General features: G+C 65.0%; 45 protein-coding genes (1 of these 45 cut by a window edge). 30 read left to right on the forward strand and 15 right to left on the reverse strand.

Annotation, left to right across the window (positions count from 1 at the left end; translation table 11 throughout):
• Both F3I62_RS11610 and F3I62_RS11615 read left to right on the forward strand, forming a co-directional pair.
• A protein-coding gene (locus F3I62_RS11610; protein ID WP_160489785.1) for a hypothetical protein crosses the window boundary here: on the forward strand, positions 1 to 450 show its final stretch. 816 nt of this gene lie to the left of the window's left edge; the window shows 450 of its 1,266 coding nt (coding positions 817–1,266); its start codon lies beyond the left edge, outside the window; the stop codon is at positions 448 to 450.
• An 18-nt stretch (positions 451 to 468) separates the two neighbouring features.
• Positions 469 to 741 carry a GNAT family N-acetyltransferase gene (locus F3I62_RS11615; protein WP_160080357.1) on the forward strand — a complete coding sequence of 91 codons (273 nt, stop codon included), beginning with the start codon at positions 469 to 471 and terminating at the stop codon, positions 739 to 741.
• Positions 742 to 798: 57 nt separating this feature from the next.
• Here the strand turns inward: F3I62_RS11615 and F3I62_RS11620 are convergent, their stop codons facing one another.
• Both F3I62_RS11620 and F3I62_RS11625 read right to left on the reverse strand, forming a co-directional pair.
• On the reverse strand, positions 799 to 1,875 hold the full coding sequence (locus F3I62_RS11620) for a 3-deoxy-7-phosphoheptulonate synthase (protein ID WP_160489786.1): 1,077 nt from the start codon (positions 1,873 to 1,875) through the stop codon (positions 799 to 801).
• Positions 1,876 to 2,017: 142 nt separating this feature from the next.
• Positions 2,018 to 2,437, reverse strand: a complete 420-nt coding sequence (locus F3I62_RS11625; RefSeq protein WP_160489787.1) for a PilZ domain-containing protein — start codon at positions 2,435 to 2,437, stop codon at positions 2,018 to 2,020.
• A gap of 37 nt (positions 2,438 to 2,474) precedes the next feature.
• Between F3I62_RS11625 and F3I62_RS11630 the strand changes: the two genes are divergently transcribed.
• The 5 genes from F3I62_RS11630 (at position 2,475) to cysB (ending at position 6,376) form a co-directional block, all read left to right on the forward strand.
• Positions 2,475 to 2,822, forward strand: coding sequence for a thioredoxin family protein (locus F3I62_RS11630; RefSeq protein WP_160489788.1), 348 nt, complete (start codon positions 2,475 to 2,477; stop codon positions 2,820 to 2,822).
• On the forward strand, positions 2,822 to 3,769 hold the full coding sequence (locus F3I62_RS11635; protein WP_160489789.1) for a putative 2-dehydropantoate 2-reductase: 948 nt from the start codon (positions 2,822 to 2,824) through the stop codon (positions 3,767 to 3,769). The genes F3I62_RS11630 and F3I62_RS11635 overlap by 1 nt, the downstream gene beginning before the upstream one ends.
• 7 nt (positions 3,770 to 3,776) lie before the next feature.
• Positions 3,777 to 4,682 carry a 5'-nucleotidase gene (locus F3I62_RS11640; RefSeq protein ID WP_160489790.1) on the forward strand — a complete coding sequence of 302 codons (906 nt, stop codon included), beginning with the start codon at positions 3,777 to 3,779 and terminating at the stop codon, positions 4,680 to 4,682.
• Between the two features lie 92 nt (positions 4,683 to 4,774).
• A complete protein-coding gene (locus tag F3I62_RS11645) occupies positions 4,775 to 5,263 on the forward strand; it encodes a universal stress protein (RefSeq protein WP_160489791.1) in 489 nt (162 codons plus the stop codon).
• 138 nt (positions 5,264 to 5,401) lie between these two features.
• Positions 5,402 to 6,376: an HTH-type transcriptional regulator CysB gene (cysB, locus tag F3I62_RS11650; RefSeq protein ID WP_160489792.1), complete on the forward strand. Its 975-nt coding sequence runs from the start codon at positions 5,402 to 5,404 to the stop codon at positions 6,374 to 6,376.
• A 131-nt stretch (positions 6,377 to 6,507) separates the two neighbouring features.
• On the opposite strand, the gene F3I62_RS11655 is transcribed toward cysB, so the two are convergent.
• Positions 6,508 to 7,242, reverse strand: coding sequence for a phosphoadenylyl-sulfate reductase (locus tag F3I62_RS11655; RefSeq protein ID WP_160489793.1), 735 nt, complete (start codon positions 7,240 to 7,242; stop codon positions 6,508 to 6,510).
• 187 nt (positions 7,243 to 7,429) lie between these two features.
• On the opposite strand from F3I62_RS11655, the gene thrH reads away from it, so the two are divergent.
• On the forward strand, positions 7,430 to 8,047 hold the full coding sequence (gene thrH / locus F3I62_RS11660) for a bifunctional phosphoserine phosphatase/homoserine phosphotransferase ThrH (protein ID WP_160489794.1): 618 nt from the start codon (positions 7,430 to 7,432) through the stop codon (positions 8,045 to 8,047).
• A gap of 69 nt (positions 8,048 to 8,116) precedes the next feature.
• Here thrH and pabB read toward each other — a convergent pair whose 3' ends face one another.
• The 4 genes from pabB to F3I62_RS11680 form a co-directional block, all read right to left on the reverse strand.
• The gene (gene pabB / locus F3I62_RS11665; RefSeq protein WP_160489795.1) at positions 8,117 to 9,460 is read right to left on the reverse strand and encodes an aminodeoxychorismate synthase component I; all 1,344 of its coding nucleotides are present in this window, start codon (positions 9,458 to 9,460) and stop codon (positions 8,117 to 8,119) included.
• Positions 9,461 to 9,574: 114 nt separating this feature from the next.
• Positions 9,575 to 10,558 (reverse strand): alpha-L-glutamate ligase-like protein, encoded by a 984-nt coding sequence (locus tag F3I62_RS11670; protein ID WP_178122512.1) that lies wholly within the window; start codon positions 10,556 to 10,558, stop codon positions 9,575 to 9,577.
• A gap of 6 nt (positions 10,559 to 10,564) precedes the next feature.
• A complete protein-coding gene (locus F3I62_RS11675; protein ID WP_160489797.1) occupies positions 10,565 to 12,091 on the reverse strand; it encodes an inactive transglutaminase family protein in 1,527 nt (508 codons plus the stop codon).
• A gap of 6 nt (positions 12,092 to 12,097) precedes the next feature.
• On the reverse strand, positions 12,098 to 12,631 hold the full coding sequence (locus F3I62_RS11680; protein ID WP_160489834.1) for an ATP-dependent zinc protease: 534 nt from the start codon (positions 12,629 to 12,631) through the stop codon (positions 12,098 to 12,100).
• A 267-nt stretch (positions 12,632 to 12,898) separates the two neighbouring features.
• On the opposite strand from F3I62_RS11680, the gene F3I62_RS11685 reads away from it, so the two are divergent.
• The 5 genes from F3I62_RS11685 to prpF all read left to right on the forward strand — a co-directional run bounded on the left by F3I62_RS11685 (position 12,899) and on the right by prpF (position 19,654).
• Positions 12,899 to 13,648, forward strand: a complete 750-nt coding sequence (locus F3I62_RS11685) for a GntR family transcriptional regulator (RefSeq protein ID WP_160489835.1) — start codon at positions 12,899 to 12,901, stop codon at positions 13,646 to 13,648.
• Positions 13,645 to 14,529: a methylisocitrate lyase gene (prpB, locus tag F3I62_RS11690; protein ID WP_160489798.1), complete on the forward strand. Its 885-nt coding sequence runs from the start codon at positions 13,645 to 13,647 to the stop codon at positions 14,527 to 14,529. Before F3I62_RS11685 ends, prpB begins: the two co-directional genes overlap by 4 nt.
• Positions 14,530 to 14,609: 80 nt before the next feature.
• Positions 14,610 to 15,773, forward strand: coding sequence for a 2-methylcitrate synthase (gene prpC / locus F3I62_RS11695; RefSeq protein ID WP_160489799.1), 1,164 nt, complete (start codon positions 14,610 to 14,612; stop codon positions 15,771 to 15,773).
• 14 nt (positions 15,774 to 15,787) lie between these two features.
• Complete coding sequence (gene acnD, locus F3I62_RS11700) at positions 15,788 to 18,397, forward strand: Fe/S-dependent 2-methylisocitrate dehydratase AcnD (protein ID WP_160489836.1); 2,610 nt, start codon at positions 15,788 to 15,790, stop codon at positions 18,395 to 18,397.
• Positions 18,398 to 18,466: 69 nt separating this feature from the next.
• On the forward strand, positions 18,467 to 19,654 hold the full coding sequence (gene prpF / locus F3I62_RS11705) for a 2-methylaconitate cis-trans isomerase PrpF (protein WP_160489800.1): 1,188 nt from the start codon (positions 18,467 to 18,469) through the stop codon (positions 19,652 to 19,654).
• Between the two features lie 12 nt (positions 19,655 to 19,666).
• Here the strand turns inward: prpF and F3I62_RS11710 are convergent, their stop codons facing one another.
• Both F3I62_RS11710 and F3I62_RS11715 read right to left on the reverse strand, forming a co-directional pair.
• A complete protein-coding gene (locus F3I62_RS11710) occupies positions 19,667 to 20,314 on the reverse strand; it encodes a LysE family translocator (RefSeq protein WP_218572830.1) in 648 nt (215 codons plus the stop codon).
• 24 nt (positions 20,315 to 20,338) lie between these two features.
• The gene (locus tag F3I62_RS11715; RefSeq protein WP_160489801.1) at positions 20,339 to 21,157 is read right to left on the reverse strand and encodes a pyruvate, water dikinase regulatory protein; all 819 of its coding nucleotides are present in this window, start codon (positions 21,155 to 21,157) and stop codon (positions 20,339 to 20,341) included.
• Positions 21,158 to 21,311: 154 nt separating this feature from the next.
• On the opposite strand from F3I62_RS11715, the gene ppsA reads away from it, so the two are divergent.
• From ppsA to galU, 11 genes are all read left to right on the forward strand, one after another.
• Positions 21,312 to 23,684 (forward strand): phosphoenolpyruvate synthase, encoded by a 2,373-nt coding sequence (gene ppsA, locus F3I62_RS11720; RefSeq protein WP_160489802.1) that lies wholly within the window; start codon positions 21,312 to 21,314, stop codon positions 23,682 to 23,684.
• Between the two features lie 218 nt (positions 23,685 to 23,902).
• Positions 23,903 to 24,871: an alpha/beta fold hydrolase gene (locus F3I62_RS11725; protein WP_160489803.1), complete on the forward strand. Its 969-nt coding sequence runs from the start codon at positions 23,903 to 23,905 to the stop codon at positions 24,869 to 24,871.
• Between the two features lie 73 nt (positions 24,872 to 24,944).
• Positions 24,945 to 25,244, forward strand: a complete 300-nt coding sequence (locus F3I62_RS11730; RefSeq protein ID WP_160489804.1) for a Rieske 2Fe-2S domain-containing protein — start codon at positions 24,945 to 24,947, stop codon at positions 25,242 to 25,244.
• Positions 25,245 to 25,272: 28 nt separating this feature from the next.
• A complete protein-coding gene (gene rraA, locus F3I62_RS11735; protein WP_160489805.1) occupies positions 25,273 to 25,761 on the forward strand; it encodes a ribonuclease E activity regulator RraA in 489 nt (162 codons plus the stop codon).
• 54 nt (positions 25,762 to 25,815) lie between these two features.
• Positions 25,816 to 26,811 carry a zinc transporter ZntB gene (locus F3I62_RS11740; RefSeq protein WP_160489806.1) on the forward strand — a complete coding sequence of 332 codons (996 nt, stop codon included), beginning with the start codon at positions 25,816 to 25,818 and terminating at the stop codon, positions 26,809 to 26,811.
• Positions 26,812 to 26,860: 49 nt separating this feature from the next.
• Positions 26,861 to 27,109 (forward strand): CrfX protein, encoded by a 249-nt coding sequence (locus F3I62_RS11745; RefSeq protein ID WP_178091823.1) that lies wholly within the window; start codon positions 26,861 to 26,863, stop codon positions 27,107 to 27,109.
• Positions 27,110 to 27,111: 2 nt separating this feature from the next.
• Complete coding sequence (locus F3I62_RS11750) at positions 27,112 to 27,936, forward strand: mechanosensitive ion channel domain-containing protein (protein WP_160080408.1); 825 nt, start codon at positions 27,112 to 27,114, stop codon at positions 27,934 to 27,936.
• Positions 27,937 to 28,020: 84 nt separating this feature from the next.
• Positions 28,021 to 28,611 (forward strand): RNA polymerase sigma factor SigX, encoded by a 591-nt coding sequence (sigX, locus tag F3I62_RS11755; RefSeq protein WP_160489838.1) that lies wholly within the window; start codon positions 28,021 to 28,023, stop codon positions 28,609 to 28,611.
• Positions 28,612 to 28,725: 114 nt separating this feature from the next.
• Positions 28,726 to 29,757, forward strand: coding sequence for an OmpA family protein (locus F3I62_RS11760; RefSeq protein ID WP_160489807.1), 1,032 nt, complete (start codon positions 28,726 to 28,728; stop codon positions 29,755 to 29,757).
• 164 nt (positions 29,758 to 29,921) lie between these two features.
• The gene (locus F3I62_RS11765) at positions 29,922 to 31,283 is read left to right on the forward strand and encodes a UDP-glucose/GDP-mannose dehydrogenase family protein (protein WP_160489839.1); all 1,362 of its coding nucleotides are present in this window, start codon (positions 29,922 to 29,924) and stop codon (positions 31,281 to 31,283) included.
• A 44-nt stretch (positions 31,284 to 31,327) separates the two neighbouring features.
• On the forward strand, positions 31,328 to 32,167 hold the full coding sequence (gene galU / locus F3I62_RS11770; RefSeq protein ID WP_160489808.1) for a UTP--glucose-1-phosphate uridylyltransferase GalU: 840 nt from the start codon (positions 31,328 to 31,330) through the stop codon (positions 32,165 to 32,167).
• A gap of 44 nt (positions 32,168 to 32,211) precedes the next feature.
• Here galU and F3I62_RS11775 read toward each other — a convergent pair whose 3' ends face one another.
• Positions 32,212 to 32,634 (reverse strand): VOC family protein, encoded by a 423-nt coding sequence (locus tag F3I62_RS11775; RefSeq protein WP_160489809.1) that lies wholly within the window; start codon positions 32,632 to 32,634, stop codon positions 32,212 to 32,214.
• An 85-nt stretch (positions 32,635 to 32,719) separates the two neighbouring features.
• On the opposite strand from F3I62_RS11775, the gene gorA reads away from it, so the two are divergent.
• The 4 genes from gorA to F3I62_RS11795 all read left to right on the forward strand — a co-directional run bounded on the left by gorA (position 32,720) and on the right by F3I62_RS11795 (position 36,125).
• Positions 32,720 to 34,078 (forward strand): glutathione-disulfide reductase, encoded by a 1,359-nt coding sequence (gorA, locus tag F3I62_RS11780; protein WP_160489810.1) that lies wholly within the window; start codon positions 32,720 to 32,722, stop codon positions 34,076 to 34,078.
• A gap of 5 nt (positions 34,079 to 34,083) precedes the next feature.
• Entirely contained in the window at positions 34,084 to 34,707 is a 624-nt protein-coding gene (locus tag F3I62_RS11785; RefSeq protein WP_160489811.1) for a trimeric intracellular cation channel family protein, read from the forward strand.
• A gap of 100 nt (positions 34,708 to 34,807) precedes the next feature.
• Positions 34,808 to 35,479, forward strand: a complete 672-nt coding sequence (locus F3I62_RS11790; RefSeq protein ID WP_160489812.1) for a paraquat-inducible protein A — start codon at positions 34,808 to 34,810, stop codon at positions 35,477 to 35,479.
• The gene (locus tag F3I62_RS11795) at positions 35,466 to 36,125 is read left to right on the forward strand and encodes a paraquat-inducible protein A (RefSeq protein WP_160489813.1); all 660 of its coding nucleotides are present in this window, start codon (positions 35,466 to 35,468) and stop codon (positions 36,123 to 36,125) included. The genes F3I62_RS11790 and F3I62_RS11795 overlap by 14 nt, the downstream gene beginning before the upstream one ends.
• Positions 36,126 to 36,382: 257 nt before the next feature.
• Here the strand turns inward: F3I62_RS11795 and F3I62_RS11800 are convergent, their stop codons facing one another.
• The 4 genes from F3I62_RS11800 to fdhF form a co-directional block, all read right to left on the reverse strand.
• Positions 36,383 to 39,034 carry a cation-transporting P-type ATPase gene (locus F3I62_RS11800; protein WP_160489814.1) on the reverse strand — a complete coding sequence of 884 codons (2,652 nt, stop codon included), beginning with the start codon at positions 39,032 to 39,034 and terminating at the stop codon, positions 36,383 to 36,385.
• 174 nt (positions 39,035 to 39,208) lie between these two features.
• On the reverse strand, positions 39,209 to 40,054 hold the full coding sequence (locus F3I62_RS11805; RefSeq protein ID WP_160489815.1) for an FAD/NAD(P)-binding protein: 846 nt from the start codon (positions 40,052 to 40,054) through the stop codon (positions 39,209 to 39,211).
• Positions 40,051 to 41,070, reverse strand: a complete 1,020-nt coding sequence (locus F3I62_RS11810; protein ID WP_160489816.1) for a 4Fe-4S dicluster domain-containing protein — start codon at positions 41,068 to 41,070, stop codon at positions 40,051 to 40,053. The genes F3I62_RS11805 and F3I62_RS11810 overlap by 4 nt, the downstream gene beginning before the upstream one ends.
• Entirely contained in the window at positions 41,057 to 43,141 is a 2,085-nt protein-coding gene (gene fdhF / locus F3I62_RS11815; protein ID WP_160489817.1) for a formate dehydrogenase subunit alpha, read from the reverse strand. The genes F3I62_RS11810 and fdhF overlap by 14 nt, the downstream gene beginning before the upstream one ends.
• 195 nt (positions 43,142 to 43,336) lie before the next feature.
• Between fdhF and F3I62_RS11820 the strand changes: the two genes are divergently transcribed.
• Positions 43,337 to 43,879 carry an Hsp20/alpha crystallin family protein gene (locus F3I62_RS11820; protein WP_160489818.1) on the forward strand — a complete coding sequence of 181 codons (543 nt, stop codon included), beginning with the start codon at positions 43,337 to 43,339 and terminating at the stop codon, positions 43,877 to 43,879.
• A gap of 50 nt (positions 43,880 to 43,929) precedes the next feature.
• Here F3I62_RS11820 and F3I62_RS11825 read toward each other — a convergent pair whose 3' ends face one another.
• On the reverse strand, positions 43,930 to 44,826 hold the full coding sequence (locus tag F3I62_RS11825; RefSeq protein WP_160489819.1) for a universal stress protein: 897 nt from the start codon (positions 44,824 to 44,826) through the stop codon (positions 43,930 to 43,932).
• Positions 44,827 to 45,152: 326 nt separating this feature from the next.
• On the opposite strand from F3I62_RS11825, the gene F3I62_RS11830 reads away from it, so the two are divergent.
• Positions 45,153 to 46,208 (forward strand): phosphotransferase, encoded by a 1,056-nt coding sequence (locus F3I62_RS11830; RefSeq protein ID WP_160489840.1) that lies wholly within the window; start codon positions 45,153 to 45,155, stop codon positions 46,206 to 46,208.
• The last annotated feature ends 87 nt before the right edge of the window (positions 46,209 to 46,295 follow it).

Genomic DNA, 46,295 nt, shown 5'->3' on the forward strand with positions numbered 1-46,295 from the left:
GGGCACTATTATAAAGATCCCCAGGCACTGCGCTTGGAGTTGGCCCCCAGCGAAGGCATGGCATGGGATGGCCTGCAGTTCTTCGAGGCCAAGGATGTGCTGGCCATGCTGCGACCGGTGTTGCTGATCAACCAGCAGGCCGTGCAGAACCTGGCCTTCACCTGGGTGGATCCAGACGCGGCTCCCGTCCCGGAACTCGATGAGCTGGTGCGGGCGCCCGAAGCCGAGCAGGTGAAGCGTTCGCCGCAGTATGATTTCGTCACGGTCGCCAGCCTGCCCGAGCACGCCGGCAAGCGACTACAGTTCATTACCTATGATGGGACCTACTATCAGGGCATATTGCGCAAGGTAGCGAACGGCAAGGCTTTCCTGAGTGTTCAGTTTGGCAGTGGTTCGGCAGAGATGTTTCTCAGCCTGGAAAAGATCGATAAGGTAAGGGTTCTGTTCTAGAACCCTAGAGGAGTGGAAATGAGCGAAGGGTTGTCCATCCACCATGACCAGGCTGGTCATCAGTTTGAGGCCGTCATCGATGGCCATCGGGCATATCTGGCCTATATGGATCTGGGCAAGCAGACCCTGGATATCTACCGCACCTTTGTGCCGAACCCCTTGCGTGGCCGCGGTATCGCCGCGGCGCTCACCGAGCAGGCCCTGGAGTATGCGCACAGCATGGGCTATACGGTGATTCCGTCCTGCTCGTACGTCGAGCGCTATCTGGAGCGCCGCCAGCGCAACCACTAATAGGCCGCACCAATGAAAACGCCGGGCAGATGCCCGGCGTTTTCATTGCGGCTGCGTTCAGCCGCGCTGGCGTTTCGGCAGCACATCCTTGAGCTTGGCGTGCATGCTGCGCAGGGTCTTCTCGGTGGTGTCCCAGTCGATGCAGGCATCGGTGATGGAAACCCCGTACTGGAGGTCGCAGAGGTTCTTCGGGATCGACTGGCTGCCCCAGCCCAGGTGGCTTTCCACCATCAGGCCGACGATCGAGTGGTTGCCCTCGAGAATCTGGTTGGCCACGTTCTCCATCACCAGCGGCTGCAGGGCCGGGTCCTTGTTGGAGTTGGCATGGCTGCAGTCGACCATGATGTTGGGCTTGATCTTGGCCTTGGCCAGTTCCTGCTCGCAGATGGCGACGCTCACCGAGTCGTAGTTCGGCTTGCCGTTGCCGCCGCGCAGCACCACGTGGCCGTAGGCATTGCCCTTGGTGGTGACGATGGAGACGCCGCCTTCCTGGTTGATGCCGAGGAAACGGTGCGGGCTGGACACCGACTGCAGCGCGTTGATCGCCACGGTCAGGCCGCCGTCGGTGCCGTTCTTGAAGCCGACCGCGGAGGACAGGCCGGAGGCCATCTCGCGGTGGGTCTGCGATTCGGTGGTGCGCGCGCCGATGGCCGACCAGCTGATCAGGTCCTGCAGGTACTGCGGGGAGATCGGGTCGAGGGCTTCGGTGGCGGTCGGCAGGCCCATTTCGGCCAGGTCGCGCAGGAGCTGGCGGCCGATGTGCAGGCCGTCCTGGATCTTGAACGAGTCATCCAGGTAGGGGTCGTTGATCAGGCCTTTCCAGCCGACCGTGGTGCGCGGCTTCTCGAAATACACGCGCATGATCAGGAACAGGCTGTCCGAGACTTCCGCGGCCAGGGCCTTGAGGCGCTCGGCGTACTCGTGGGCGGCCTTGATGTCGTGGATGGAGCAGGGGCCGACCACCACGAACAGGCGGTGGTCCTTGCCATCGAGAATATTGCGCACCACTTCGCGACCGTGGGTGACGGTGCGCTGGGCGGCGGCGGTGAGCGGGATTTCGCGCTTGAGCTGCGCCGGAGTGATCAGGGTTTCGTTGGAGGCAACGTTAAGATCGTCGATCGGTAAATCAGCCATCGTGTTACTCATCAGGTCACGGGTGCCGGGCGCCAGAGGCACAGCGAATCATGGGCGCAGCGGGGAAGCGGAACCTTAGCGCGTAACGGGCGGGCTCGACAATGGGCGCGGCTGCTAAAACCCGCGCGATGCTGCGAAAGTCCTAGGCCAGGCTGGCGCTGGAGAACTCCGCGGCATGCAGGGCGATCCACTCGCGGGCGACGGCCTCGACGGGGACCGCTTCGCCCAGCTCCAGCTCACGCTGGTGGCGATAGTGCTCGATCTGGCAGACCTGCTCGACCATGCGGGCGCGAAACAGGGTGTCTTCGTCGATGAAGGCGATGCCCACCAGATAGTCGTCGGTCTGCTTGCGGCACCAGGCGACGACGCCGGGATAGCGTGCCTGATCGCCCAGCAGGGGAATGCGCAACTCGACCGCGGTGCCTTTGCGAAAACCCTTGCTGGAATTGCATGCCACCCCGCCGAGACTGATATTGTTCAGCCTTTGTCGCGGTAGGAACGCCTGTCTGCGTAGAACCAGTTCGACTGGCATGTCGCTGGGATGACGCAAGAAATGACGCATTTTGACTACTCCGGATGCCACTTATTTGACATCGCACATGAACAGTATAGTGCCCGCTCTGGAGTTGACCGACTTCGATGCCGAGCAACGCTTGTTGCACCTGGGCGGCACGTCCCTGCTCATATTTACCAGCACAGGTTGTGCCAGTTGCCGCTGGGCGCGCCAGACGCTTCCCGGGCTGGCGCTGGACGTGGCGCGGCTGTGCTGGGTGGATGGCGGCAATAATGGTGGCCTGGTGCGGCGCTACGACGTGTTTCACCTGCCCAGCCTGTTCCTGGTTCGCGATGGCCGGTTTTTTGGCGAGCTGCACTGCCGCCTGACGGGGCCGGAAATAAACAGGGCTGTACTGCATGCGCTACAGCTCGAACCCGAGGAGTTACCCTGATGCAAGACTGCAAGCGCCCGCGTATCGGCATCATCGGCACCGGTGCGATTGGCGGCTTCTACGGCCTGATGCTGGCCCGGGCCGGCTTCGAGGTGCATTTCCTGCTGCGCAGCGACTATGCCGCGGTGGCCGAACACGGCTTGCGGGTGAACAGCGCTGTATATGGCACGTTACAGCTGTCGCGCCTGCACGCCTGGCAACGCGTCGAGCAGATGCCTGCCTGTGACTGGCTGCTGGTCGGCAGCAAGACCACCGGCAATGCCGAGCTGGCGCCGCTGATCGGCCAGTTGGCGGCGCCCGGCGCTAGAGTCGTGCTGCTGCAGAATGGCCTGGCCGTCGAGGAGCGCCTGCGCCCCTTGCTGCCGGACGGCCTGCACCTGCTCGGCGGGCTCTGTTTCATCTGTGTAAATCGCTCGGCTGCCGGGGTGATCGAACATCAGGCGCTGGGGGCGGTGAACCTGGGCTACCACTCGGGGCCGTGCAGCAGCGAAGCGCAGGGCCAGGCGATTGCCGAGGAGGGCGCCGCGCTGTTTCGTGCGGCAGGCCTGGAGTCCACGGCGATGGCCAACCTGCAGCAGGCGCGCTGGCAGAAACTGGTGTGGAACGTGCCATACAACGGCCTCGCGGTGCTGCTCAATGCCGGCACCCGCCGCCTGATGGGCAATGCCGAGAGCCGCGCGCTGATCCACGCCATCATGCTCGAAGTGGTCGAGGGCGCCGCCGCCTGCGGCCATGCGCTGCCTGCAGGCTATGCCGAACAACTGCTGGCGGTAACCGACGGCATGCCCGATTATCTGCCGAGCATGTACAACGACTTCGCGCTGCAGCGCCCGCTGGAGCTCGAGGCCATCTATGCGGCACCGCTGGCGGCCGCGAGTGAGGCGGGATGCGAGTTGCCGAAGATGCGCATGCTGCATCAGGCACTGTGCTTTCTGGAGAGAGGCTGAGGTCGTTATGGGCAAGGGATTGGGTGACAAGCTGGTGCTGGCGATTTCCTCGCGGGCCCTGTTCGATCTGCGCGAGAGTCATCGCATCTACGAGAGCGAAGGGGTCGCGGCCTACCGCCAGTACCAGATCGACCACGAAGAGGAGATCCTCGGCCCGGGTGACGCCTTTCCCCTGGTGGAGAAGCTGCTCGAGATCAACAGCCGCCTGGGGCAGGCACGGGTCGAGGTGATCCTGGTGTCGCGCAACAGTGCCGATACCGGCCTGCGCGTGTTCAACTCGATCCAGCACTACGGTCTGAGCATCTCGCGAGCGGCCTTCGTCGGTGGGCGCAGCCCCTATCCCTACCTGGCCGCCTTCGGTTGTCACCTGTTCCTGTCCACCCATGCCGAGGATGTGCGCAGCGCCCTGGATGCCGGCTTCGCCGCCGCCACCATCCTCTCCGGTGGCGCCCAGCGAGCCGCCAGCAATGAGCTGCGCATCGCCTTCGACGGCGATGCCGTGCTGTTTTCCGATGAGTCGGAGCGGGTCTATCAGCAGGGCGGGCTGGAGGCCTTCCAGAACCACGAGAAGGCCTCGGCGCGCGAACCGCTGGGCGGCGGGCCGTTCAAGCACTTCCTGGCGGCCCTCAATCGCCTGCAGCGCGAGTTCGGCGAAGAACAGTGCCCGATCCGCACGGCGCTGGTGACCGCGCGTTCGGCGCCGGCCCACGAGCGGGTGATCCGGACCCTGCGCGAGTGGGACATCCGCCTGGACGAGTCGCTGTTTCTCGGCGGCCTGGAGAAGGCGGCCTTTCTCGAAGCCTTTGCCGCCGATGTGTTCTTCGATGACCAGACCGGACACTGTGAAAAGGCCCGCGATGTGGTCGCCACCGGCCATGTGCCCCATGGCGTGAGCAACGAGCTGCAGCCCTGATCCGCCTGTCTGCTGGCGGCGCGTGGCGCCCGCCTGCGCCGGCACGCTGCTAAGCTTGAAAAAAGGCCACGAGCGCGAGTGCGGGAGGCCATGTGATCCGATCCATTCTCTATGCCACAGACCTTGGCCTGTATGCTCCCTACGTCCTGCAGCATGCCTTGAGCCTGGCCCGCGGGCTGCGGGCCGAACTCTATGTGGTGCATGCGGTGGAGCCCATGGGCCTGTTCGCCGAGTCGGTGCTGCAGACCTACCTGGATGACAGCACGTTGCAGGAGTTGCGCAGCAAGGGCCTGGGCAATGTCATGGCGAGCATCGAGCAGCGTGTGCTGGAGGGCTTTCGCGACGAGCTGGGGGATGCGCAGCGTGACGGCGAGTTGATCCGCAATGTGTGCGTGGCTCAGGGCGACCCTTCCCAGGTGATTCTCGATGAGGCGCGCAAACTTGCCGTCGATCTGCTGGTCGTAGGCAGTCACAGCCACGGCGCCATCACCGATACGGCCCTGGGCCGCACCGCCGCGCGGGTGCTGCAGCTGTCGGAGATCCCGGTGTACCTGGTGCCGATGCTGCAGCACCGTGGATGAGTGGCTTATGAGTGATCGTTAGACGAACGGCATGCAAAACTAAAAAAATCGTCTAGTTTTAATCCTTAAACCATTAATATGGTTATATAACGCGGCTGGTACATTCAGGCAGCGTCTATCTGCTTTAGAGGGATATCTATGAAGCTCCAGCAACTGCGCTATATCTGGGAAGTGGCGCACCACGATCTCAACGTTTCCGCGACTGCGCAGAGCCTGTACACCTCGCAGCCGGGCATCAGCAAACAGATTCGCCTGCTGGAGGACGAACTGGGGGTCGAGGTGTTCGCCCGCAGCGGCAAGCACCTGACCCGGGTGACCCCGGCCGGCGAGCGCATCATCACCACCGCCGGTGAGATTCTGCGCAAGGTCGAGAGCATCAAGCAGATCGCCCAGGAGTTCTCCAACGAGAAGAAGGGCACGCTGTCGATCGCCACTACCCACACCCAGGCGCGCTACGCCCTGCCGCCGGTGATCAGCAGCTTCATCAAGCAGTACCCGGACGTCGCCTTGCACATGCACCAGGGTACCCCGATGCAGATCGCCGAAATGGCGGCAGATGGCACCGTCGATTTCGCCATCGCCACCGAAGCCCTGGAGCTGTTCGGCGACCTGGTGATGATGCCGTGCTACCGCTGGAACCGTTGCGTGGTGGTGCCGCAGGGGCATCCGCTGACCAAGCTGCCGAAGCTGTCGCTGGAGGCCCTGGCCGAATACCCGATCGTCACCTATGTATTCGGCTTCACCGGCCGCTCCAAGCTCGACGAAGCCTTCAGCCACCGCGGCCTGACGCCCAAGGTGGTGTTCACCGCGGCCGATGCCGACGTGATCAAGACCTATGTACGGCTGGGCCTGGGCGTCGGCATCGTGGCGCGCATGGCGGTCGATCCCAAGCTCGACAGCGACCTGGTGGTCCTGGATGCCAGTGACCTGTTCGAGTCCAGCGTGACCAAGATCGGTTTCCGTCGCGGTACCTTCCTGCGCGGCTTCATGTGCGACTTCATCGAGAAGTTCGCCCCCCACCTGACCCGCGACATGATGGCCAAGGCCGTGCAGTGCCACACCAAGGCCGAGCTGGACCAGCTGTTCGACGGGGTCGAGCTGCCAACCTACTGAGTGGCGTCCATATCGAAAAAAGCCCGGCATTGGCCGGGCTTTTTCATTGGAGCCTGCGACAGCTCTTCGCAGGAGCGGTTTATCCGCGACATTCGCGGCAGCAGCCTTTCCCAGCAGAATCGGGCTGCGAGTCAGGCCCTGGCAATCACATTGCCGGCATGCAGGCCGCACTCCTTCTGGGTTTCCTCTTCCCACCACCAGCGGCCTTCGCGCTCGTGCTGGTTGGGCAGGACCGGGCGGGTGCAGGGCTCGCAGCCGATGCTGATGTAGCCGCGCTCGTGCAGGCTGTTGTAGGGCAGTTCGAGCATGCGGATATAGGCCCAGACCTCCTCGCTGCTCATCTGCGCCAGCGGGTTGAACTTGTACAGCGGCTTGTCTGGCGTGGAGAAGGCGCTGTCCAGTTCCAGCGCCGCCACCTGGCTGCGGGTGCCGGGGCTTTGGTCGCGGCGCTGGCCGGTGGCCCAGGCCTTGACGGTGGCCAGCTTGCGCTTGAGCGGCTCGATCTTGCGGATGCCGCAGCACTCGCCGTGGCCGTCCTTGTAGAAGCTGAACAGGCCTTTCTCGTGCACCAGGGCTTCGAGGCGCTGGGGATCCGGGCTGAGCACGTCGATGGCAATGCCGTAGTGTTCGCGCACGTGTTCGATGAACCGGTAGGTTTCCGGGTGCAGGCGGCCGGTATCCAGGCTGAATACCTTGACGTTCTTGTTGAGCTTCCAGGCCATGTCGACCAGCACCACGTCCTCGGCACCGCTGAAGGAAATCCACAGCTCGTCGCCGAAGTGCTCGAAGGCCAGTTTGAGGATGTCCTGGGGGGATTTGTTGGCATAGGCCGCTGCCAGTTCGGCAACGTTGAAGGCTTGGCTCATCGGGCTGGTTTCCTGGTGGATGGCGCTTAACGCTCTGTACCGGCGATGGTAGCAAAAAGGACATATGCGTCTAAATAACCATATGCCAGTTGAACTGGCCTATATGGATATATAGGGTCGCGTTGCGTCCGCTCAGGTGAATCGCTAGAGTGCCGCCTTCTGTCAAATAGCTAGCTAGGAGTGTCCTGTGGAAATTGCCTGTCTCGACCTCGAAGGTGTTCTGGTTCCGGAAATCTGGATCGCCTTCGCCGAAAAAACCGGCATTGAAGCCCTCAAGGCGACCACCCGGGATATTCCCGATTACGACGTGCTGATGAAGCAGCGCCTGCGCATCCTCGACGAGCATGGGCTGAAGCTCGCCGATATCCAGGAAGTGATCGCCACCCTGAAGCCGCTGGAAGGCGCCGTGGAGTTCGTCGACTGGTTGCGCGAGCGCTTCCAGGTGGTGATCCTCTCCGATACCTTCTACGAGTTCTCCCAGCCGCTGATGCGCCAGCTGGGCTTCCCGACCCTGCTGTGCCACAAGCTGGTCACCGACGAGACCGATCGCGTGGTCGGCTACCAGCTGCGCCAGAAGGATCCCAAGCGCCAGTCGGTGATCTCCTTCAAGAGCCTGTACTACCGGGTGATCGCCGCGGGCGACTCGTACAACGACACCACCATGCTCAGCGAAGCCCATGCCGGCATCCTGTTCCATGCGCCGGACAACGTGATCCGCGAGTTCCCGCAGTTCCCGGCGGTGCACACCTACGACGATCTCAAGCGCGAGTTCCTCAAGGCGTCCAATCGCGAGCTGAGCCTGTAAGGCCTGCCAGCATGAACAAGGCCCGCAACTGCGGGCCTTGTTCATTGTGGGTCTCAGCGCCTCGATTGCTCAGAGGGCTTCCAGGGTCTGCAGCAACACCTTCACCTTGGTGATGGATTCCTGGTACTCGGCCTGCCAGTCCGAGTCGGCGACGATGCCGCCGCCGCCCCAGCAACTGATACGGCCATCCTTGACCAGCAGGCTGCGGATGGCGATCGAGCTGTCCAGCTCGCCGCGTACATCCAGATAGAGCAGGGAACCGCAGTACAGTGCGCGGCGGGTCGGCTCCAGCTCGTCGATGATCTGCATGGCGCGAATCTTCGGTGCGCCGGTGATCGAGCCGCCGGGAAAGCTGCCGGCAATCAGGTCCAGCGCGTCGCGGCCCACGGCCAGCTCGCCGGTCACCGCGCTGACCAGGTGGTGCACGTTGGGGTAGCTCTCCAGGGCGAAAAGCTCGGGCACCCGCACCGAACCGATGCGGCAGCTGCGCCCCAGGTCGTTGCGCAGCAGGTCGACGATCATCAGGTTCTCCGCACGATCCTTGGCGCTGGTCAGCAGCTCGGCGGCATTGGCCTGGTCTTCGGCGGGCGTGGCGCCGCGCGGGCGGGTGCCCTTGATCGGGCGGGTCTCCACCCGGCCCTGGCTGACCTGTAGGTAGCGCTCGGGCGACAGGCTGAGAATCGCGCCACCATCGGGCAGGGCCTGGAAGCCGGCAAACGGCGTCGGGCAGGCCGCGCGCAAGGCCAGGTAGGCGGCCCAGGGATCGCCTGCGCAAGGCGCCTGGAAACGCTGGGCGAAGTTCACCTGGTAGCAGTCGCCGGCCTGGATATAGGCCTGGATGCGCGCGATGGCCTGGCGGTACTGATCCTGCCGAAGATCCGCGTGGAACGGCTGCAGAAGCCTGAAGGCCGGTGCCGCATCCGGCGCCGGACGGCGGAACAGTTCGAGCAGGCGCGCCCGCTCGTCCTCGCCCAGTTGCGGGTGGAACATGAGCTGGCTGGTCTGGCGCTGGTGGTCGCTGATCAGGGCCCAGGCATACAGGCCGAAGCGCGCATCCGGCAGGTGCAGGTCATCCTGCGCGTGGCTGGGCAGATGTTCGAAGCGGCGACCGAAGTCATAGCCCAGATAACCGATCAGCCCGCCGGTAAACGGCAGCTCGCAGTCGGCCGGCGCCTCGGCGCGTCCGAGCCGGCTCAGGCCCTGGCGCAGGCGCTGGAAGAATGCACTGGCCGGCTCGGCTTCGGTTGGCTCGAAGCTCTGCAGCGGCCAGGCGCTGAGCAGGTCGAAGCGTCCGCGCTCGGCCTGGGGGCGACCGGCATCCAGCAGCAGCGCACCGGGCGCCTGGCGCACGCGGGCGAAGTAGTGGGCGGGGTCGGCCTGGTAGGGCAGGGGGTGGACGCTACAGATGGACATGCGGGTTGATCAGGCAAACGCGGAAGCCGATTGTAGACCGCGCAGGGTGCGCAGGCCTAGGCGCGCAGGCATGAAAAAGCCCGGCCGGAGCCGGGCTTCGGGTGCCGCGTCGAATCAGATTTCCGCCGGTTTGACGTGGCCGAACAGCTGCTGGGAGAAACGCACGCGTTCTTCCGGGCTTTCCTTCACGCCTTGCTTCTCCAGCTCGGCGATCCGTGCCTCCACCGCATGGGCGCGATGGGTCAGGCCGCAATCGTTGGCGATCTGGATGTTCAGGCCGGGGCGGGCGTTGAGTTCGAGGATCAACGGGCCCTTGTCCTGGTCCAGCACCATGTCCACGCCGATGTAGCCCAGGCCGCACAACTCGTAGCAACCGGCGGCCAGCTTCATGAAGCCGTCCCAGTTGGGCAGCTGCACGCCATCCACCGCGTTGGTGGTGTCCGGGTGCTTGCTGATCTTGTTGTTCAGCCAGGTGCCGCGCAGGGTCAGGCCGGTGGCCAGATCGACACCCACGCCGATGGCGCCCTGGTGCAGGTTGGCCTTGCCGTTGGACTGGCGGGTGGGCAGGCGCAGCATGGCCATGACCGGGTAGCCCATCAGCACGATGATGCGGATATCCGGCACGCCTTCGTAGCTGATGCTCTTGAAGATCGGGTCCGGGGTGACCCGGTACTCGATCAGCGCACGGTCGCGGTGGCCGCCGAGGGAGTACAGGCCGGTCAGGATGCTGGAAATCTGGTGCTCGATTTCCTCGTGGCTGATGATCTTCCCGGATACCGTCTTGTAGCGCCCCTCGAAGCGGTCGGCGATCACCAGGATGCCGTCACCGCCGGCGCCCTGCGCCGGCTTGATCACGAAGTCGTTACGCTCGCCGATGATCTCGTCGAGCTTCTCGATTTCCTTCTCGGTGGAGATGATCCCGTACATCTCCGGCACATGAATGCCGGCCTGGATCGCGCGCTCCTTGGTGATGATCTTGTCGTCGACGATCGGATACAGGTGCCGTTTGTTGTACTTCAGCACGTAGTCCGCATTGCGTCGGTTGATGCCCATGATGCCGCGGGCGCTCAGGGCTTTCCATGTCTTCCACAGACCGATCATGGCTCAATCCTTCAAGAAGGCTTTGAAACGGAACAGCTCGGTCAGGCGGTAGCCGCGGTAGCGACCCATCGCCAGCATGAAGCCCACCATGATCAACAGCACGGCCGGGAAGGTGAAGATGAAGTAGGTCAGCTGCGGAATGCTCATCAGCAGGTGCGCCAGGGTGGCGGCGAACAGGGTGCCGACCGCCACCTTGAAGGCATGGCCGCCGCCGCGCTCTTCCCAGGTGATCGACAGGCGCTCGATGGTCATGGTCAGGATCACCATCGGGAACAGCGCCACCGACAGGCCGCGTTCCAGGCCCAGCTTGTGGCTGAACAGGCTGATCACGGCGATCAGCACCACGACGAAGGTCAATACCACCGACAGGCGTGGCAGCATCTGCAGCTTGAGGTGCTCAAGATACGAGCGCAGCGACAGGCCGAGGGCGGTGATGATGGTGAACAGGACGATACCGAAGCCCAGCTGGGTTTCGCGGAAGGCCAGGGCGATCAGCACCGGGGTGAAGGTGCCTAGGGTCTGCAGGCCGCCGAGGTTGCGCAGGATCAGGATCACCAGCACACCGATCGGGATCATGATCATGATCTGGTAGGTCTGCTGGGTCTGCAGTGGCAGGCCGTACAGCGAGTATTCGAGGAAGTCGACGTCGGTGTTCTCGTCGGTCAGCTTGGCCAGGCGAATGGCGTTCATTTCGCTGTTGTTCAGGGTGAAGCTGACCTGGGCCTTCTTGCCGCCCTCGATGCTCACCAGCTGGTCGTCACCGGTCCACCAGACCAGGCGATCGGCCGGCAGGCCCTGCTCGCCGGTGTCCGGGTTGTAGTACAGCCAGTCCTTGCCGTTGAAGCTACGCAGCCACAGTTCCGGGCTCTGCTGGATATCGGCGGCCAGGCGGATGGTGTGCACTCGCTCCATCGGCACATGGGCGATGGACAGCAGCAGTTCGATGATCCTCGCCTTGTTCGGCGTGGAGGCATCGCCGGCCATCAGCAGCTTGACGTTGTCGTCGCTGACATTGTTGACCCGCTTGATAGTCTCGCTGATGAAGGTCTCGACGTCGGCCGAGTGCTGGCGAATCGGTGCCAGCAGGGCCTCGGCGGCAATCTTCTCGGCGCCTTCCACAGCAATGCTGTCGCGGTAGATCGGGCCCTTGGCCTTCGGCTGCTCGCCGCTGTAGCGCTTGGTCAGCACCAGGCGGTAGTACAGGGTCTGGTTGCCGTTGGCGCGGCGCGCCGACCAGGTCACCTTGCGGTTGCCGTCGGTGCGGTTGATGCTCACCCCGTAGTTATTCGAGATGAAGCTCTCGTTCAGGCTGACGTAGTCCTGATTCAGCGGCGGCACGAACATCTGAACCTTGACCGGCTCGCGGGAGCTGGCCTGGAACTCGACCTTGGCGTCGATGTTCCACAGGTCGTCGGTTTCATCCTCGGTCACCGGGATGCCGAGGATGAAGATCTGGTAGGCCGTAACCAGAATGCCCACCGCCACCAGAAGGGTGATGAGGACTTTCAGATGCAGGGTCAAGGATCGCATGAGCAATTACTCGGCAGCGGTAGTAAGGGGGCAGCCGGGTTTGCCGGCAGCATATTTGAGGCTTGGATCAACCAGGGCATCCAGGCGTTTGAGCGCCTCGGAGCCAATCAACAACGGGTACTGGAAGGCACTGCGGTCGGTCAGGTTCACTTCGATGGTGCGCAGAGTCTTGCCCATGCACACGCTAAGCTCAATGACCGGCCGGGCCGTATAGGTCTTGCCTTCCTCGGGGTCGTAGTCGCCGGCGCGGCGCTTGATCTTGCTGATGCGCGCCAGCGGACGTTCGATGGGGTGCTGGTGCGCATCGTCGATGGCTAGGTAGAAGCGCACCCAGGTTTCGCCGTCACGTTTGAAACGCTTGATATCGCGCGCACTGAGCGAGGCGGTCTTGGCGCCGGTGTCGAGTTTGGCCGCCACTTCCATGTCGAGATCGGAAAGGCTGATGTATTCATTGAGGCCATAAACGGTTTTTTCGGCGGCGAAACTCAGGCCGGGGAGCAGGGCGCAGCAAAGCAGAAGGGCGAAGGGCTCGAGTCTCATAAATCCTGTGATGGTCGCGTCGTCGGATCCGGTGATCGGCGGCATTGGGCGGGCGGTTGGCAAAGGGCGTGGTGAGCACTCGCACAGCCTATGCCGGCGGCATTCTAGCATGGGGTTTTTCTGTGGTGACAGACGCTTAGCTGCGTTTGTGCAGGTGAAGTGAGCAATTTGGCAAATCCAAGCATTGCGCAGATTGTCGACAATCATCTGTTTGTGTTTGACAGTCAGTGGTCTGCAGCGTAATTTTTCCCGCATCGCCCCATGCAGATGTCGACAATCGTGCTTGAACTTCCAGAACCGACTGCCACTTTCGCGGATGACTCCGAAACGCTCTCCGAACATGTGTTTCGGCGCATCCAGGCCGCCATCGTCAAGGGCGAGATCGCGCCGGGCAGCAAGATTTCCGAGCCGGAACTGGCGCGCACCTACGGCATCAGCCGCGGACCGCTGCGCGAGGCGATCCACCGCCTGGAAGGCCAGCGCCTGCTGGTGCGGGTGCCGCATGTGGGGGCGCGGGTGGTTTCGCTCAGTCATGCCGAGCTGATCGAGCTGTATGAAATCCGCGAATCCCTGGAAGGCATGGCCTGCCGCCTGGCCGCCGAGCGCATGACCCAGGCCGAGATTGAAGAGCTGCGCCGGGTGCTCGACCTGCACGAGCGCGATGCCGCCTTCCAGGCTGGCGTCGGCTACTACCAGCAGGAGGGCGACTTCGACTTCCACTACCGGATCATCCAGGGCAGCGGCAACAAGACCCTCAGCCAGATGCTCTGTGGCGAGCTGTACCAGCTGGTGCGCATGTACCGCCTGCAGTTCTCTGCCACGCCGAACCGTCCGCGCCAGGCGTTCGCCGAGCACCACCGCATTCTCGACGCCATCGCCGAGCGCGACGGCGAGCTGGCCGAACTGCTGATGCGCCGGCATATCGCTGCTTCCAAACGCAATATCGAACGCCACTACTCCGCCACCCGGGAGCAGGGCGCCACCACCACCCCATCTACCCCACGAGGTGAGTCATGAGTTCGAACACCCCCGGCCAGCGTTTCCGCGATGCGGTCGCCAGCGAACATCCCCTGCAGGTGGTCGGCGCGATCAATGCCAACCATGCCCTGCTGGCCAAGCGCGCCGGCTTCAAGGCCATCTACCTGTCCGGTGGCGGGGTGGCCGCCGGCTCCCTGGGCCTGCCGGACCTGGGCATCACCGGCCTGGACGACGTACTGACCGACGTACGCCGGATCACCGACGTGTGCGACCTGCCGCTGCTGGTGGATGTCGACACCGGCTTCGGTAGCTCGGCGTTCAACGTGGCCCGTACCGTCAAGTCGATGATCAAGTTCGGCGCCGCCGCCATCCACATCGAGGACCAGGTCGGCGCCAAGCGTTGCGGTCACCGTCCCAACAAGGAGATCGTCTCCCAGCAGGAGATGGTCGACCGCATCAAGGCGGCGGTGGATGCGCGTACCGACCCCAGCTTCGTGATCATGGCGCGCACCGATGCGCTGGCCGTCGAAGGCCTCAACTCGGCCCTGGACCGCGCCGCTGCCTGCATCGAGGCCGGCGCCGACATGATCTTCCCGGAAGCCATCACCGAACTGGCGATGTACAAGACCTTCGCCGACCGCATCCAGGCGCCGATCCTGGCCAACATCACCGAATTCGGCGCCACGCCGCTGTACACCACCGAAGAGCTGGCCAGTGTCGACGTGTCCCTGGTGCTCTACCCGCTGTCGGCCTTCCGCGCCATGAACAAGGCGGCCGAGAACGTCTACACCGCGCTGCGCCGCGACGGCACGCAGAAGAACGTGATCGACACCATGCAGACCCGCATGGAGCTGTACGAGCGCATCAACTACCACGCCTTCGAGCAGCACCTCGACGCGCTGTTCGCCGCCAAGAAATGACCGGCATGCCGGCCGTCCAACCCTGACGGCCGGCGCACAACAAGAAATATCCAACCGGATTAGATGAGGAGACACCCGCGATGAGCGCTACCCCAGAAACGACCACTCCCGGTTTCAAGCCGAAGAAGTCTGTGGCCCTGAGTGGCACCGCCGCCGGCAACACCGCCCTGTGCACCGTCGGCCGCACCGGCAATGACCTGCACTACCGTGGCTATGACGTGCTCGACTTCGCCAACCGCTGCGAATTCGAAGAGATCGCCCACCTGCTGGTCCATGGCAAGCTGCCCAACGTCGCCGAACTGGCTGGCTACAAGGCCAAGCTCAAGGCCCTGCGCGGCATCCCGGCCGCCCTCAAGGCGTCCCTCGAGCAACTGCCGCCGTCCGCCCATCCGATGGACGTGATGCGCACCGCCGTGTCCGTGCTGGGTTGCGTATCGCCGGAGAAGGAAGACCACAACCACCCGGGTGCTCGCGACATCGCCGACAAGCTGATGGCTTCGCTGGGCTCCGCGCTGCTGTACTGGTACCACTTCAGCCACAACGGCAAGCGCATCGACGTGGAGACCGACGACGACTCCATCGGTGGTCACTTCCTCCACCTGCTGCACGGCGAGAAGCCGCGCGAGTCCTGGGTGCGCGCCATGCACACCTCGCTCAACCTGTACGCCGAGCACGAATTCAACGCCTCCACCTTCACCTCGCGGGTGATCGCCGGTACCGGCTCCGACATGTTCTCCTGCATCGCCGGCGCCATCGGCGCCCTGCGCGGGCCCAAGCACGGCGGCGCCAACGAGGTGGCCTTCGAGATCCAGAAGCGCTACGACAACCCGGATGAGGCCGAGGCCGATATCCGCGCCCGCGTCGAGAAGAAGGAAGTGGTGATCGGCTTCGGCCACCCGGTCTACACCGTGAGCGATCCGCGCAACAAGGTGATCAAGGAAGTCGCCCGCGAGCTTTCCGCCGAGCAGTCGAACACCAAGATGTTCGACATCGCCGAGCGCCTGGAAAGCACCATGTGGGAAATCAAGAAGATGTTCCCCAACCTCGACTGGTTCAGCGCCGTGAGCTACCACATGATGGGCGTGCCCACCGCCATGTTCACTCCGCTGTTCGTCATCGCCCGCACCTCGGGCTGGTCCAGCCACGTCATCGAGCAACGCATCGACGGCAAGATCATCCGCCCGAGCGCCAACTACGTCGGTCCCGAGGATCTCAAGTTCGTGCCGCTCAAGGATCGCAAATAATCATGAACAGCCTGCTGAACACTCAGTACCGCAAGCACCTGCCCGGCACCGCGCTGGACTACTTCGACACCCGCGAGGCGATCGATGCCATCGCGCCGGGTGCCTACGCCAAGCTGCCCTACACCTCGCGTGTACTGGCCGAGCAGCTGGTGCGCCGCTGCGAGCCAGCCGCACTGACCGATTCGCTCAAGCAGCTGATCGAGCGCAAGCGCGACCTCGACTTCCCCTGGTACCCGGCGCGGGTGGTGTGCCACGACATTCTCGGCCAGACCGCACTGGTCGACCTGGCCGGCCTGCGTGATGCCATCGCCGAGAAGGGTGGTGACCCGGCCAAGGTCAATCCGGTGGTGCCGACCCAGCTGATCGTCGACCACTCCCTGGCCGTGGAGGCCCCGGGTTTCGACCCGGATGCCTTCGCCAAGAACCGCGCCATCGAAGACCGTCGCAACGAGGATCGCTTCCACTTCATCGAGTGGACCAAGACCGCATTCAAGAACGTCGACGTGATCCCGGCCGGCAACGGCATCATGCACCAGATCAACCTGGAGAAAATGAGCCCGGTGATCCAGGCCCGCGGCGGCGTGGCCTTCCCGGACACCTGCGTGGGCACTGACTCGCATACCCCGCACGTCGATGCCCTGGGCGTGATCGCCATCGGCGTCGGCGGCCTGGAAGCCGAGACCGTGATGCTCGGCCTGCCGTCGATGATGCGCCTGCCGGACATCGTCGGCGTCAAGCTGACCGGCAAGCGCCAGCCCGGCATCACCGCCACCGACATCGTCCTGGCCATCACCGAGTTCCTGCGCAAGGAGCGGGTGGTCGGCGCCTATGTCGAATTCTTCGGTGAGGGTGCGGACAGCCTGTCGATCGGCGACCGCGCGACCATCTCCAACATGTGCCCGGAATACGGCGCCACCGCCTCGATGTTCTACATCGACCAGCAGACCATCGATTACCTCAAGCTGACCGGCCGCGAGCCGGAGCAGGTGGCGCTGGTCGAGAACTACGCCAAGACTACCGGTCTGTGGGCCGACGCGCTGGTCACCGCCGAGTACGAGCGCGTGCTCGAATTCGACCTGTCCAGCGTGGTGCGCAACATGGCGGGGCCGTCCAACCCGCACAAGCGTCTGCCGACCTCGGCGCTGCACGAGCGCGGTATCGCCGACGAAGCCAAGCTGGCCTCCGGCAAGGTCGAGGAAGCCGAAGGCCTGCTGCCGGATGGCGCGGTGATCATCGCCGCCATCACCAGCTGCACCAACACCTCCAACCCGCGCAACGTGGTGGCTGCCGGCCTGCTGGCGAAGAAGGCCAACCAGCTGGGTCTGCTGCGCAAACCGTGGGTCAAGACCTCCTTCGCTCCTGGATCGAAAGTCGCCAAGCTGTACCTGGAAGAGGCCGGTCTGCTGTCGGAGCTGGAAAAGCTCGGCTTCGGCATTGTCGGCTATGCCTGCACCACCTGTAACGGCATGTCCGGTGCTCTGGATCCGCTGATCCAGCAGGAAATCATCGACCGCGACCTGTACGCCACCGCCGTACTGTCCGGCAACCGCAACTTCGACGGACGCATCCACCCGTACGCCAAGCAGGCCTTCCTGGCCTCGCCGCCACTGGTGGTGGCCTACGCCATCGCCGGGACCGTGCGTTTCGACATCGAGCAGGACGTGCTCGGCCTTGATGCGAACGGCAAGCCGATCACCCTGAAGGACCTGTGGCCGAGCGATGAGGAAATCGACGCCATCGTCGCCGCCTCGGTGAAGCCGGAGCAGTTCAAGCAGATCTACATCCCGATGTTTGATCTGGGCACTATCGAGGAAGCCGAAAGCCCGCTGTACGACTGGCGCCCGATGTCCACCTACATCCGCCGTCCGCCGTACTGGGAAGGCGCCCTGGCGGGCGAGCGCACCCTCAAGGGCATGCTGCCGCTGGCGATCCTGCCCGACAACATCACCACCGATCACCTGTCGCCGTCCAACGCCATCCTGCTGGACAGCGCCGCCGGCGAATACCTGGCGAAAATGGGCCTGCCGGAAGAGGACTTCAACTCTTACGCCACTCACCGCGGTGACCACCTGACTGCCCAGCGCGCCACCTTCGCCAACCCGCAGCTGGTCAACGAAATGGCCGTGGTCGATGGCCAGGTGAAGAAGGGGTCGCTGGCCCGCGTGGAGCCTGAAGGCAAGGTCATGCGCATGTGGGAAGCCATCGAAACCTACATGAACCGCAAGCAGAACCTGATCATCATTGCCGGTGCCGACTACGGCCAGGGTTCGTCCCGCGACTGGGCGGCCAAGGGCGTGCGCCTGGCTGGCGTGGAAGTGATCGTGGCCGAAGGTTTCGAGCGCATTCACCGTACCAACCTGGTCGGCATGGGTGTACTGCCGGTCGAGTTCAAGCCGGGCACTACCCGCCTGACCCTCGGCCTCGACGGCACCGAGACCTACGATATTCAGGGCGATGTATCGCCGCGCTGCGACCTGACCCTGGTGATCCATCGCAAGAGCGGTGAAGTGACCCAGGTGCCGGTGACCTGTCGTCTGGATACCGCTGCCGAAGTCAACGTCTACAACGCTGGCGGCGTGCTGCAGCGCTTCGCCCAGGACTTCCTCGAGTCGTCCAAGGGCTGACCCGACGCCGGGGCGGCAACGCCCCGGTGTTCTTCCGGACTACTTTCATCTCTCAGCCAGGACGAAACCATGGCTCAGCAACCCCAGATCAAGATTCCCGCCACCTACATGCGTGGCGGCACCAGCAAGGGCGTGTTCTTTCGCCTGCAGGACCTGCCCGAGCGTTGCCAGGTGCCGGGCGAAGCGCGCGACCAGCTGTTCATGCGCGTGATCGGCAGCCCCGACCCGTACTCGGCGCATATCGACGGCATGGGCGGTGCCACCTCTTCGACGTCCAAGTGCGTGATCCTGTCCAAGAGCAGCCAGCCGGGCCACGACGTGGATTACCTGTACGGTCAGGTCTCCATCGACAAGGCCTTCGTCGACTGGAGCGGCAACTGCGGCAACCTGTCTACCGCCGCCGGCGCCTTCGCCATCCATGCGGGGCTGGTCGATCCGGCGCGCATCCCGGACAACGGCACCTGTGTCGTGCGTATCTGGCAGGCCAATATCCACAAAACCATCATCGCCCATGTGCCGGTCAGTAATGGCCAGGTGCAGGAAACCGGTGACTTCGAACTGGACGGGGTGACCTTTCCGGCCGCCGAGATCGTACTGGAGTTCCTCGATCCGTCCGACGACAGCGAGGAGGGCGGCTCGATGTTCCCCACCGGCAACCTGGTCGACGACCTGGAAGTGCCGGGCGTCGGCACCTTCAAGGCAACCATGATCAGTGCGGGGATTCCCACCGTGTTCGTCAATGCCGAGGACATCGGTTATCAGGGCACCGAGCTGCGCGAGGACATCAACGCTGATCCGCAGCAGCTCGCGCGCTTCGAGCAGATTCGCGTGGCTGGCGCCCTGCGCATGGGCCTGATCAAGACGGCAGAAGAGGCACTCAAGCGTCAGCACACGCCGAAGATCGCCTTCGTCGCCCCGCCCAAGGGCTACAAGGCCTCCAGCGGCAAGACGGTCGAGGCCGGCGAGGTCGACCTGCTGGTGCGTGCGCTGTCCATGGGCAAGCTGCACCACGCCATGATGGGCACCTGTGCGGTGGCCATCGGCACGGCGGCAGCGATTCCCGGCACCCTGGTCAACCTGGCCGCCGGCGGTGGTGCGCGTGAGGCGGTACGCTTCGGTCATCCGTCCGGCACCCTGCGGGTTGGTGCCGAAGCCAGTCAGGAAAATGGCGAGTGGGTGGTGAAGAAGGCCATCATGAGCCGCAGCGCGCGGGTGCTGATGGAAGGCTGGGTGCGCGTGCCGGGAGATGCGTTCTAGTTCTGCCCGGGCTCAGTGATTGTTGACGCCGAGCAACAGGCCGCCGGCCCCGACGAAGAAGGCGCCGGTGCTCTTGTTCAGTCGGCTGATCCCGCGAGGGCTGCGAACCAGGCGGCGGATCTGCAGGCCGAACAGGGCATAGGTGAGCGAGGCGATGCAAAGTTCGGCCAGCAGGTAGGTGGCGCCGAGATAGAGGAACTGCTCGGCCGCCGGCTCGCCCGGCTTGATGAACTGCGGGAAGATCGCGGCGAACAGCAGGATGGCCTTGGGATTGCTGATGCCGACGAGGAATTCGTTGAGCATCAGGCGGCCGATGGGCGCCTTCGCCGGCTGGTTTTCGGCCCCTTCGCCGTCGCTCGGTTGCAGGCCGCTGAAGCTGGTGCTGCGCCAGGTCTTGATGCCCAGGTACACCAGGTAGAGCGCGCCGACCCACTTGATGATGGTAAAGGCGGTTTCCGAGGCCAGCAGCATGGCACCGAGGCCGACGGCGGAGATGAACAGGAAGATGGCATAGGAGGCCAGGCGGCCGAAGGTGGCCAGCAGGGCGGCGCGAACGCCGTAGTTGATGCCGTTGTTCAGTGCGCAGAAGTTGTTGGGCCCGGGGCCGAGCGAGATGAGTGCGGCTATCGGAGCGAACAGAACAGCATCCATCAGGGTCATGGCAGCCACCGGGCGGGGTAGGGGTTACTTGAGTCGGCGTTCGACACCTTTTTCCACCAGGATCTTGGCGGAGATTTCCTCCACCGAGAAGTGGGTGGAGTTGATGTAGGGGATGTTCTCGCGGCGGAACAGGTTTTCCACCTCGCGCACCTCGAACTCGCACTGGGCGAAGCTGGCGTAGCGGCTGTTGGGCTTGCGTTCGTGGCGGATGGCGGTGAGCCGATCCGGGTCGATGGTCAGGCCGAACAGCTTGTGCTTGTAGGGCCTGAGCGCGCTGGGCAGTTGCAGGCGCTCCATGTCTTCCTCGGTCAGCGGGTAGTTGGCGGCGCGGATACCAAACTGCATGGCCATGTACAGACAGGTCGGGGTCTTGCCGCAGCGCGAGACGCCGACCAGGATCAGGTCGGCCTTGTCGTAGTAGTGGGTGCGGGCGCCGTCGTCGTTGTCGAGGGCGAAGTTGACCGCCTCGATGCGCTCCATGTAGTTGCTGTTGCTGGCGATGGAGTGCGATTTGCCGACCGAGTAGGAGGAGTGGGAGGTCAACTCCTGCTCCAGCGGGGCGAGGAAGGTGGAGAAGATGTCGATCATGAAACCCTGTGACTCGGCCAGGATCTCGCGAATTTCCTGGTTGACCACGGTATCGAAGATGATCGGCCTGGCACCGTCCTTCTCGGCAGCATTATTGATTTGCTGTACCATGGCGCGCGCCTTGTCCACGCTGTCTATGTAGGGGCGCGTGAGCTTGGTGAAGCTGATGGTTTCGAACTGGGCCAACAAGCTCTGGCCCAGGGTTTCGGCGGTAATGCCGGTACCATCGGAGATGAAAAAAGCGGTTCGTTTCATTTGCGCCAAAGGCCTTAAGTCAGGAACGATTCTTGGCTATGATAGGCCCCCTCTGTCGGGCCCGTACTGGCCGGCATTGTGACTTATTTCCTTGAGGCAAAGCCAGGACGCAGCATGGCTGCAAGGCTGGGCCTAACACAGTGGAGAGTTCACCTTGGTTGAGTACGTAGTTTCCCTCGATAAGCTCGGCGTCCACGATGTGGAGCATGTAGGGGGCAAAAACGCATCCCTGGGCGAAATGATCAGCAACCTTGCCGGTGCTGGCGTCTCGGTGCCAGGCGGCTTTGCCACCACGGCCCAGGCCTACCGTGACTTCCTCGAGCAAAGCGGCCTCAACGACCGCATCCATGCCGCCCTCGACGCCCTGGACGTGGACGACGTCAACGCCCTGGCCAAGACTGGCGCGCAGATCCGTCAGTGGGTGATGGACGCGCAGTTCCCCGAGCGCCTCGACAGCGAAATCCGCAGCGCCTTCGCCGCCATGGCCGGCGACAACGCCAACATGGCCGTTGCCGTGCGCTCCTCGGCCACCGCCGAAGATCTGCCGGACGCCTCCTTCGCCGGTCAGCAGGAGACCTTCCTCAACATCCGCGGCGTGGACAACGTGATCCGCGCGGCCAAGGAAGTCTTCGCCTCCCTGTTCAACGACCGTGCCATCGCCTACCGCGTGCACCAGGGCTTCGACCACAAACTGGTCGCCCTGTCCGCCGGCGTGCAGCGCATGGTCCGCTCGGAAACCGGCACCGCCGGGGTGATGTTCACCCTGGATACCGAATCCGGCTTCCGTGACGTGGTGTTCATCACCGGCGCCTACGGCCTCGGCGAGACCGTGGTGCAGGGCGCGGTGAACCCCGACGAATTCTACGTGCACAAGCCGACCCTGGAAGCCGGTCGCCCGGCCATCCTGCGCCGCAACCTGGGCAGCAAGGCGATCAAGATGATCTACGGCGAGGAAGCCAAGGCCGGCAAGTCGGTGAAAACCGTCGAAGTCGACCGTGCCGAGCGTGCCCGTTTCGCCCTCAGCGATGCCGAAGTCACCGAGCTGGCCAAGCAGGCGCTGATCATCGAGAAGCACTACGGCCGGCCGATGGACATCGAGTGGGCCAAAGACGGCGACGACCAGCAGCTGTACATCGTCCAGGCCCGTCCCGAGACCGTGAAGAGCCGCAGCAGCGCCAACGTCATGGAACGCTACCTGCTGAAAGAGAAGGGCACCGTGCTGGTCGAAGGCCGCGCCATCGGCCAGAAGATCGGCGCCGGCAAGGTCAAAGTGATCCACGACGTCTCCGAGATGGACAAGGTTCAGCCGGGCGACGTGCTGGTTTCCGACATGACCGACCCGGACTGGGAGCCGGTGATGAAGCGCGCCAGCGCCATCGTCACCAACCGCGGCGGGCGTACCTGCCACGCGGCGATCATCGCCCGTGAGCTGGGCATTCCGGCGGTGGTCGGTTGCGGCAACGCCACCCAGGTGCTGCAGGATGGCATGGGCGTCACCGTGTCCTGCGCCGAAGGCGATACCGGCTTCATCTTCGAAGGCGAGCTGGGCTTCGATATCCGCAAGAACTCCGTGGACGCCATGCCCGATCTGCCGTTCAAGATCATGATGAACGTCGGCAACCCGGACCGCGCCTTCGACTTCGCCCAGCTGCCGAACGAAGGGGTGGGCCTGGCTCGCCTGGAATTCATCATCAACCGCATGATCGGCGTGCACCCCAAGGCCCTGCTGAACTTCGCCAGCCTGCCGGCGGAGATCAAGGACAGCGTCGAGAAGCGCATCGCCGGCTACAACGATCCGGTCGGCTTCTACGTCGAGAAGCTGGTGGAGGGCATCAGCACCCTGGCCGCGGCGTTCTGGCCGAAGAAGGTCATCGTGCGCCTGTCGGACTTCAAGTCCAACGAATACGCCAACCTGATCGGCGGCAAGCTCTACGAGCCGGAAGAAGAGAACCCGATGCTCGGCTTCCGTGGCGCCTCGCGCTACATCAGCGAGAGCTTCCGCGACTGCTTCGAGCTGGAATGCCGCGCGCTGAAGAAAGTGCGCAACGAGATGGGCCTGACCAACGTCGAGATCATGGTGCCGTTCGTTCGCACCCTCGGCGAAGCCAGCCAGGTGGTCGACCTGCTGGCCGCCAATGGCCTGGCCCGCGGGCAGAATGGCCTGAAGGTCATCATGATGTGCGAACTGCCGTCCAACGCCATCCTGGCGGAGGAATTCCTCGAATTCTTCGACGGCTTCTCCATCGGCTCCAACGACCTGACCCAGCTGACCCTGGGCCTGGACCGCGACTCCGGCATCGTCGCCCACCTGTTCGATGAGCGCAATCCGGCGGTGAAGAAGCTGCTGAGCAACGCCATTGCCGCGTGCAACAAGGCCGGCAAGTACATCGGCATATGCGGCCAGGGCCCTTCGGACCACCCGGACCTGGCGCGCTGGCTGATGGAACAGGGCATCGAAAGCGTGTCGCTGAACCCGGACTCGGTGCTGGACACCTGGTTCTTCCTCGCCGAAGGTCAGCAAGCCTGAGTTGATCGGCCGTTTCAACGAAGGGCGGGGGCAACCCCGCCCTTTTTTGTGGCCTGCCATCCATGGCGGCCACCCTTAGGGCCGTCGCCCTGGGGCGACGTCAAAAATCGCTCCAGGCCATTTTTTGTGGCCTGCCATTCTTGGTGAACATCCTTTGGGTCGTCGCCGAGGGCGACGCCAACAATTGCTCCCGGCAACTTTTTTGTGCAAGAAGCAGAATGCAAAGCAGTAGTGAGTTATTCCCCGTTGCCCTGATCAGCGCCGAATTACGCGGCGATCTGAGCGAGGATGTGTACCGGCTGAAACCCGGCAATAGCCCGGATTTCTCCGTCGAACTGGCGCTGACCCGCCTGGGGCTGGCCAGCGAGGAGAGTCGCGGCGTGCCGGTGATCCTGCTGCACGGCAGTTTTTCCAACCGGCGCTTCTGGTATTCGCCGCGCGGCATCGGCCTGGGCCCTTATCTGGCCAGAGCCGGTTTCGATGTGTGGATCGCCGAAATGCGCGGCCACGGCCTGTCGCCGCGCAACCATGGCTACAGCCACAACACCGTGGCCGACTATGCGCGCTACGATCTGCCGGCCATTGCCGCCTTCGTCCGCGAGCAGAGTGGCCAGACGCCGCACTGGGTGGGTCACTCGCTGGGCGGCATTACCCTGGCCGCGGCGTTGGGTGGGCATTACCTGGGCGAGGAGGAGGTGGCGTCGGCGGCCCTGTTCGGCAGCCAGATCAGCCGCATCTACTGGCCGCTCAAGGTGCCGCCGGTGGAGTGGGGCAGCCGCCTGTTGCTCAAGGGCTTCAGGCACGTTTCCGGCGCCCGCCTGAAGCGCGGGCCGGAGGACGAACCCATCGGCCTGGTGCGCGAAAGTCTGCGCTGGCATCGGCTGTTCGGCCGCTTTGGCGACAGGCAGCGCGACTGGTGGGCGGGCATGGCCGAGGTGCGTACGCCATTGCTGGCGGTGAGCGCCGCCGGCGACATGCAGGATCCGACCTGGTCCTGCCGCAAGCTTCACGAGCAGTTCGCCTCGGCACCGCGCGCGTTCCTCGAGTTGTCGAAGAAGCAGGGCTTCAGTAGCGACTATGGCCATGTCGAGATGCTGGTCAGCAAGGAGGCGCAGGGCGAAGTCTGGCCGCTGGTCGAGTATTGGCTGCGCGAGGCGCAGTTGCCACCGCACCTGCAGCCCGCCTGACGTTTCAACCGCTCAGGCTTGCGGCTAATATGGGCCTGCGGGCCATGACGGTGCTTTGCAGGGTGGTGCCAGCGTGTTCGTTGCGCTCGAGCGGCTGATCAATCTCGACGAGGGTTACCGCCGAACCTTTCGGGTCGGCGGGCGCGACCTGCTGTTGCTGGTGGTCGAACAGCAGCCGGTGCTGCTGGAGGATCGCTGCCCGCACCAGGGCGCGCCCTTGCGCAACGCTACGCTGGCCGGTACGGTGCTGCGCTGCGCGCGCCACGGGGTCGAATTCGACCTGCTCGGCGGCCAGCCGCTGAATGCCACTTGCGCCGCGCTGAGCCGTTTGGCCCTGGCTTACGATGGCGATCGCATCGGCATCGATGTTTGACGCATTTTCACCTACAGGAGTTTTTCCCATGCAATACATCACTCCCGATCTGTGCGACGCCTACCCGGAACTGGTGCAGGTGGTCGAGCCGATGTTCGCCAACTTCGGTGGGCGCGACTCCTTCGGTGGCGAGATCGTCACGGTGAAATGCTTCGAGGACAACTCGCTGGTCAAGTCCCAGGCCGACCTGCCCGGCAACGGCAAGGTCCTGGTGGTCGACGGCGGTGGCTCGCTGCGCCGTGCCCTGCTGGGTGACATGATCGCCGAGAAAGCCGCGAAGAACGGCTGGGAAGGCATGGTCATCTACGGTTGCGTGCGCGACGTCGACGTCCTGGCGCAGACCGACCTGGGCGTGCAGGCCCTGGCCAGTCACCCGATGAAGACCGACAAGCGCGGCATCGGTGACCTCAACGTGGTCGTCACCTTCGGCGGGGTGACTTTCCGCCCGGGCGAGTTCGTGTATGCCGACAACAACGGCATCATCGTCTCCCCGCAAGCCCTGAAGATGCCCGAGTAACAGGCTGGGGCCCGGCACCCCGGGCCCCGTGATTGCCAGGTAAGGTGATGCGGCATGCTTGAACAGGAAAACCTGCACTGGGGGCTGGTGCACGCCTTCGTTCTTGACGGCCAGGGTGGCGCGCGCAGCATCGCCCGTGCGGCGCTGGATGACTTGCAGCTCAAGGCCGAGGAAAGCCTGTGGCTGCACTGGGATCGTAGCCACCTGCAGGCGCAGGCCTGGTTGCGTACGCAGAGCGGGCTGGATGAGTTCAGCTGCAACCTGCTGCTGGAGGAAAACACCCGGCCCCGGGTGCTGGCGCTGCCGGCCGATGAACTGCTGCTGTTTTTGCGCGGCGTCAATCTGAATCCCGGCGCGGAGCCGGAGGACATGGTCTCCGTGCGCATCTTCGCCAATGCCCGGCGGGTCATCTCCCTGCGCCTGCGTCCGTTGCGGGCGACCGAGGAACTGATCGCGCAACTGGCCAAGGGCACGGGGCCGAAGAGTTCGGCCGAGCTGATCCTGTTCCTCGCCGAGAACCTGACCGATCGTGTCGACACCCTGGTCAGCCAGCTGTCCGAGTTGCTCGATGAGCAGGAGGAGCGTCTGGATGGCGACGAGCGCTATCTGCCGGATCACGGCAAGATGCTGCAGGTCCGCCGGCGTGCGGCGGGCTTGCGGCGTTTTCTCGCGCCGCAGCGCGACATCTATGCGCAACTGGTGCGTAACGGCTTCGGCTGGTTCGTCGTCGACGATGCCGGCTACTGGAACGAGCTGCACAACCGCCTGACCCGTTACCTGGAGGAGTTGGAGCTGCTGCGCGAACGGGTAGGGCTGGTGCTGGAGTCCGAGCATCGACGCCTGAGCGAGCGCATGGGGCGCACCATGTACTGGCTCGGCATCATTACCGGCTTCTTCCTGCCGATAAGCTGCATCACCGGCCTGCTCGGCATCAATGTCGGCGGTATCCCCGGTGCGGACAGCAATTATGGTTTTTTCATCGCCTGCGTATTGATCGGGGCTGTCGCCACCTTCCAGTGGTGGCTGTTCCGCCGGTTGCGCTGGCTCTAGATGTGACCCCGCCTGACAGGGTGGCGTCTAGGCAACATATCCACGCGAGGTGCGCATGCACGATCCGTTCGAAGAATCATTGCGTGACCTGCTCAAGTCTAACGCCAGCAGTCATGACGACGACGCCACGCTTGGGCGCGTCCTGAAAACGGCCAACCGCCAGGTTGGCGTCGGCGACTTGTTCAGCCTGATGGGGCATTGCATCGAAGCCCTGATGATTGCGCTGAACAATGGTTCGGCCCATGTGGCCCCGGTTTCCCGTACCCCATCCCCGCGCTCTGCACACAAGGCTGATTGAATATGGAACTCGATCCCTGGACTCAAAGTCTCGTCACCGCCATGAGCTCGGTATGGGCGCCCATCGCCGGCTTCATTCCCCGCCTCTTCGGCGCCCTGGTGGTGGTGCTGCTCGGTTTCGTGGTGGCCAAGCTGCTCGATACCCTGCTGTCCAAGTTGCTGGCCAAGGTCGGGCTGGACCGGCTGATGTCGGGCACCGGGCTGACCAAGATGCTGTCCCGCGTGGGCATTCAGGTACCGGTTTCGACCCTGATCGGCAAGATCGTCTACTGGTTCGTCCTGCTCATTTTCCTGGTGTCGGCCGCCGAGTCGCTCGGCCTTGACCGGGTTTCCGCCACGCTCGATGTCCTGGCCCTGTACCTGCCCAAGGTGCTCGGCGCCGCCGCCATCATGCTGGCCGGCGTGTTGCTGGCCCAGCTGCTCAGCGGCATCGTCCGCGGTGCCGCCGAAGGCGTCGGTCTGGATTACGCGGCCGGTCTGGGGCGGATCGCCCAGGGTCTGGTGATCATCATCAGCATCTCGGTAGCCATCGGTCAGCTGGAAGTGAAGACCGACCTGCTGAACAACGTGATCGCCATCGTGCTGATTTCCGTTGGCCTGGCCATTGCGCTGGCCCTGGGCTTGGGTAGCCGCGAGATTGCCGGGCAGATTCTGGCCGGCATCTATGTGCGCGAACTCTACGAGGTTGGGCAACAAGTCAGGGTTGGCGATGTCGAAGGGCAGATCGAGGAGATTGGCACGGTGAAAACCGTCCTCCTGACTGCAGAAGGGGATCTGGTCTCGCTGGCCAACCGCACCCTGCTCGAGCAGCACGTCAGCAGTCGCTGATCCGCCAATCCCTGCTAATGTATGCGGCCAGTCCCCGTGAATGGGGCTGGCTGCCATCTGACCTCTTTGTCGGCACAACCCGTTTTGAACACAGGCCAATCGTTATCCATGCGTTATGACCCGCGCGAGCTCTCCGATGAAGAGCTGGTGCAGCGTGCGCATGTCGAACTGTTTCATGTTACCCGCGCCTACGAAGAACTCATGCGCCGCTACCAGCGCACCTTGTTCAATGTCTGCGCCCGCTACTTGGGCAATGAACGCGATGCCGACGACGTATGTCAGGAGGTCATGCTCAAGGTCTTATATGGCCTGAAGAACTTCGAAGGCAAATCCAAGTTCAAGACGTGGCTATATAGCATCACCTACAACGAGTGCATTACCCAGTATCGCAAAGAGCGCCGCAAGCGCCGCTTGCTGGATGCGCTAAGTCTCGACCCGCTGGAAGAGGCCTCCGAAGAAAAGGCGCCGAAAGCCGAGGAGCGCGGCGGGCTTGATCGCTGGCTGGTACATGTCAATCCCATCGATCGGGAAATTCTAGTGCTACGTTTTGTCGCAGAACTGGAATTCCAGGAGATTGCCGATATCATGCACATGGGGCTTAGTGCCACCAAAATGCGCTACAAGCGTGCACTCGACAGACTTCGCGAAAAATTTGCCGGTGTGGTCGAAACTTGATGTGCCGCAAATTATCTGAGGCGCAGCGGCAACTACTTCTGGTAGACTTGCCGCCAAGTTGTTCCGCATGACCGTAGGGGCAACTCACAGTCATAAAATGATGGGGATTTACGGATGAAACTGAAAAACACCTTGGGCGCAGTCATCGGCTCTCTGATCGCCGCTTCTTCGCTGAACGCACTGGCGCAAGGCCAAGGCGCTGTTGAAGTCGAAGGCTTCGCCAAGAAAGAATTCTTCGATAGCGCTCGTGACTTCGACAACAACGGCAACCTGTTCGGTGCTTCCGTTGGTTACTTCCTGACCGACGCTGTTGAACTGCGTCTGGGCTACGACGAAGTTCACAACGCTCGTGGTGATGACGGCCGCAACATCAAGGGTTCCAACACTGCCCTGGATGCCCTGTACCACTTCAACGCCCCGGGCGACACCCTGCGTCCGTACGTATCTGCCGGTTTCTCCGACCAGAGCATCGGTCAGAATGGCAATGGCGGTCGTAACGGCTCCACCTTCGCCAACCTGGGCGGCGGTGCCAAGCTGTACTTCACCGAGAACTTCTACGCCCGTGCTGGCGTTGAAGCTCAGTACAACATCGACCAGGGCGACACCGAGTGGGCCCCGAGCGTTGGTATCGGCCTGAACTTCGGTGGCGGCTCCAAGCCGGCCCCGGCTGCCGAGCCGGTTGCTGAAGTTTGCAGCGACAGCGACAACGATGGCGTGTGCGACAACGTCGACAAGTGCCCGGACACCCCGGCCAACACCACCGTTGATGCCGATGGCTGCCCGGCTGTTGCCGAAGTGGTTCGTGTTGAGCTGGACGTGAAGTTCGACTTCGACAAGGCCCAGGTCAAAGAAGAAAGCTACGGTGACATCAAGAACCTGGCTGACTTCATGAACCAGTACCCGCAAACCGCTACCGTCGTTGAAGGTCACACCGACTCCGTGGGTACCGACGCTTACAACCAGAAGCTGTCCGAGCGTCGTGCCAACGCCGTTCGTGATGTTCTGGTCAACCAGTACAGCGTTGGCGCCGAGCGCGTCAACTCGGTTGGTTACGGCGAATCCCGCCCGGTTGCCGACAACGCTAGCGAAGCTGGCCGCGCCGTTAACCGTCGCGTAGAAGCTGAAGTAGAAGCCCAAGCCAAGTAATTGGTCTCAAGCGTCACAAGAAACCCGGCCTAGGCCGGGTTTTTTGTTGCCCGCGGAAAGCTTTTTTGCCAAGGGCCGCACCTTGTCACCAAACGGACGTCCTGCGGTCATCGCCTTGCCATTAGCATTCGCTGCAATCGCTGCAAATGGACGAGGATATGGCGATGCGACTTTGCGTGATCGGAGCGGGATATGTGGGGCTGGTGACGGCGTGCTGCTTTGCCGAGATGGGTAACCGCGTCGTGTGTGTCGAGCGTGACCCGCTGCGGCTAGCCAGGCTGGCTGCCGGCGAAGTGCCGATCTACGAGCCGGGGCTGGAGGCCATGCTCAGGGCGCACCTGGGCAGTGGCCAGCTGAGCTTTACCGCGCAGCTGGAGGAGGGCGTCCGGCACGCGGAAGTGATCTTCATCGCCGTGGGCACGCCTTCCGGCGAGGATGGCTCGGCCGACCTCTCGCATGTCCTGGCCGTGGCCGACGAGTTGGGAGCCAGGCTGCAGCATTCCTGCGTCGTGGTGAACAAGTCCACGGTGCCGGTCGGTACGGCCGAGCGGGTACGCCAGCGCATCGACAAGGCACTCGCCGCACGTGGGCGCAGTATCAGCGTGAGAGTGGCCAGTAACCCCGAATTCCTCAAGGAAGGTTCGGCGGTCGAGGACTTCATGCGCCCCGATCGTGTGCTGCTGGGCTGTGCCGAAGCCGAAACCGCGCAATTGCTGCGGCGCCTATACGCTCCGTTCCTGCGTAACCACGAGCGGGTCCTGGACATGGGCGTGCGCGCCGCCGAGTTCAGCAAGTACGCCGCCAACGCCTTCCTCGCCACCAAGATTTCCTTCATGAACGAAATGGCCGGATTGTGCGCGCGCCTGGAGGTGGACATCGAGGATGTGCGCCGCGGAATCGGCAGCGACAAGCGCATCGGCACCCACTTCATCTATGCCGGCTGCGGCTATGGCGGCTCGTGCTTCCCCAAGGATGTACGGGCGCTGATCCGCAGCGCCGAGCTGGAAGGTTTCGAGCCGGGCATCCTGCGCGCGGTCGAGGCGCGCAATGCCCTGCAGAAGACCCTGCTGTTCCAGGCGCTGCGCGAGCATTTCGCCGGCTACCTGCAGGGGCGGGTGGTGGCCTTGTGGGGGCTGGCGTTCAAACCGGGCACCGATGACCTGCGTGAGGCACCCAGTCTGGTACTGCTGGATGCCTTGCTGGCAGCCGGCGTGCGGGTGCAGGCCTGCGATCCGGTGGCCTGCGCCGGGGTCGCGGCGCGCTACGCCGAGGCGCTCGGCAGCGGCCAGCTGCAGCTCGGCGAGTCGCCCTATGCCGCCGCCGAAGGAGCCGATGCCCTGGTGCTGGTCACCGAGTGGAAGCAGTTCCGCCAGCCGGACTTCCAGCGCATCCGCGGCAGCATGCGCATGCCCGTGCTGTTCGATGGGCGCAACATCTACAACGCCCAGGAACTGGCGGCCCTGGGCTTTATCTACCGTGGCGTCGGGCGTCCTGCGCTAGGCCATTGTAAGGCCAGTGCCGCCTGATTAGACTGCGCGACAGTTTATCCGCCGTAGTGCCTAGGACTCCCATGATCAAGAAATGTCTATTCCCGGCTGCCGGTTATGGCACCCGTTTCCTGCCCGCCACCAAGGCCATGCCCAAAGAAATGCTGCCGGTGGTCAACAAGCCGCTGATCCAGTACGGCGTCGAGGAAGCGCTGGAGGCCGGGCTGACCGAGATCGCCATGGTCACCGGGCGCGGCAAGCGCGCCCTGGAAGACCATTTCGACATCAGCTACGAGCTGGAGCATCAGATCCAGGGCACCGACAAGGAAAAGTACCTGGTCGGTATCCGCCGCCTGATCGACGAATGCTCGTTCTCCTACACCCGCCAGGTGGAGATGAAGGGCCTGGGCCACGCCATCCTCTGTGGTCGCCCGCTGATCGGTGACGAGCCGTTCGCCGTGGTTCTGGCCGACGACCTGTGCTTCAACCTCGAAGGCGACGGCGTGCTGCAGCAGATGGTCAAGCTGTACAACCAGTTCCGCTGCTCCATCGTGGCCATCCAGGAAGTGCCGCCGGAGGAAACCTCCAAGTACGGCGTGATCGCTGGCGAGATGATCCGTGACGACATCTACCGGGTAAATGCCATGGTCGAGAAGCCCAAGCCGGAAGACGCCCCGTCGAACCTGGCGATCATCGGCCGCTACATCCTCACCCCGGACATCTTCGACCTGATCGAGAAGACCGAGCCGGGCAAGGGCGGCGAGATCCAGATCACCGACGCGCTGATGAAGCAGGCCCAGGACGGCTGCGTGATCGCCTACAAGTTCAAGGGCAAGCGTTTCGACTGCGGTGGCGCGGAAGGCTACATCGACGCCACCAACTACTGCTTCGAGAACCTGTACAAGACCGGCCGCGCCTACTGATCAGCGGCCGTACGGCAAAGCCACCTGCGGGTGGCTTTGTTGTTTCAGGGGATCGGCATGTCCTGCGAGCCCGGCCCGAGCGGCTGGCCGTAGCTGAACTCGACATAGTTGCCGGCCGGGTCGCGCAGGCCGCAGTAGTAACCGACCGGGTAGGGTTCGTCGCGCGGCGCCCAGATCAGGCAGCCGGCCTGTTGGGCGCGGCCCGCCAGCTCGTCGACTCGCGCGCGGCTGGCCACGGCGAAGCCGAAGTGGCTGTAGTCGTCGGCGGCCAGCTGCCGTGCCTGACCGCCGGGCATGATGACGAAGATGAACTGGTGCTCCTTGCCCGGTTCCGCCATCCAGACGATCTTCGAGCCTTTGCCGGCCCGTTCGTGGATCACCCGCATGCCGCAGAAGTCCCGGTAGAAGGCAATGCAGGCCTCCAGATCCGGCACGTGCAGGGCGATATGAGTCAGGCATGGACGCATACGGACACTCCCGAGGGGCGCTTTTGCGCGCAAGCGGCAGGGACGATTGGGTTATGCTGGCAGCCTGCTGAGGAGAGCACAACCCATGCCTTACGACTTCGACCTCTTCGTTATCGGTGCCGGTTCCGGCGGTGTCCGTGCAGCCCGTTTCGCTGCCGGTTATGGCGCCAGGGTGGCCGTGGCCGAGAGTCGCTACCTGGGCGGCACCTGTGTCAACGTCGGCTGTGTGCCGAAGAAGCTGCTGGTCTATGGCGCACACTTCGCCGAAGGCTTCGCCCAGGCGCAGGGCTATGGCTGGAGCAGCTCGTCGCCCAGCTTCGACTGGCCCACCCTGATCGCCAACAAGAACCGCGAGATCCAGCGCCTCAACGGCATCTACCGCAACCTGCTGGTCAACAGCGGCGTCCGTCTGCTCGAGGGCCACGCGCGCCTGCTCGACCCGCACAGCGTCGAGGTCGATGGCCAGCGCTACAGCGCCGCGAAGATCCTCATCGCCACCGGTGGCTGGCCGCAGGTGCCGGACATCACGGGCAAGGAGCTGGCGATCACCTCCAACGAGGCCTTCTATCTCAAGGAGCTGCCCAAGCGCGTGCTGGTCGTCGGTGGCGGCTACATCGCCGTCGAGTTCGCCTCGATCTTCCACGGCCTGGGGGCACAGACTTCGCTGCTCTATCGCGGCGAGCTGTTCCTGCGCGGCTTCGACGGGGCCGTGCGCCAGCACCTCAAGGATGAGCTGAGCCGCAAGGGCCTGGACCTGCAGTTTCACAGCGACATCCAGCGCATCGAACAACAGGCCGACGGCAGCCTGCTGGCCACCCTGCAGGATGGCCGCCAGTTGCCCACCGACTGCGTGTTCTACGCCACCGGCCGGCGGCCGATGCTGGACAACCTCGGCCTGGAAAATACGGCTGTCGAACTGGATCAGCGCGGCTTCATCAAGGTCGATGACAGCTATGTCAGCGCCGAGCCGTCCATTCTCGCCATCGGCGACGTGATCGGCCGGGTGCAGTTGACCCCGGTGGCCCTCGCCGAGGGCATGGCGGTGGCCCGGCGCCTGTTCCGCCCGGAGGAATACCGCAAGGTGGATTACCAGCTGATCCCCACCGCGGTGTTCAGCTTGCCCAATATCGCCACGGTCGGCCTCAGCGAGGAGCAGGCGAGGGCGGCCGGCTATGCCGTCAAGGTCTTCGAGAGCCGTTTCCGGCCGATGCAGCTGAGCCTCACCGATTGCCAGGAGCGCACGCTGATGAAGCTGGTGGTGAACGCCGCCGACGACCGCGTGCTGGGCTGCCACATGGTAGGGCCGGATTCCGGCGAGATCATCCAGGGCCTGGCCGTGGCGCTGAAAGCCGGCGCGACCAAGCAGGTCTTCGACGAGACCCTGGGCATCCACCCGACGGCCGCCGAGGAGTTTGTCACCATGCGCACGCCCGTGACGGCCTGAAGCCCATGCAGCAGCTCTTCTATCTGTCCGACCTGTTCGGCGTGCTGGTCTTCGCCATCAGCGGCGCCTTGATGGCCGGGCGCAAATCCATGGACCTGTTCGGCGTGCTGGTGATCGCCATCATCACCGCGCTGGGCGGCGGCACCCTGCGCGACCTGATTCTGGACAACCACCCGGTCAGCTGGATCCGCAACGACACCTATATCCTGGTCGCCTCGCTGGCCGCCATCGGCACCGTGCTCTGGGTACGCCTGACCCGGCCGATTCACGAGCGCGGCCTGCTGCTCGCCGATGCCTTCGGCCTGGCCGTGTTCACCGTGATCGGCACCGAAGTGGCGCTGCAGCACAACATGCCCTACAGCACAGCGGTGATCATGGGCGTCATGACCGGGGTGGCCGGCGGGGTGATGCGCGATGTGATCTGCAATGAAATCCCGCTGATCTTCCAGAAGGAGATCTATGCCACCGCCTGCATCCTCGGCTCGCTGGTGTTCATCACCCTGCGCGGCCTGGATACGCCGCACTGGCTGGATACCGGCGTGGCCATGCTCAGCGTGCTGGCGGTACGCCTGGCGGCGATCCACTGGCACCTGGGGTTGCCGCGTTTCCATCTGCTCGATCGCGACTGACGATGACGTGGCCCCGCCTGCTGCCAGCCGATTGGTGGTCAGCAGGGTAATATTGAAAGAGAAGGGCACAGCAGGCCATGACCATTCAGGGAGTCATACGATGAACCAGGATCCAGGGCAGCCAGTGAATCGCCAGGCGCTGCCGCCGCTGCAGGATCTGATCGCCTGCCACGAATGCGATCTGCTCATGCGCTATCCGCACATCGGGGAAGAGCAGAAGGCCTGCTGTCCGCGCTGCGGTTATGAGTTGATCGTGCACCGCGCGCAGATGCGCCGCCGCTCTCTGGCGCTGGCCATCACTGCGCTGCTGTTGTTCATCCCGGCCAACTTCCTGCCGATCATGAGCCTCAACCTGCTCGGGCAGAACGCGGTCGATACGGTGTGGAGCGGGGTAGTGGGGCTGTACCACTCGGGCATGCAGCCGGTGGCGCTGGTGGTGTTCCTCTGCAGCATGCTGATCCCGCTGTTCAAGCTGGTGTGCCAGCTGCTGGTTCTGTTGAGCATGCCCATCAAGGCCATGCGCCCCCTGGGTATCCAGTTGTACCGGACCTATCAGCACCTGCGCGAGTGGGGCATGCTCGAGGTCTATCTGTTCGGCATCCTGGTGTCGATCGTCAAGCTGATCGATCTGGCGGATCTGCACCTGGGCGTTGGCATGGTGTGCTTCATCGCCTTGATGCTGTCGCAGATATGGCTGGAGGTAAGCATGTCGCCCCATCAGGTATGGGAGGCTCTGAGTGAAGAGGAGGAGGACGCTCATGCGCGCACTTGATGCCGGCATTATGGTCTGTGGGGAATGCCATCAGCTGGAATACCAGGTCGAAGGCGAGGAGCAGCACTGTGCGCGTTGTGGTTCCAGGCTGCACATGCGCCGGCCGAACAGCATCGCACGGACCTGGGCGCTGCTGATCACCGCGGCGATTCTCTATATCCCGGCGAACCTGCTGCCGATCATGACCATCAACTTCTTCGGCAACGGCGCGCCGTCCACCATCATGGGCGGGGTGATCGAGCTGATCCAGGCGGACATGCTGCCGATTGCCGTGGTGGTGTTCGTCGCCAGTATCCTGGTGCCCACCTTCAAGCTGGTGGGCATCGCCTTGCTGTTGTACTCGGTGCAGCGCCACCAGCCGATGTCCGCGCGTCAGCGCATCCTGATGTACCGCTTCATCGAATGGATCGGGCGCTGGTCGATGCTGGACATCTTCGTCATCGCCATCCTCGTCGCGCTGGTCAACTTCGGCAACCTGGCCAGCATCCAGGCCGACACCGGGGCCGCTGCCTTCTGCTGCGTGGTCATCCTCACCATGCTGGCGGCGGTGACCTTCGACCCACGGCTGATCTGGGACAACATCGATGTGGCCGACGATGAGGACAGTGGCGGGGAGTCTTCATCGCCTGGCGATCTGCTGCGCTGACGCGCAGAGGGTGCCAGGCAATTTCAACAAGAGTGATTGCAGCTCGTGAGCATGAACCGCCCACGTAGCGTTCGATGACGCTACGTGTAATAAGTAATTTAACATAATATACATTATGCGAACTACTCTAGTCGTAGATTCACCCGCAGTCCAGATTCTGCCCGAACTCAATCGCCACGCTTCGTCTGTGGTCAGCACCTGGCCTGCAGGCTTTCTGATGCGCCCGCATTATCCGTGCTCCCAATGATCGTCCGGGATTAGCTGTGACGCAGCGCCACACGCTTGCGCAGTCCTTCCAGCAGCACCATGGCCAGCGCGAACGGCAGCATGAACAGCCAGGCATCGAGCGCCAAGGGTGCCGTGCCGAACAGCCAGTTGCCGAGGCTGGTGTAATCGATCAAGGCGATCAGCAGCAGCTCGAAGGCCACCCCGGCCCAGATCAGCCGGTTGGCCGGCCCGGCACCGAACAAGGCGCCACGCTCGTTGCGGCACAGGAACACATTGACCACCTGCATCACCACGATGGCGCTGAGGCAGGCCGTGGTCGCCTCGCGATACAGCGGCGCATCGTGGGCCAGGGTTTCGCCGAACTGCCAGCCGCCGCCGAGCAGGATGTAGAAAAAGGCCGCCAGGGCCGCCGTGGCCTCGATCGGCCCGAGGAACAGATAGGCCCGGGCCAGCAGATGGCGGTCCAGCAGGCGCTCGTGTCGGGTCGGCGGTGGCCGGCGCATCAGCTCGGCGGTTGGTCGCTCGGCGCCCAGCCCCAGGGCCGGCACGATATCGGTGCCCAGGTCCACGGCGAGGATCTGCACCACGGTCAGCGGCAAGGGAATGCGCAGCAGGACGAAGGCCAGGTAAGGCACGACCTCCGGGATATTCGAGGTGAGGATGTAGGTCATGAAGCGGCGGATGTTCTGGAACACCGCTCTGCCCTCCTCTACGGCGGCCACGATGCTGGCGAAGTTGTCATCCAGCAGCACCATGTCCGAGGCTTCGCGCGCGGCATCGGTTCCGGACAGGCCCATGGCGATGCCGATATCGCCCTGGCGCAGGGCCGGCGCGTCATTGACTCCGTCCCCGGTGACCGCCACGGTCTCGCCTTTTTCCTGGAGCATCTTGACGATCAGCAGCTTCTGCTCGGGGCTGACCCGCGCGAAGATCAGCTCGCCGGCGTCCAAGGCCAGGCGCAGTTGGCTATGGGACATGGCAGCCATCGCGCTGCCGGTCACCACGCTCGGCGGGCCCGTGCACAGGCCGATTTCGCGGGCCACGGCCACGGCGGTACGCGGGTGGTCGCCGGTGACCATGACCACGCGGATGCCGGCCTCCCGGCAGCGGACCACGGCAGCCGGGACTTCTGCGCGCGGCGGGTCTTCGAGCCCGACCAGGCCGACCAGCACCAGGTCGCGCTCCAGGGTTTCGCGCTGGTAGTCCTGCGCGACCGGCCGGTAGGCAAAGGCCAGCACCCGCAACCCGCGGTCGCCCAGGCGATGCTCGGCGGCGCGCAAGCGTTCCCGGTAGTCGTCATCCAGCGGTCTGGCTTCGCCGCCGAGTTCCACCCGGCTGGCCAGCGGCAGCAGTGCCTCCAGGGCGCCCTTGCTGTAGAGAACCAGGCCCGCCGCGCCGCGGTGCAGGGTGGAGAGCATGCGCCGCTCGGCACTGAACGGTAGCTGGTCCACCCGCGGCAGTTCGTCCCCTGCCCCGGCCTCCTCCGCCATCTGCCGCAGCGCCTGCTCGAGCGGGTCGCCGAGCAGGGTCGGCCGGCCATCGACTTCCCCGGGCTGGAGCGTGTGGCACAGCGCGGCGGCAGCGCGCAAGGACGGCGGCAGGCCATCGCCGGCGGCCGGTAGCTCGACCTCGCCATCGGCCCAGATCGCCACCCGGGCACACATGCGGTTCTCGGTCAGGGTGCCGGTCTTGTCGGTGCAGATCACCGTGGAGGAACCGAGGGTCTCGACACTGGGCAGGTTGCGGATCAGCACGTTCTTCGCCGCCATGCGCTGTGCGCCCAGGGCCAGGGCCAGGGTGACGGTCGGCAGCAGGCCCTCCGGCACGTTGGCCACGATGATGCCGATGCCGAACAGGAAGCTGTCGCGAAAGCCCAGGCCGATCCACTGGCCCAGCACGAAGAACAGCACGCCCAGCAGCATGGCCAGCCCGGCGATCAGCCGGCTCAGGCGGTTGATCTGCTTCTGCAGCGGGCTCAGCACCTCGCCGCCGCTGTGGGTCAGGTGGGCGATGCGGCCGAACTCCGTGCGCATGCCGGTGGCGAATACCAGGGCCTGCGCCTCGCCGCTCATCAGCACGCAGCCGGCCAGGAGGATGTTGCGGCAATGCAGCAGGTCGTCGTCGCTGGCCGGCTGGCTGTCGCGATCCACCGGGTAGGACTCGCCCGTCAGCGGCGCGGTATTGACCCGTACATCGAAGGCCTTGATCAGGCGACAGTCGGCCGGCACTTCGTCGCCGGCCGACAGCAGGACGATGTCGCCGGGAACCAGCCGCGTGCGCTTGAGCTTGCCCAGGCGGCCTTCGCGCAGCACGCGCACGGAATCCGGCAGGAGCTGCTCCAGTGCCTGGATCGAGCGCTCGGCGCGGTGTTCCTGGGCGAACGAGAACAGCGCGTTGATCACGATCACGCTGACGATGGCCACGCCCAGCGCGCCCATGCCCGAGCCCGGGTCGCTGGCCTGGGCGAAGAAGGCCAGCAAGGCTGCCAGCCACAGGATGATCGCCAGGAAGTGGCTGAATCCGGCGAGCAGCTGGCGCCACCACGGCGCCCGTGCCACCCGCAGGATCTGGTTGGGCTGGAACTCCTCCAGCCGGCGGGCCGCTTCGGCCTCGCTGAGGCCGGCAGCCCGGGAGCGCAGGCTGGTCAGCGCCTGCTGCGCATCCAGGGCCTGGATCTTCACCTGCGCTGCTCCCGTCGTGGGGTGCGGCACACCCCGCACGGCCAACCGTCTGGCATTTCTGTCCCGGCCCTCACTGGTGCTGACCTCCGAACCGCCGAGCCATGCCGCGGCGACCGGCCCATGGGCCGCTCGGCCAGGTGCTTGTCGAGGGTCGCTGCGCGCATGGCGGGCCTCTCAGGTGCAGGATCGTGGCGGAAGCACGGCGCTGCCCTGCCCGGCCTGCTGGGCCAGCAGGTGCAGGTAGCGGTCGTAGCGGTAGGTCGGGCCGTCGCGGCAGGCGTAACTGGCGCCGACATAGCAGTGCCCGCACAGCCCGTCGGCGCAGTGCATGCGCCGCTCGATGGACAACCAGATGCGGCTGGGCGCCATGCCGCGCCGCATGCACTCCTCGGCACTGGCAAGCATCAGCGCTTCCGGCCCGCAGCACAGCAGTGCATCGGGCGGCTGGCCGGGGAACAGCTCGTCGAGATAGGCACAGGGCAGGCCCTGGCGCTGGCCGGGCGCTGGCGCATCGAAGGTTTCGATGAAGGGCACGGCCTGGCGCCAGCGCTGACGTTCGCGGCCCAGCACCTGGGTGGCGGCATGCCGGGCACCGTAGATCACGCTCAGCCGAGCCGGCAGGCGGTGCGCGCTGGCCTCGTCGAGCAGCCCGGCCAGCGGCGCCAGGCCGCAGCCACCGGCCACCAGCAGCACCTGCTGCGGGTGCAGGAACAGCGGCCAGCCCTTGCCGAACGGGCCGCGATAACCCAGCACGCTGCCGCTCGCCCGCTCGAACAGCGCCGCGGTCAGGGCGCCGCAGCGGCGAATCAGGGCGCTGAACTGGCCGGCGGCATTGGGCAGGCTGACGTAGGTGAACGGCGCTTCGCCGCCGCCCGGTACGGCGAGCACGAAGAACTGCCCGGGCACGACGGCCAGGTCGGCCGCCGTGGGCGCCTCGATGCGCAGGCGGAAGTGGCGCGAGTCCTCGCCGTCCTCGTAGCTCTCTTCCAGCAGCAGCCGGCGCGGGGTCAGGTCGATCATCGCCCGGCCACCTTGTGCATCACCCCGTGCACGCCGATGCCACCGGGGCAGACCCGGTCGCAGCGGCCGCAGCCGACGCAGCCGTAGTGCTCGAAGCGTTCCTTGAAGGCGTCGCCGAACTTGTGGAACCAGAAGCGCTGCACCCGCTGCCCGGCGCTGGCGCTGGGGTTGTGGCCGCTGGCCTCCTGCTGGAAGCCCTGGTACAGGCAGGAGTCCCAGACCCGTTCGCGCAGCATCGACGCATCGGCCGGCTGGCGCTCCAGCGGGGCGAAGCAGGAACAGGTCGGGCACACCGAAGTGCAGCCGGAGCAGCCCAGGCAGCGCAGGCCCAGTTCCTCCCAGGTGGCGGCGGCGATGGAGCCCTGGTTGAGCGCGGCGATGCCGGCAACCAGCTCGTGCTGCTCGCCCTGCTCGCGGCTCACACACTGGCTGTTGGCCGCGCGCTCGGCCTGCCAATCGGCCTCGGCCAGCGGCAGTCGCAGGCCGCTCAAGGCCGCCTGGCCGGCCTCGGAGGCCACCAGCAGCAGCCAGTCGGCGTCCGGGTCCTGGCGCGGCAGCAGGATCAGGTCGGCGGTCTGGGCCTGTACCAGCGGGCCGCTGCCGAGGGCGCTGCAGAACCCGCCCTGGCAGCTGTGCAGGCAGTCCAGGCCGACCAGCAGGGTGGCCCGGCGGCGCACCTGGTAGTGCGGGTCTTCGGCGAAGAAGCGGTCCTGGTAGGCCACCGCCTGCAGGTCGCAGGCGTGCAGGCCGAACAGCACCTGCGGCGCCACCTCCGGCAAGGCCGAGTAGAACTGCCCGCCGTCGAAGCGAAACAGCAGCTCGCGCTCGGCGAAGAAGAAACTCTTGGCGGAAAATGGCGGCGGCTCGGCCGCAGGCGTGAACGGACTCAGATCGCTGCTGGCGACCGCCTGCCAGTGCTGGCCGCCCTGCCCGTCGGCCCGCACCTCGTAGAGCCGGCGGCTCAGCGCCAAGTGGGCGCGCAGGCGCTCGGGCTGGTCGAGGCTATAGGCGCGCATGGCTGTCGCCCTCCGCCATGCGTGGCTGGGCGCCCGCCGGCAGCGCCTCGACCGCCACCGCGCAGGCCTTCAGCTCGGGCATCTTGCTCTGCGGGTCCTGGGCGCCGTTGGTCAGCTGGTTGCAGGGCGCTTCGCGAAAATGGTACGGCATGGCCAGCAGCCCCCGGGGCACGTCATCGGTGAGCCGGACCCGGGTTTCCAGGCGCCCGCGTCGCGAGCGCACGCACACCGCCTGCTGGTCGTGCAGGCCCAGCGCGGCCCCGTCGTCCGGGTGCATGAACAGCAGCGCGGCCGGCGTCTCGCGTTCGAGCAGCGGCGACTTGCGGGTCATCGAGCCGCCGCCGTAGTGGAAATGCAGGCGATGGGTGGTGAAGGCGAAGGGGTATTCGGCGTCCGGGCATTCGTCCGGCTCCACCTGGCTAACCGGCAGCAGGCGCCCGCGGCCGCGGGGGAAGCCGTCGGCGTGCAGCAGCGGCGAGCCTTGCGGATGTTGCGCATCGCAGGGCCATTGCAGGCCGTGCCTGGGCTCCAGCGCCGGGTAGCTCATGGCCGAGCAGATCGGCGTCAGGGCGGCCATCTCGGCGAACACCGCCTCGGCATCGCCCCAGGCCATGCCGGCATAGCCCATGCGCGCGGCCAGCTCGGCGAGGATCTGCCAGTCGCCGCGCGCCGCGCCCGGCGGCTCGATGGCCTGGCGGATGCGCTGCACGCGGCGTTCGCAGTTGGTGAAGGTGCCGTGCTTCTCGGCGAAGGAGGCGGCCGGCAGCACCACGTCGGCCAGCTTGGCGGTCTCGGTCAGGGTCAGTTCGACCACCACGAGGAAATCCAGGGCCGCCAGGGCGCGGGCCACGTGGTTCTGGTCCGGGTCGGTGAGCACCGGCTCCTCGCCCATGATCATCAGCGCGCGCAGCTCGCCGGCCAGCGCCGCCTGGGTCATGCCCAGCGAGGTCAGCCCCGGCTGCGCGGGTGGCGGTACGCCCCAGGCCGCGGCGAACTTGGCCTGCACCGCCGGGTCGGCGGCCGCCTGGTAGCCGGGGTAAACGTTGGGCAGGCAGCCCATGTCGCAGGCGCCCTGCACGTTGTTCTGCCCGCGCAGCGGGTTGATGCCGCTGCCGGGGCGGCCGACCTGGCCGCAGGCCAGCGCCAGGTTGGACACCGCGATGACGTTGTTGGTCCCGCTCTGGAACTGGGTGATGCCCATGCCGTAGGCGGTGAAGGCGCTGCGTGCATGGCTGTAGAGGTAGGCGACCCGCTCCAGCTCGGCCACGCCGATGCCGGTCTGCGCGCTGCACTGGGCCGGGCTCAGCTCGGCCAGATGGCGGCGCAGCGGCTCGATGCCCTCGCAGCGCGCGGCGATGAACTCGCGGTTCTCCCAGCCGTTGGCCAGGATGATCTGCAGCAGGCCGTTGAGCAGCGCGATATTGCTGCCCAGGCGCAGCTGCAGGTGGATGTCGGCCAGGCGCGCCAGGCGTGTGCGGCGCGGGTCGACGACGATCAGCGTGGCGCCGCGTGCCTGGGCGCGCAGCATGCGCGCGCCGATCATCGCGTGGTTCTCGGTGACGTCGGCGCCGATCACCAGGATCAGTTCGGCCTGGTCGATGTCGGCGATGCTGTTGGTCATCGCCCCGCTGCCCAGGGTGCGGGCCAGGCCGGCTACCGATGGGCTGTGGCAGATGCGCGCGCAGTGGTCGATGTTGTGGCTGCCGAGCACGGCGCGGGCGAACTTCTGCGCGGCGTAGTTATCTTCGTTGGTCGCGCGGGCGCAGCTGATCACCCCTACCCCGCTCGGCCCCAGTTCCTCCAGCGCCGCGCGAAATTCGCCGGCGACCCGGTCCAGCGCCTCGTCCCAGCTGGCCGGGCGGAACTGGCCGTGCTCCTTGATCAGCGGCTGGGTCAGGCGGTTGGCGGAGTCGATGGCGAAGCTGCTGGCCCAGCCCTTGGCGCACAGCTGGCCCTGGCTCACCGGGTGGCCGGGCTGGGGCTCCACGCCCACCACGCGGCCGCCCTCCACGCGCAAACCAATGCCGCAGCCGACGCCACAGAAGGTGCATGTGCTCGGAATGACGTGCATCGGACACCCCGCCGCTGGATTTGCTTCAGGCTAGGCCCTGCCCCGCGCGCCCGGTTTGATCCGGATCAAAAACTCGGGACGCGGCCCCGCGCCGCAACTGGTCGATTTTTGATCGGGATCAAAACCGGGGCGCAGGTGCCGCGCAGAATGGAATTAGTCCACTTGCGGACCACCCTTACAAAGGAGGGAGCGAACATGCCCAGCACCGAGAAGAAACTGCCGATAAGCACCGAGGAATCGTCCGAGAAGGCTGTAAGCCAGGCTGAACCGCGGCATTTCCTGGACTCCCTGCGCCGGCAGGTCGACAGCCTGTTCGAGGATTTCGGCCGCAGTTCGCGGCATCTGCCGTTCGGCCGCAGCGCCTTCGATGTCGAGTCGTTCTGGCCGCGCAGCCTGTTCGGCCAGGGCATGCCCGCCGTGGACATCGCCGAGAAGGAATGCAGCTTCGAGATCACCGCCGAGCTGCCCGGCCTGGATGAGAAGGACATCGAGCTCAAGCTGAACGACGGCAACATGATCATCCGCGGCGAGAAGAAGCAGGAAACCGAGGAAACGAAGAAGGATTATCACCTCTCCGAACGGCATTACGGCTCCTTCGAGCGCGTCTTCAGCCTGCCCCAGGGCGTCGACACCGACAAGATCGAAGCCAGCTTCGCCAAGGGCGTGCTGACCATCTCGCTGCCGAAGAAACCCGAGGCCATCAAGCCGGAGAAAGTCATCCCGGTGAAGTCGGGCTGAACGGCTGACAGGAGCGCCCCGGCCGCTGGCGACCGGGGCCTTGTGCGGCGCTAGGCCTTGACCACCAGAATGCTGCACGGCGCGCGGTACAGCAGGTGCTCGGTGGTGCTGCCGACCAGCTTGTCCAGGCCCGTGTGGTGCAGGGTGCCCAGCACTATCACGTCGACCCCGTTGCGCGCCGCGTAATCGGCCAGCGCCCGGGTCGGCGTGCCGCGGATGAAATGCCGGCGCTCGGCCGGCACGCTGTATTGCTCGGCCAGGGCGAAGAAGGACTTTTCCAGCGAATGGCGCAACTGCTCGGCCAGGTCGGCCAGCACCAGGCCCCCGCCGCCGGCATCGGACAGGTAGACCGACGACACATCGTAGGTGTGCACCAGGTGCAGTTCGGCATCGCACTGCAGGGCCAGGGCGTTGGCGGCCTGGATGATCCGCTCGTTGAGCCCGCTGATTGATGTTTCCGCGCGCGAGGGGTCGACCGCCGCCATGATCTTGCGCGGCAGCGCCTGGCCGGCGGCACCGACCAGGTGCACGGGCACCGGGCACTCACGCAGCAGATGCCAGTCCAGCGGGGTGAAGAAGGCGCGTTTGAACACCGACTCGTGGCGCACATCCTTGATCAGCAGATCCGGTTGCATTTCCGCCACGTGCTGGAGGATTTCCTCCAGCACCGCATCGGTCCAGACCACCTCCGTGGTGGCCCCGATGCCCTGGCTGCGCAGCGTGGCGGCCTGCTCGTCGAGGCGCTTGCGCTGTTCCTGCAGGTAACTGTCGCGGACCTGGTCCTGTGTCTCCTGGTCCAGCCACGGCGAGTTGCTGAACGGCTCGACAAAGGCGCAGATGTGCAGCGCCGCGCCGCTGGCCTGGGCCAGGGCGGTGGCACGCTGCAGGGCGGCGGAATCGTGCTGCTCGGGATCGACGATCAGCAGCAGCTGTTGGTACTGGCTCATGGCAAACCTCCAGGGCGTTAGGGTTCGGTGCCGGCAGCCAGGCTGCGGTTTTCGAGGCCGGCGCAGCGACACCGGGCTGAATCACCGGTACCCGTTCAGCCTCCTCCCGCACGGCGGCGCCCGCTTTGATTTGCATCAAGTGACGGCGCCAAGCCGTTGATCGGTATCCGCACCGCGCCGGGCGAGCCCGCGCATGCTGGGGAGGTCTACCCGTTGCGGAGCCTGTGTCATGAATCAGCCGTACCGGCCCCGGCGGGGCCCGCGTGATGCGCCCTAGCCAAGCGGCCGGCCAGTCCGGAGGCGGCGTGCCCTCCCCGGGCAGCGCCCTGCACGGCCAGGACGAGGTCATCGCCTTTCTTTCCCGCGCGCAGAGCTACGGCGCGCCCGGTGGCCGGGTCGAGTGCATCGCCACCCATGGCTCGCTGGTCTTCCTGCAGGGCGAGCGGGCCTACAAGCTCAAGCGTGCCGTGGCCTATGCCGCCCTGGATTTTCGCAGCCTAGACAGCCGCCAGCAGGCCTGCCACGCCGAACTGCGGCTGAACCGCCGCACCGCGCCGCAGCTGTACCTGCAGGTGCGTTCGATCAACCGGGTGGCTGGCGGCCAGCTGGCTTTCGACGGCCCAGGCCCCGCGCTGGACTGGGTGGTGGTGATGCGGCGCTTCCCGCAAAGCGCGCTGTTCGAGCGCATGGCGCTGGCCGGGCAACTGGACGCCGCGCTGATGGACGAACTCGGCATGGTCATCGCCCGCTTCCACGGCGCCGCCGAAATCACCCCGGCCTTCGGCGGCGCCAGCGGCATCGCCGAGGCCATCGAGGACAACCAGCGGGAACTGCGCCACTACCTGCACCTGCTCGACGCCCGCGCCGTGCAGCGGCTCTACGACAGCTCGCGCAGCACGCTCGACGCCCTCGGCGCCGAACTCGAGCGGCGCCGCCACGAGGGTCGGGTTCGGCGCTGCCACGGCGACCTGCGCCTGGCCAATATCTGCCTGTTCGAGGGCCGCCCGACCCTGTTCGACGGCATCGAGTTCAGCGAATCGCTCGCCTGCATCGACGTGCTCTACGACCTGGCCTTCGTGCTGATGGACCTGCAGCACCACGGCTACCCGGAGCTGGCCGTGCGCCTGCTGGGCAGCTACCGGGGACATGGCGGCGCCGGCGACGATTGCCTTGTGCTGCCACTGTTCCTCGCCCTGCGCGCCGCCACCCGCAGCTATGCCCTGACCTGCAGCGCCACACGCCAGAGCGATCCGCTCGCAAGCCAGGACAAGGCCCGCCAGGCCCGCGCCCTGCTGCTGCAAGCCCAGGCCCACCTGGCCAAGACGAGCCCGTTGCTGCGTCTGCTCGGCCAGGGCGTGGCTGGCGGGGAAGCCCGGGCCTAAGTGGCGGGAGCATGCTGAGGGGCGGCTAACGACCGATTCTGTTGAAAAAGTAGGTTCAGCGGCAGCCGGCCGGTCGGATGTACCTGC

Origin of the sequence: Pseudomonas sp. R-28-1W-6, assembly GCF_009799925.1 — a bacterium.
In the GTDB taxonomy this organism is placed as follows: domain Bacteria; phylum Pseudomonadota; class Gammaproteobacteria; order Pseudomonadales; family Pseudomonadaceae; genus Aquipseudomonas.

Coding starts and splice junctions, on each gene's coding strand:
- F3I62_RS11810 (WP_160489816.1), bottom strand. CDS start 41,070: ATGCGCGCCTATAGCCTCGACCAGCCCGAGCGCCTGCGCGCCCACTTG.
- prpB (WP_160489798.1), top strand. CDS start 13,645: ATGAGTTCGAACACCCCCGGCCAGCGTTTCCGCGATGCGGTCGCCAGC.
- F3I62_RS11715 (WP_160489801.1), bottom strand. CDS start 21,157: ATGAAACGAACCGCTTTTTTCATCTCCGATGGTACCGGCATTACCGCC.
- F3I62_RS11710 (WP_218572830.1), bottom strand. CDS start 20,314: ATGACCCTGATGGATGCTGTTCTGTTCGCTCCGATAGCCGCACTCATC.
- F3I62_RS11765 (WP_160489839.1), top strand. CDS start 29,922: ATGCGACTTTGCGTGATCGGAGCGGGATATGTGGGGCTGGTGACGGCG.
- F3I62_RS11820 (WP_160489818.1), top strand. CDS start 43,337: ATGCCCAGCACCGAGAAGAAACTGCCGATAAGCACCGAGGAATCGTCC.
- F3I62_RS11635 (WP_160489789.1), top strand. CDS start 2,822: ATGCAAGACTGCAAGCGCCCGCGTATCGGCATCATCGGCACCGGTGCG.
- F3I62_RS11655 (WP_160489793.1), bottom strand. CDS start 7,242: ATGAGCCAAGCCTTCAACGTTGCCGAACTGGCAGCGGCCTATGCCAAC.
- F3I62_RS11680 (WP_160489834.1), bottom strand. CDS start 12,631: ATGAGACTCGAGCCCTTCGCCCTTCTGCTTTGCTGCGCCCTGCTCCCC.
- F3I62_RS11805 (WP_160489815.1), bottom strand. CDS start 40,054: ATGATCGACCTGACCCCGCGCCGGCTGCTGCTGGAAGAGAGCTACGAG.
- F3I62_RS11615 (WP_160080357.1), top strand. CDS start 469: ATGAGCGAAGGGTTGTCCATCCACCATGACCAGGCTGGTCATCAGTTT.
- F3I62_RS11740 (WP_160489806.1), top strand. CDS start 25,816: ATGCTTGAACAGGAAAACCTGCACTGGGGGCTGGTGCACGCCTTCGTT.
- F3I62_RS11790 (WP_160489812.1), top strand. CDS start 34,808: ATGAACCAGGATCCAGGGCAGCCAGTGAATCGCCAGGCGCTGCCGCCG.
- F3I62_RS11825 (WP_160489819.1), bottom strand. CDS start 44,826: ATGAGCCAGTACCAACAGCTGCTGCTGATCGTCGATCCCGAGCAGCAC.
- F3I62_RS11675 (WP_160489797.1), bottom strand. CDS start 12,091: ATGCGATCCTTGACCCTGCATCTGAAAGTCCTCATCACCCTTCTGGTG.
- F3I62_RS11785 (WP_160489811.1), top strand. CDS start 34,084: ATGCAGCAGCTCTTCTATCTGTCCGACCTGTTCGGCGTGCTGGTCTTC.
- F3I62_RS11625 (WP_160489787.1), bottom strand. CDS start 2,437: ATGCGTCATTTCTTGCGTCATCCCAGCGACATGCCAGTCGAACTGGTT.
- F3I62_RS11750 (WP_160080408.1), top strand. CDS start 27,112: ATGGAACTCGATCCCTGGACTCAAAGTCTCGTCACCGCCATGAGCTCG.
- F3I62_RS11620 (WP_160489786.1), bottom strand. CDS start 1,875: ATGGCTGATTTACCGATCGACGATCTTAACGTTGCCTCCAACGAAACC.
- F3I62_RS11775 (WP_160489809.1), bottom strand. CDS start 32,634: ATGCGTCCATGCCTGACTCATATCGCCCTGCACGTGCCGGATCTGGAG.
- prpC (WP_160489799.1), top strand. CDS start 14,610: ATGAGCGCTACCCCAGAAACGACCACTCCCGGTTTCAAGCCGAAGAAG.
- F3I62_RS11760 (WP_160489807.1), top strand. CDS start 28,726: ATGAAACTGAAAAACACCTTGGGCGCAGTCATCGGCTCTCTGATCGCC.
- pabB (WP_160489795.1), bottom strand. CDS start 9,460: ATGTCCATCTGTAGCGTCCACCCCCTGCCCTACCAGGCCGACCCCGCC.
- fdhF (WP_160489817.1), bottom strand. CDS start 43,141: ATGCACGTCATTCCGAGCACATGCACCTTCTGTGGCGTCGGCTGCGGC.
- gorA (WP_160489810.1), top strand. CDS start 32,720: ATGCCTTACGACTTCGACCTCTTCGTTATCGGTGCCGGTTCCGGCGGT.
- F3I62_RS11630 (WP_160489788.1), top strand. CDS start 2,475: ATGAACAGTATAGTGCCCGCTCTGGAGTTGACCGACTTCGATGCCGAG.
- rraA (WP_160489805.1), top strand. CDS start 25,273: ATGCAATACATCACTCCCGATCTGTGCGACGCCTACCCGGAACTGGTG.
- cysB (WP_160489792.1), top strand. CDS start 5,402: ATGAAGCTCCAGCAACTGCGCTATATCTGGGAAGTGGCGCACCACGAT.
- F3I62_RS11685 (WP_160489835.1), top strand. CDS start 12,899: ATGTCGACAATCGTGCTTGAACTTCCAGAACCGACTGCCACTTTCGCG.
- F3I62_RS11795 (WP_160489813.1), top strand. CDS start 35,466: ATGCGCGCACTTGATGCCGGCATTATGGTCTGTGGGGAATGCCATCAG.
- prpF (WP_160489800.1), top strand. CDS start 18,467: ATGGCTCAGCAACCCCAGATCAAGATTCCCGCCACCTACATGCGTGGC.
- galU (WP_160489808.1), top strand. CDS start 31,328: ATGATCAAGAAATGTCTATTCCCGGCTGCCGGTTATGGCACCCGTTTC.
- F3I62_RS11725 (WP_160489803.1), top strand. CDS start 23,903: ATGCAAAGCAGTAGTGAGTTATTCCCCGTTGCCCTGATCAGCGCCGAA.
- F3I62_RS11640 (WP_160489790.1), top strand. CDS start 3,777: ATGGGCAAGGGATTGGGTGACAAGCTGGTGCTGGCGATTTCCTCGCGG.